We start from the raw sequence: 56,187 nt of genomic DNA on the forward strand, positions 1-56,187 counted from the left end.
CTTTGCTGAAAATATCCGACCAGGTGTCGTCATCAGTGATCCGCACCCGCGGCCTTGCTGCCGCCGCAAGCGCCGCGCGATCGCCCTCGCCATTGCTGATTGTGGCCAACAGATCAATCCCGGCAAAGCGGTCGAACGCGGACGCCACCGTCCGCAGTTCCGGCTCGGCGAAGGGATCGGCCGTTCTGCCCCGGAACGAAAATTGCCGGATCCCGGTCGCCTGCGCCGCATGTGCGATCACGACGATGGTATCGGCCATAACAGCATCATAGCCTGCGTCGGCACGATACCATTCCAGCATCGTGAATTCGGGCAGATGCAGATCGCCGCGCTCGCGGTCGCGGAACACGCGCGCCAATTCGAAGATTTTGGCTTCGCCGGCGGCGAGCAGTTTCTTCGCGGCGAACTCCGGCGACGTTCGCAAATAGCGCATCACGCGCGTGCCATCGTGGCTGATGATTTCGGTGCGTGGAGCATGCAGATGCGTCTCGTTGCCCGGCGAGACCTGCAGGATGCCGGTTTCCACCTCGGTAAAACCCTGCTCGTCGAACCAGCCTCGCACTGCCCTCGTGATCGCGGCTCGCGCCATCAGGAACGGCTTTCGATCGGCATGCCGCGTAGCCGACCACCAAGGTGAGTGCTGTTCGACATCAACCATCACAGGCGGTTCCGAATCCACCAGGCATCCTCCGCGGGGCCAATCAAGGCGTTCAGGGAATCGGCAAATACCATTGATATTATTCGACTTTCTTTGCGTCCGACACGGCGAGCAGGAGGAACCAGCAAGATCCAGCTCCAGCTCCGTCATTTCATGTCGAAAGACGCTCTCCTTGTCCATTCGCCCGATCGATGTCGCCGCTATCAGCCGAAGCTGCGGGTCTTGGCGAACCGCTTAAACCATTGCTTTCAAGCCATCAGCAACGGTCGGCCCATCGCTAAATTACTTTGCCAGACTCGTCATATAACGCGGCGAAATCCGGCTATTAGCAGCTCGCCGGAACGGCCGTAAAACGCTGGCATCGACGGGCAAAATCAGTATGTTGCAGCCCGAAACCGCCTGATTGGCCCTGCGGACACAAATGTCCGGTTCGGCCGAAGGCCAGAAATTCGGGAAAACAGCTTTGAAAGTCATCGCCAGTTCTATTCGCAAGGGCAACGTCATCGAGCAAGATGGAAAGCTCTATGTCGTCCTGTCAGCCGAAAACATCCATCCCGGTAAGGGAACCCCGGTCAGCCAGATCGAAATGCGCCGCATTGGCGACGGCGTGAAGGTTTCGGAACGCTACAAGACCACTGACCAGGTCGAGAAGGCCACCGTCGAGGACCGCAATTTCAACTACCTCTATGAGGATGGCGACGGCTTCCACTTCATGAATGCCGAGACCTATGACCAGGTCCAGGTCTCGAAGGAGATCGTGGGCTCGGCCGCGCCCTACCTGCAGGAAAACATGACCGTGAAGCTGTCGATGCACGACCTGAATCCGGTCGCCATCCAGTTGCCGCAGCGCGCAACCCTCGAAGTTGTGGAGACCGAGCCGGTCACCAAGGGCCAGACCGCGTCCTCCTCCTACAAGCCTGCTATTCTCTCCAACGGCGTGCGCACCTCGGTGCCGCCGCACATTGGAACGGGAACACGGATCGTGGTCATGACCGAGGACGGCTCCTACGTCGAGCGCGCAAAGGACTAAGACCGCGCCATAGGCCACGGAGCATACGCCGGGGGGCGATGCATTGGGTAAAATGGCTGTCCGCTTGCTCTCGCGTTGGCTGGCAGCCTTTTGTTTGCTCCCCGCCGGGATATCAGGCGTTTCCGCCAATGAGTTCAGAACGCCGTCGATGTCGGCCGTTCGCGTCGAATGGCGCGCCGTTCTGGATCAGCTTCGCAGCGAGATCAATTCCCGGCCGGCGATCGCGCAGCGCTTCACCTTCGCAGGCCAGCGGCGGGTGCCGGCATGGGATCCGCGCGCGACGCCCGCGCTGGTGCAGTTGAACGCGATCAATTCGGCGATGTTCGCCGGAATCGGCCGCAGTCCGGTGCCGGTGCTGTTGCCCTTTGATACCGCGGCCTATCTCGAGGCCGAGGCCAGTGGCACGCGCCACCCGGCGGTGTCACGCCATCAGGCCGGCTTCCGCCCCGTTGACCTGTTTCACGCTGGCCCCTCCGGCTACGATGCGGTGTTTTCACTCGATCCCGGCGCCGGTGACGGACTGCCATCTCGAATTTTCGCCCGTCCGGTCGAGGTGCAGATTACGGGCTCGATCCTCGTCTACGATCTCGCCGATCCGCTCAGCGGTAAGGGCGAGCCGGTCAAGGCGCTGGCGTCGCAATTTCCGGACATGCGCCGTTTCATTCGCGAAGGTTACGTGCGCTACGCCTTCACCCGTTTCGGCGTGCCCTATGTGGTGTCGATCCAGTGTCTCGACTCGGCGCCGCGGACGCGGCGGCTGGCCTGCCGCGAGGCTTACCCGATTGCCGAGCGCTTCCTGAAGGCGCTGCGCATCGCCGGAGGCCAGCCGGCGCGCCCGCGCTTCGACATGCCCTCCGAGGTTGCTGAACGGCCGGCCACCCTTTCGCCCGACTTCAGCTATCGTCCGAGCGGCGACATCATTGCCAACAGCGGCGCACGCAGGCGCGGCGGCCGCGCCGACCTCGTCGCCTACTCGCAGATCCGCTTTCCGCTGGAGAAAGCTCCGGCCCGGGTCAGCTCGCAGCAGTTCACCAAGCGCAAGTCCGGCGGCGTCTATCCGTGGCGGGATAATTTTTGCGAAGCCCGCAGTTTCCAGGTCGGCCAATGTGTGGCCGGCTTCGGTCACCAGGGCCAGGACATCCGCCCCGCGCCCTGTCCGCCGAACAGCAGCGCCGACAACGCCTGCCATCCGAGGAAACAGGCGGTCGTCGCGGTCCGCGACGGCGTCGTCATCCGTTCGCTGAAGCAGCAGGCGGCAACGCTGCAGATCAACACAGGCAACGAGCACATCCGTTTCCGTTACATGCACATGAACCCGACGACCATGGATGCGGACGGCATCCTCAACGGGCGCCGGGTCGCCGAGGGCGAGAAGATCGGCGTGGTCTCCAACTATCTCGATTTCCCGAACGGCACGTCGTACCACCTCCACTTCGACGTGCAGGTGTTCACGCGTGACGGCTGGATCTGGGTCAATCCCTACACCACCCTGATCGCCTCCTACGAACGGCTGATCCGCGGCCGCGGCCACGAGATCGGGACCGAGCCACCGGCCGCCGTCGCGCATGCGTTGCCGAAGAATGTACGGCGTCACGTCACGCGACAAGCAGAAGGCCGCGCTAACTAACCGCCAACCGGTTCGCTTCGGCCGCGGAACTGTTCAAATCTCCGCAATGGAATCCGTGGGCATTAACCGCTGGCGCGCTCAGGCGGCCTGCTTCCGCGCCGGCGGTGTCCAGCGAAACGCGGCGCCGAACCTGTTCCAGACATTGATCGAGGCGACGGCGGAGGTGAGATAGGCGAGCTCCTTCTCGGAGAATTCCGCGCTCGCCTGCGCATAGACCTCGTCGCTGACGCCGTCTGCGAGCAGCGTCAGCGCCTCTGTCCAGGCCAGCGCGGCGCGCTCGCGCGCGGAAAACTGTGGCGCCTCGCGCCACACCACCACGAGATTGAGCTTGTCGGCGGGCACGCCGAGCTTCTCGCCCTCGAGGATATGATACTGGACGCAAAAGGCGCAGCCGTTGATCTGCGAGGCGCGCAGCTTGATCAGCTCGAGCAGTTGCTTGTCCATGCCCGCCTTGCCCGCGACCTGGCCGAGCGCCAGTACGGCCGCGTAGGCGTCGGGCGTCAGCGACATGAAATCTTTGTACTCTTTGCGGGCGTGTGACATCTCTTGTGCCTCATGTTATCAGTGCTCTGATTGATTATAAGAGTACTGATATGCTGCGCAAGACACCACAAAACATGGCAGCGCGATCGCGAAACGTATCGGCGAAAAAACCACAAGCGAGGCAAACGCCGGCCGCCGGAAAGACCGGCCGACGGTCGCGGCAAAAATCTGCGGAAACTCCCGCGTCATTGATGCTGCGACCGCCGCCGCCCGGCGAAGGCAAGCGCGGCGAGCAAGGTTACCTCGCCTATCTGCTGCGCCAGGCTCAAGGCGCGACACGGCTGGCGATGGAGCGGTCGCTGGCCGAGCTCGGCGTCACCTCGCCGCAATTCGTCGTCCTGACGATGCTGCGCGCCTATCCCGGCCTATCCGGCGCGGAGCTTGCGCGGGTGGCGATGCTGACGCCGCAGACGGTCGGCGTCATCATCCGCAATCTCGAGCGCGACGGCGCCATCAAGAAGACCCCACACCCGATCCATGGCCGGGTGCTGCAGTGGACGGTGACGCGGCGGGGCGCAGCGCTACTCGACAAGTGCCGGCGGCACGCGCAGGCGATCGAGCGGCGGCTGGCGGCGGGGCTTTCCGCCAACGCCCAGCGCCTGATCCGCCGCTGGCTGGCCAGAATCGCCGCGGATTTGTGAAGGAAGCGCCGGTTCCCGCGGCGTCATGGCTTTTGGCGCAGGCCCGCCGTGCCGCTAGACTGCGGGCATGAAACAGCCTGATTCCCAGAAAGCCCCAACCCGCCGCGCGGTGCTGGGGCTCGGCACCGGCGCTCTGCTCGCGACGACGCTTCCCGCTTTGGCCGCGCCGGCCGGCTTCGACCAGTGGCGCGACAATTTTCGCGCGCGCGCAACTGCAAAAGGCATTTCGGACGCGACCTGGACGCGGGTGATGGGGCGCATCGAGCCCGACATGACGGTATTCCGGCAGATGCAGAAGCAGCCGGAATTCCACGAACAGATCTGGCAATACGTCAACCGCCGCGTCTCGGACTGGCGCATCATCAACGGCCGCGAGGCGCTCAGAAAGCACGAGGCGCTGTTCGCGCGGATCGAGCAGGACTTTGGCGTCGAGCGCGGCACGCTGCTTGCGCTGTGGGGCGTCGAGTCCGCCTATGGCGATCCCTTGGTGCAGCAGAACCATATGCGGCCGATCTTTCCGGCGCTCGCAGCTCTCGCCTGGAACGAGCCGCGCCGCCGCGCCTATTGGGAGACCGAGCTGATCAACGCGCTCAAGATCGTCGACCGCGGCTGGGGCACGCCGGAGGAAATGCGGGGATCCTGGGCCGGCGCGATGGGCCACACCCAGTGGATGCCGGAAGTCTGGCTCAATGTCGGCATGGACTACGACAAGGACGGCCGCGTCTCGCCGTTCGGCAAGCCCGATGACGCGCTCGGCTCCAGCGCGCGCTATTTGCTCAACCGCGGCAAGTATCACCGCGGCGAGCACTGGGGCTATGAAGTCCGCACGTCCGGCGGCGCTTCGAGCGGCAGCCGTACCTACGCGGCATGGGCCAGCGCCGGCGTCACGCGCGCCGANNNCAAGCCGTTCCCGCAGCCGAACGCATCGGCGCAGATGTGGGTGCCGGTCGCGGGGGGACCTTCGTTCCTGCTGGGCCCGAATTTTTATTCGGTGAAGAGCTACAATCCGTCGATGAACTACGCGCTCGCAATCTGCCATCTCGGCGACCGCATCTTGGGCGCGCCGCCCTTCATCCAGCCCTTCCCCGGCTCGGAGCGCGCGCTGACGCTGGCCGAAGTGCAGGAGCTGCAGACCCGGCTGACCAAGGCCGGCTTCGATACCGGCGGCACCGACGGCCGCGTCGGCAACGACACGATGAAGGCGGTGAAGGATTATCAGACCAAGATGGGGCTGCTGCCGGCGGATGGTTATGGCGGGCTGAAAGTGCTGGCGCGGTTGAGGCAAGGCGGATAGCGACGCAGCGTCAACCTCGCATGGTTCCGCCGCGTCCTCTCCATCAAGTCTGCAGTCAAGCTGCTTCCAGCGGTTCGGCCTCCTTCGCCAGCCGATCCACAAGATCATCCACTGCGCATTCGGCCGCAGCGATCGACGCCTTCAAGCGTTCACCCCCGAACTCGTCATACTCGATAGCGATGCTGTGGAAGTCGGTGATGCCCAGGAAGCCGAACACGTCACGCACCGCCCCTTCGACATGGTTGATGTGCGCGATACGTCCGCCCGGATCGTAGCCGTAATCACCCCGCGAGCTGAGCATGATGAGACGTTTGCCCTTACCAGCCAGTAGCTGCGAATAGGGATCATCCGGCCTGGCACGATCAAAGCCGAAAGTGCGACCGACCCGCACGACATTGTCGACATACGCCTTGAACTGCGCCGGCATTCCAAAATTGTACATCGGCACGCCAGCCACGATCAAATCTGCGGCGATGAGTTCATCGACCAATGCGTCGCTTTCCGCCAGCACATCATTCATCCACGGCTCGCGCAGCTCAGGTTTGGTGAAGGCCGCACCGATCCATTTCTCGGTGACGTGATGCGGTGGTGATTGGCCGACATCCCGATCGGTCACGAGATCATCCGGCCGGTCTTGCAGCCAACGCTGCACGAAGCGTTCAGTGAGGCGGCGCGTGTGCGACCCGCGAGGGAACCGGTCCGATCGGTCAGGCCGCGCACTGGCGTCAATCCGTAGCAAGTTCATGGCATATCTCCTTTCATCCTTGTTCGACTAGATGGAGCAGGCGGAATGCATTGACAAAAGCAAATTGCTCATCACATGGATGAGCTGCATTCATCTGCTGGGCCTGCCGATGAGACGTCTTCCACCGCTGTCCGGGCTGCGGGCGTTCGAAGCCGCCGGGCGGCATCTGAGTTTCAAGCGTGCGGCTCAGGAGCTGCACGTGACGCCGACCGCCATCAGCCATCAGGTTCGGCAATTGGAAGAGGTGATTGGCGCGACGCTGTTCGAGCGGCGGACGCGTCAGGTCCTGCTGACCGCGGAGGGGCAAGTCTTGCTGCCGGTTCTGCGCGACGGATTCGATTCCTTCGCACGTGTCGTCGAGGGATTGAGCCGCAGGCAGCGCCGCGCGACGGTGACACTTTCGGCCACTCCCGCGTTCACCGCCAAGTGGCTGGTGCCGCGAATCGCGGACTTTCACAACGCAAGACCTGACATCGATCTCACTCTGCTGGCGACCCTGGAGGTCGTGGACCTTAATTCGGGTGTCGCGGACCTCGCGTTGCGCTATGGCCCTGGCCCTTATCCCGATCTGAACGCCGAACCGTTGGCCATCGATCGTTTTGCGCCAGTGGCGAGTCCGCGTCTTGGTCTGAAGAAGCCGGCCGATCTGCGCTCAGCGACCTTGCTGCATTTTGACTGGCGCCGCAGCGACAGCGGCAATCCGACCTGGCGGCGCTGGCTGAAGATCGCGGGTATCGACGGTATCGATGCTCGGGCCGGGCTCCGCTTCAGCGATGAGACCCATGCGATCCAGGCCGCCGTCGCCGGCACCGGGGTCGCGTTGCACAGTCTGCTGCTGGTGTCGGAGGAACTCGCGACCAAAACGCTGGTCGTGCCGTTCGGCCCGGAAATCGAAGGCTTCACCCTGCATCTTGCGCGCGGCTCCCGGAGAGCCCTGACCGAACCGATCGAAGCAACGCAAGCTTGGTTGCGCGCGCAATTCGCCAAAAGCTCACCTTCACGCTGATGCACGCGCGCGTGGTGCAGTCGATCACTGCCGCCCGCGTTTTCGTCTATGCGCGTCGCGCCACGCCACCCGCATTCATGCCGCCGTCGATAACAAGCTCCGTTCCCGTCACGTAGCGCGACGCATCGGACGCCAGATACAGCACGCCCTGCGCAACCTCCTCGGCCTGCCCGGCGCGGCCGAGCGGCGTTGCTACTTTCGCGCGTTCCTCCGGATCGATCGGCGCGTTCTGTCCGCTGCCGGTGGACCCCACCGGAATCTTGGCCCAGATCGGCGTGTCGATGATGCCGGGATGCACCGAGTTGACGCGGATGCCGTCGCCGAATGTCGCGCATTCCATCGCGATCGACTTGGCGAACAGTCGGACACCGCCCTTGGTCGCGGAGTAGCCGGACAGACTGGCCGCGCCGCGCAAGCCCGCCAGCGACGACATCATGATGATGGAGCCGCCGCCGGTCTTGCGCATCACGGGCAGGCAATGCTTCACCGACAAAAACACGCCGTCGAGATTGATCGCGGTCTGCCGCCGCCAGTCCGCAAGCGACATCTCGGTGATCGACGGCACTGAAATTCCGATGCCGGCGTTCGAGACCAGCACGTCGAGCCGGTCATAGCGCTTCATGATTTCGGCCACGACTTCAATCCAGCGTTCCTCGCTGGTCACGTCGTGATGCCAAAAGCTCGCCTCTCCCCCCGTCTTCTTGATCCGTGCGACGACCTCAGGGCCTCTCAAATCGTCGACATCGGTCACCGCGACCGACGCCCCCTCGCGCGCCAGCAACTCGCAAACCGCTTCGCCAATACCGGATGCGCCGCCCGTCACGAGCGCGACCTTGCCCTGAACCTGCCCTGCCATTTCTCCTCCCGTTCTGTTTGTTGATTGAGACGTTTCTTGTTCTAGCGGATCACGGCCGGTCCCGGATCCGGTACCGCGACGTCGAGCACGCGAAATTGCACGCGTTCCGAACCTTGAAAACGATCGACCGCGAGCGATCCTGCCACGTGCAAAAGCTGGCCGCGGTTCTGCGTCAGCGCGTGTCCGAGCTTCTGTCCGACCGCGCGGAACGCGATGCCGTTGACGATGGCGCCGTCGCCCGACTTGAAGCGCACGCGCAGATGCGCCTGCCCCACTTCGTCGGCATAAACGAGCTGATGCGCCGGCAGCGCGATCACAGGCTCCGGGTTGGCTGCGCCGAACGGACCGGCGCGGTTCAGTGTGTTGGCGAATTCTACGGTCACGCTGCGCGCGCTAACGGCGCCATCGATGAACAGCTCGTTCTCATGGCGGGAATTGGCGACGTCCTCGGCCAGCGCGCTTTCCATGAAGGCACGAAACTCCGCGAGCTTCTCCTTGCGCAGCGTCACGCCGGCAGCCATGGCATGGCCGCCGCCCTTCATCAAAAGCCGCTCCTTCACCGCCTGCCGCACGGCCTTGCCAAGATCGACGCCCGAGATCGAGCGGCCCGAACCAGTGCCGATGCCGCCGGGCTCGAGCGCAATGGCAAAGGCGGGACGCGCAAACTTCTCTTTCAGCCGCGAGGCGACGAGACCGACAATGCCGGGATGCCAGCCTTCGGCGGCGGTCACGATCACCGCGCCCTTGTCTTCGAGCCCGAGCGAGGCCAGCGCCTCGGCCTCGGCCTGCGCTTCGGCCGCCTGCTCGATGATGCGGCGCTCGCTGTTCAGGCGGTCAAGCTCGGCCGCGATCCGCGCGGCCTCGGAGACGTCGCCCTCCAGCAAGAGCCGCACGCCGAGATCGGCGCGCCCGATCCGGCCGCCCGCATTGATGCGCGGCCCCAGCATGAAGCCGAGATGCCAGGCTTCCGGCGGGCCGTTCAGCCGCGCCACATCCATCAGCGCGGTATGCCCGACATGGTCGCGGCGACGCATCGCGATCAGGCCTTTGGCGACAAAGGCGCGGTTGAGCCCGATCAGCGGCGCGACGTCGGCCACGGTGCCGAGCGCCACATGATGCAGCATGCCCAAAAGATCGGGCTCCGGCCGCTCCGCGCTCCAGAAGCCGCGGCCGCGCAATTCGCGGTTCACAGCGACCAGCGTGATCAGCACGAGACCGACAGCGGCGAGATGGCCGAGGCCGGAGAGATCGTCCGGTCGGTTCGGATTCACCAGCGCGTCGACCTCCGGCAATTCGTCGCCAGTCTGGTGATGGTCGATGACGACGACGGATAGGCCGAGCTTTCGCGCTTCCGCCAGCGGCTCGATGCTGGTGGTGCCGCAATCGACGGTCACCAGCAGCGTTGCGCCCTTGGCGGCCAGCGCCCGCACTGCCTCGACGTTGGGGCCATAGCCTTCAAAGATTCGGTCCGGGATGTGGATCAGCGGATCGAGCCCGCAATGGCGCAGATGCCAGGCCAGCAGCGCCGCGGACGTGGCACCATCCACGTCATAGTCGCCGAAGATCGCAACCTTTTCCCCGCGCATGGCCGCGTCAGCGATGCGCTTGGCCGCCAGTTCCATCTGCGTCACGGTGTGTGGATCGGGCATCAGTTTGCGGATGGTCGGATCGAGAAAATCCTGAACCTCGTCAGTCCCGACATCGCGGCCCGCCAGCACGCGGGCCAGCATTTCCGGCAACTGGTAGCGCTGGGTGATCGCCAGCGCCCGCGCAGCTCCCCTGGCATCGAGCCGGTCGCGCCACAATTTGCCCGTCGCCGAACGCGCCACGCCGAGAAACGCCGGGGGCAGCTCAACGGGAAGTGCGGATGCGGGAAGGATCATGATGCCTTCGAGAGATAGGGGCTAAGCGGGCTGTGGGCCATGCCGACAAATGCGACTTGCACAAAGAAGATGCAACTTCGTCAGGTAAAACTACCCGCAAGCCGCCGGAACTTAAACCAATCGTTAGCCATGATCCCCGACAAAGGAGACCAATACGCTCTCATTTGAGTCCCGCCGATCCGCAGAAGATCGACATCCGCACAAAGACTGAGGAATTCCCGCCAATGTCCGTCGCGCTTCGCTCCCAAACCGCAACGACCGCAAAACAACCGGCCAAATCAGCGGGCACCGAGGACGAATCCGACGTTTCCGCGCTGATCGCGAGATTGACCGCCGAGGTCAACCAGGTCGCCTGCGAGAAGACCAAGTCGATCCAGAAGATCACCAACCAGATGAAGATGCTGGCGCTGAACGCGCTGATCGAGAGTTCGCGCGCCGGCGCGCAAGGTGCGGGCTTTGCGGTGGTGGCGCAGGAAGTCCGCAACGTCGGCCAGCAGGTCGAGACGATTGCCCGCGAGCTCGAAAGCCAGCTCACCAACCGGACCGGCAACCTGATGAATTCGATCGCGCAGATGGCCGACCGCTCGCGCGGCGAGCGCATGGTCGACCTGTCGCTCAACGCCATCGAGCTGATCGATCGCAACCTCTATGAGCGCACCTGCGACGTGCGCTGGTGGGCAACCGATTCCGCCGTGGTCGATTGCGCGGCCGCGCCGCAGGTTACTGCCGTCAACCATGTGTCGGAACGGATGGCGGTGATCCTCGGCGCCTATACCGTCTATCTCGATCTCTGGCTCTGCGATCTCGACGGCAATGTGCTGGCCAACGGCCGTGCCGATCGGTTTGGCGTCGTGGGCCAGAACGTGGCGCAGACCAAGTGGTTTCGCGCGGCGCGCTCCTTGCGCTCCGGCGACGATTACGCCGTCGGCGACGTCGAATGCCAACCTTTGCTCGGCAACGCCCAGGTGGTGACCTACTGCGCCAGCGTCCGCGAAGGCGGCAAGGCGCACGGCAGGCCGACCGGCGTGCTGGCAGTTCACTTCGACTGGGAACCGCAAGCTCGCGCCATCGTCCAAGGCGTGCGCGTCGGCGCGGCCGACAAGGCGCGCGTGCTGCTGGTCGATTCGAATTTCCGGGTGATCGCGGCGTCCGACGGCCAGGGCCTGCTCACCGAGCGCGTCTCGCTCCAGCTCGAAGGAAAGCGCTCCGGCTTCTACCAGGATCGCTCCGGAGCGATGATCGCCTTCCACGCCACGCCCGGCTACGAGACCTACAAGGGCCTCGGCTGGTTCGGCGTGATCCAGGCCGGCGCGGCATAAGCCCGCCTCGCCAATCGTCAGCACCCCAGCCGGTCGGCGATATCGCCAAAATCCTTGGCGACGATGTCCCAGTCGCCCTTGGCTTCGAAATCGTATTTCTGGTGCGGGCCGTATTCGGTCGGACGCGCGACGAACGCGGTCTTCAGGCCGTTCTGCTGCGCGGCTTTCAGGTCGCCATTGTGGGCGGCCACCATCATCACCCGCTCGGCCGGCAGGCAGAGCAGTTTGGCGGCGCCGAGATAGGTTTCGGGATCGGGCTTGTAGTGCTCGAACAATTCCGCCGACATGATGAGATCCCACGGCAGGCCGGCGAATTTTGCCATGTTGGTCAATAGCGCGACGTTGCCGTTGGAGAGCGGCGAGATGATGTACTTCTTCTTCAACCGCGTCAGCCCGGGCACGCTGTCGGGCCACGGATGCAGGCGGTGCCAGCCCATCGTCAAATAGTGCAGATCGGCGTCGCTCAGTCCCTTGATCGCGAATTGCGCGACCAGTTTTTCCAGCGAGCGGCGGTGCAGGGTGTCGAGGATCTGATAGCCGCGTTCGGGATGTTTGCGCACCTCGTCCATCGAGGCCATGTAAACGCCGCGCCAGCCGTCGACGAGCGCGGTCCAGTCAGCCTTGATGCCGGAGGTTTTCGACCATTGTGTGAAATCGTTGATGAGGCTGGTGCGCCAGTCGACGACGGTGCCGAACACGTCGAACACCAGGGCTTTGACCGCGGAAATGTCGGACATTGGTCGCGCTCCCTTTGTTCTTCTTCGTCATTCCGGGGCGCGCGCAGCGCGAACCCGGAATCTCGAGGTTCCGGGTTCGATGCTGTGCATCGCCCCGGAACGACGAGGGAGTATCTTCAATCCAGATGAAACTTGTCCAACTGCCGGTGCTCGGCCTTGATGTAACGCACCGTGCCCGTCACTGAGCGCATCACCACCGTTTCGGTCTCGATGACGTCATCCTTGCGGAATTTGACGCCCGTCAGCAGCGAACCCGTGGTGACGCCGGTGGCCGCGAACAGGCAATCGCCCCGCACCATGTCCTCGATTCCGTAGATCATTTTTGGATCGGTCACGCCCATCTTGTGCGCGCGCTCGCGCTTCTCCTCGCTGTCGAGGATCAGCCGGCACTGCATCTGCCCGCCGATGCAGCGCAGCGCCGCCGCCGCCAACACACCCTCGGGCGCGCCACCGGTGCCGATATACATGTCGACGCCGGTGTTGTCGGGGTCGGCACAGTGGATCACGCCGGCGACGTCGCCATCGGTGATCAGCCGTACCGCGGCGCCGGTCGAGCGGATGCTGGCGATGATGTCGGCGTGGCGCGGCCGATCGAGCACAAGGACTGTGATCGCGCCAGGCTCGACGCCTTTGGCTTTGGCGAGCCGGCGGACATTGTCGGCAGGCGAAGCGTCGAGCTCGACGACGCCCTTGGCGTAGCCCGGGCCGATCGCAAGCTTCTCCATGTAGACGTCGGGCGCGTGCAGCAGCGTACCGCCATCGGCCATCGCCATGGTCGCGATCGCGCCCGGCATGTTCTTGGCGCAGAGCGTGGTGCCTTCCAGCGGGTCGACGGCGATATCGACCTGCGGACCGGCATTCAGCCCGACCTTCTCGCCGATGAACAGCATCGGCGCCTCGTCGCGCTCGCCCTCGCCGATCACGATGGTGCCTTCGATCGGCAGCTTGTTGAGCTCGCGGCGCATCGCGTCGACTGCAGCCTGGTCCGCCGCCTTCTCCTGGCCGTGGCCGCGCAGCCGCGCGGCCGAAACGGCTGCACGTTCCGTCACCCGCACGATTTCAAGCGTGAGAATGCGCTCGAGCAGCAATTGCGGCGGAACGGAAATATGGGTCGACATAGCGAGCACTCCTTAAATCTTCGCCGGGCCCCCGGCCCGTCTTCAACCATTGAGCGCGCAATCCCTTGCAAATCGCGCGCTAGTTTTTCTCGATTCGTATCACCTGCGGCCGGCCGCTGATCACCTTGTCGCGCTGCACCGCCTCCAGCGCGCGATAGACCGCATCCTCTGATGTTGCGTAGGTGATCAGAATGACCGGAACCGGTGCGCCTTTCTTCGTTGCGCCGTTCGCGTCGACACCTTCGGGGTGACGCTGCACGATCGATTCCAGCGAAATCTTCTGTTCGGCAAGGCGGGTGGCGATGGTCGCGGCGGTGCCGGCGAGGTCGCGCGCCATCAGGCGGATGTAGTAGCCGCCCTCATGCCGCTCCATCGGCGCCTTGGTGGTGTCGCGCAGCCGTTCCACCGGGCGGCCGAACGGCTTTGCGCGAATGCCGCGCGCCACGTCGGCGATGTCGGCGACGACGGCGCACGCCGTCGCGGCACCACCGGCGCCCGGCCCCACCAGGGTGATCGGGGGAATGCCCTCGCCGTCGACGGTCACCGCATTGGTGACGCCCATCACCTGCGCGATCGAAGACGATTTCGGCACCATGGTCGGATGCACGCGCTGCTCGATGCCCTTGGCGGTACGCACCGCGACCCCGAGCAGTTTTACGCGGTAGCCGAGCTCTTCGGCGGCGCGAAGATCCTCCGGCGCGATCGAGGAGATGCCTTCGACATAGACCGCGCTCTGCGCCACCTTGGTGCCGAAGGCAAGGCTCGCCAGGATCGCGAGCTTCTGCGCCGTGTCATGGCCGTCGACGTCGAAGGACGGATTGGCTTCGGCATAGCCCAGCCGCTGCGCGTCCTTCAGGCATTCGGCGAACGACAAGCCTTCCTGCTCCATCCGGGTCAGGATGTAATTGCAGGTGCCGTTGAGGATGCCATAGACGCGGTTGACTCCGGTGCCCGCAAGCCCTTCGCGCAACGTCTTGATGACGGGAATGGCAGCGCCGACCGCCGCCTCGTAGTTGAACGCGCCGCCGTGCTTCTCGGCCGCCTTCGCCAGCCGCACGCCGTGCTTGGCGATCAGCGCCTTGTTGGCTGTTACCACCGACTTGCCGGATTTCAACGCCGCTTCGATCGCCGACAGCGCCGGATCGCCGGCGCCGCCCATCAGTTCGACAAAGCAATCGACGTTGGCGTCGCTGGCCAGATCAAGCGGGCTTTTCGCCCAGTCGATGCCGCGCAGATCGAGCGAACGCTTCTTCGCCTTCGAGCGCGCGGTGACGGCAACGACGCGCACCCCGCGCCCGCTGCGCTCGGCAAGCGTCCGCGACTGCTCTTCGATGAGGCGGACGACCTCGGCACCAACAGTGCCGAGCCCCGCGATACCCACTCTCAGGGGTGCGACCATGAATGAGAGAACCTGCAATAAAAGGAATTAGCGCCGGTTGGCGAGAGGAACCACGTTGTGCAACGTTTCAATGCCGCTTTCAAGAAAGCGGCGCACCCCGCGTGCGGCCTGGCGGATACGCTGCTCGTTTTCCACCATGGCGATGCGGACATAGCCCTCGCCATGCTCGCCGAAGGCGACGCCGGGCGAAACTACCACGCCTGATTTCTCCACCATCAACGTCGCGAACTGCATGCTGCCGACGCCCTCGAAGGCTTTCGGCAGCGGCGCCCAGGCGAACATCGAAGCCTGCGGCGGCGGAATCTCCCAGCCGGCCCGGCCGAACGATTCGACCAGCGCGTCGCGGCGCCTGCGGTAGGTGTCGCGCATCTCCTTGATGCAATCGTCCGGCCCGTTCAGCGCAGCGGTGGCCGCGACTTGAATGGGCGTGAACGCGCCGTAGTCGAGGTAGGATTTCACCCGCGCCAGCGCGGCAATGATCCGCTCGTTGCCGACGGCAAACCCCATGCGCCAGCCCGCCATCGAGAACGTCTTCGACATCGAGGTGAATTCGACGGTGACGTCGATTGCGCCGGGAACCTGCAACACCGAGGGCGGCGGATTCCGGTCGTCGAAATAAACTTCGGCGTAGGCCAGATCCGACAGGATGAAGATCTCGTGCTTCTTCGCGAACGCCACCAGGTCCTTGTAGAAATCGAGCTCGGCGACATAGGCGGTCGGATTGGATGGATAGCAGACGATTAGCGCAATCGGCTTCGGGATCGAATGAATGATCGCGCGCTCCACCGCCTCGAAAAACTGCGGCGTCGGTTCCGAGGGCACCGAGCGAATCACGCCGCCCGCCATCAGAAAGCCGAAGGCGTGAATCGGGTAGCTCGGATTGGGGCACAGCACGACGTCGCCGGGCGCGGTAATCGCCTGCGCCACATTGGCAAAACCTTCCTTCGAACCCAGCGTCGCAACAACCTGGGTATCCGGATTGAGCTTTACGCCGAACCGCCGTCCGTAATAGGCGGCTTGCGCCTTGCGCAGGCCATTGATGCCGCGCGAGGCCGAGTAGCGATCGGTCCGCGGCTTGCCCAGCGTCTCCTTCAGCTTCTCGAGCACATGGGGCGGCGTCGGCAAATCCGGATTGCCCATGCCCATGTCGATGATGTCGGCCCCGGCATTGCGCGCGGCCGCCTTGGCCTGGTTGACCTTCTCGAACACGTAAGGCGGCAGACGGCGAATGCGATAAAAATCTTCCATGGGACCCTTGCTCCGACAACCGGCAGGACAGAATCGAACGGAACCTGCGCGCGCTACGAAACCCGATCGGCTTCGTCCAAAAATCGCGTCCAATCAAGGATTTGGAGCGAATTCAGGCGCGAGGTCTCTAGGCTCTGGACCCGCAATGCGGTTGAATTGGGTTCTTTTAGCACGGGAGCCCGGCAGCGCCAGTAATTAGGTCACTTCTTGGCCGGTTTTGGCGGGGTAGCGGCGGTCGCCTGACGGTCGCGAGCGGCGGTCAATTCTGCCTGGATTTTAGCCAACTCGGCCGGCTTCATCGCCTCCTCGTTGCGGTCCGGCGGCAGGTCGTGAACCGGCAGATAGCCACCAGCTTCCTTCGGGCGCTCTGGGGCGTCAGCCGGCAGGCCGAAGCCCGGCATATCAGCGATCTGGGTCGAGCAGCCGCCGAGCGCAAGCGCTGCCGCAAGCAGCGTGGCAACCGACCACAGCCTTATCGTTCGATCCACCGCCATCCGTTCCGGAAATCCCCAACTACCTGATGCAGTGCACGCGCATCGCGACGACATCTATGTGCTGGTACGAGCCTTGCAACGCAAAATCGTCCCGCGGCGTTGATTTCGCTAGAACCGTTCAAACCATTGTCGCCCGAAACGATTAAAGCCCAAAGAGCAAACCGAGCCGATGCGGCTGCAATGTGTCGGTCAGAACACAAGAACTTTATCGCAGTGCAACAGGGTTAACTCAAACTTGTTGCCACCAATCCACGCGGTGACGAACGCAAAATGAAGCTATAGTGTCCCTGATATGAGTGACGTCAACACCGAAACCCAGGCTTCGACAACTTTCAACGCCGAAGCCTTCGCCATGAACATCGCCAAAGCGATGGAGACGAGCGGCCAGGCGCTCGCGGCCTATCTCAAGCCGCGCGAGGACGGGGAGCCGAAGGACAAGCCGCCCAGCGAAATCGGCGAGGTCGTCAAAACCTTCACCAAGGTGGCGGAATACTGGCTGACGGACAAGGAGCGCGCCGAAGCTCTGCAGATCAGAATGGGCAAAGCCTATCTCGATCTCTGGGGCTCTGCGGTGCGCCGCATGGCCGGCGAACAGGCCAAGCCTGCGATCGAGCCGTCGCCGCGCGATAAGCGCTTCAAGGATCCGGAGTGGAAGTCGAATCTGTTCTTCGATTTCGTGCTGCAGCTCTATCTGCTCACCGCGCAATGGGCGCAAGAACTGGTGAAAAACGCCGAAGGCGTCGATCCGCACACGCGCAAGAAGGCCGAGTTCTACGTTCAGCAGATCACCAACGCGATCTCTCCGTCGAATTTCGTGCTCACCAATCCGGAAGTGCTACGCGAGACGCTGGCCTCGAACGGCGACAACCTTGTTCGTGGCATGAAGATGCTGGCCGAGGACATCGAGGCCGGGCGCGGCATGCTGCGCATCCGTCAGTCCGATCCGTCGAATCTCGAAGTCGGCGTCAACATGGCGACGACGCCGGGCAAGGTGATCTACCAGAACGAGCTGATGCAGCTCATCCAGTACACGCCGACCACGGAAACGGTGTTGCGCACGCCGCTCCTGATCGTGCCGCCCTGGATCAATAAGTTCTACATTCTCGATCTCAAGCCGGAAAAATCCTACATCAAATGGTGCGTCGATCAGGGCATCACCGTCTTCGTGATCTCTTGGGTCAATCCGGACAAGGAACTCGGCAAGAAAACCTTCGACGACTATATGAAGGAAGGCCCGCTGACCGCGATGGACGTCATCGAAAAGGTGACGGGCGAGATGAAGGTCCATACCGCCGGATACTGCGTCGGCGGCACCCTGCTGGCGTCGACGCTGGCCTGGCTCGCCGAGAAGCGGCGCCAGCGCGTCACCTCGGCGACGTTCTTTGCGGCGCAGGTCGACTTCACCCATGCCGGCGATCTGCTCGTGTTCGTCGACGAAGACCAGATCGCGACACTGGAGCGCGAGATGGAAGCGCGGGGCGTTCTCGAAGGCAGCAAGATGGCGATGGCCTTCAACATGCTGCGCTCCAACGACCTGATCTGGTCCTATGTCGTCAGCAACTACCTGAAGGGCCAGCCGCCCTCCTCCTTCGACCTGCTGCACTGGAACTCCGACGCCACGCGGATGCCGGCGGCCAACCATTCCTATTACCTACGCAACTGCTACCTGGAGAACCGGCTCTCCTCCGGCAGCATGGTGCTCGATAACACCCTACTCGACCTGTCGAAGGTCAAGGTGCCCGTCTACAACCTAGCGACACGCGAGGACCACATCGCGCCGGCGGACTCGGTGCTCTACGGTTCGCAGTTCTTCGGTGGCCCGGTCAAATATGTGCTGTCCGGCTCGGGCCACATCGCAGGCGTGGTCAACCCGCCGGACGCGGGCAAGTACCAGTACTGGACCAACAACAACATCAAGGATGTCACGCTCGCCGACTGGATGAAGAACGCCACCGAGCACAAGGGATCGTGGTGGCCCGACTGGCTGCAATGGCTGGAGGGCATCGACACCGAGCGCGTGCCCGCGCGCGCCGTCGGTTCCGAGGAGATGCCGCCGATCGAGGACGCACCCGGCAGCTACGTCAAGGTGCGCGCGTAGCACTGAGGCGCGCTGTTGGGTATAACCGGCCATCCCATGGCGGGAATCGTTGAGGGGAAACCATGACGCAACCAATAACGCGTGAATTGTTCTGGCTGACTCTGACCGTGATTTTGACCGGGCTGATGTGGGTCCCCTACATCATCAATCGCTGTCAGGTGCGCGGCCTCTCCGGCGCCATGGCCAACCCCTCGCGCAGCGACAAGCCGCACGCGGATTGGGCCAATCGGATGATGTTCGCGCATGACAACGCGGTCGAGAACCTCGTGATCTTCGCGCCGTTGGTCCTGATCCTGCACGCGATCGACTATTCCGATAGATGGACCGTGCTCGCCTGCGCGGTCTATTTCTGGTCGCGTGTTGCGCACCTTATCGTCTACACGCTGGGCCTGCCGGTATTCCGCACGCTGGCCTTCACCGTCGGCTTCTTGGCGCAAGCCGTGCTGGCGCTGGCGATCTTCAGAGTGGTCTGAGGCGACATCCGCTCGGCAATCCATCTCCCTGCATCGTTGTCCGGGGCGCCCAGGGGCGAACCCCGGAATCTTGAGATTCCGGGCCGGGCTGTAGCGAGCCCCTTAGGCGAGAATGCGCATGGAATCCAACAAGGACTTTCTTGAATTCCACGGATTGCCAAAAGAAATCATCTTTTCCCTCATCGATCGCGCTCAGTCGCTGGCGACAGCCTGGAACGATCGCACGATCCCTCAGAGCTTGTCCGGCAAACGTGTTGCTCTCATTGCCGACGATGGTGGATGGAGAAATACCACTGCTTTTGATCTCGGCGTACAGACCATGGGTGGGCATCTGTGTACAATCGCCAATCAGGTTCAATGGCCATGAAACCACGGCGGATCTAGCGAGATACCTCGACAACTGGTTCGACATTTTGGTTATCCGCACCAAAGAGCTATCGACTTTGAAAGAGCTCGCATCAGTTGCCAAAGCCGCGGTGGTAAATGCGAGAACGATGTCCAATCACCCTTGCGAAACACTTGGCGATCTCGCCTATGTCCAAAGCAAGAGAGGAACGCTTGAGGGAATGAAGGTCGTCGGCGTTGCTCCGGACGCCAACATCTTCCGATCGTGGGTCGAAGCTTCCATCTCGATGCCTATCCAGGTCAGACAGATCTATCCGGAAAATTGGCACGTCAAAGACGTCTCACTATTGGGTCCAAACTTCGCTGCGAGCACCGATCTCGCAGAGCTGTTGAATGCGGACGTGATCGTTACCGACTCATGGCCAAGTGAGGCACATGAAGAACAGATGCGGGAATACCGGATTTCGGCGTCTGTTCTGGCGAAATGCCGACCCGATGTCATTTTCCTTCCCTGCCCACCCGTTTCGAGGGAAAGGAAGTCACTGCTGATGCAATGCATCATCCAGCTTGCCAGAGTGCCGCTGCAAAGGCTTATCTTCTACACGCGCAAAACGCCCTGCTCGAATGGATCGTCACATAAGCCCGTATGATCCCGCCTGCGGTCATCCGGTGATTTGAGGCTCCCTTTCGCATCTCGAATGTCAATGAAAAACCCCCGAAGGCTTCGCCCCGGGGATTTTCGTTAGTGCGTCGTTAAATGGCGCTCAGTACTTCGCAACAACCGGCGAATTGAAGTGGTAGTTGATGCCGGTGCGGAAGACGTGTTCGGTAACCGAACGGGTCGTCGTCGCCGGAACAGCGCCGAAGACAAAGCTGTCCGACGTCGAACCGAGGTCGACGTAGAGATACTCGGTCTTGGTCGTCCAATTTGGACCCAGCAATCCCAGCAGCGTAAACGGCGTTTCGATGCCCGCACCCGCGGTCCAGCCGGTATTGGTATGCGAGAACGATTGCGTCACCGGGCCGACGAAGGAGGTCGTGTTGATCTTCGTCTTGATGCTGCCGTAAGCAAGACCGCCGGTCGCATAGAACAACGTCGACCCGACCGAATAACCTAGCCGCCCGCGAACCGTGCCGAACCATGGCAGGGTGGCATCGTAAGCCGCGCTCACTCCAGCGAACCCGCAGCTCAACACGCAAGTCTTGTCGTCTTGCAGGGTCGACCCCTGAATATCCGCCTCAAAGCCGAACACCCAGTTAGCGGCCTGCCAGTTGTAGCCCGCCTGCACGCCACCAATGAAACCATCGGGGGCCAGGTTGAAGGTGTCCACGAACGGACCAATCGGCACGCTCAGCGAACTCCGGTCACGGCCGTATCCGGACCCGAAATTGCCGCCGAGATAGAAACCGCTCCAATTGGCCGCAGCCACCGGCTGGTAGTTCGAGTTGCCGCCGATCCGGTAGTTCAAGCCGGCGCGGAAAATATTTTGGCGGATCTCGGTATTCACGTTGCTTGGGAAGAACAACGGTGCGGCGAAGTCGGTCCGGTTGCCGAGGTTCAGATAGAGATGTTCAATCTTTCCGGTCCAATTGCCGACCAGCGCAGCCTCCACACCACTGCCCACCACCCATCCACCCTGGGTACGATCGGTTGAAAACGTCACCGGAACCGGACCCGGTCCCGACTGAGTTATCGTGGTGTTGACGTCGCCATAGGCAAATCCGGCCGTGACGTAGCTCAACACCGGTCCCTTGGCCAGGCCGACACGTCCGCGAACGGTTCCAAACCAGTCGAGCTTCTGGCTGTAGTTCGTAAGCAAGCCGCCGCCGAAATTCAAATTGGTGCGGTCGTCGCTGAGGCCAGCTCCCTGGATATCCGCTTCAACACCAAAGACGATCGGCCCGAGTACGGAATTCGTCTGCCAGTTGTATCCGATCTGCCCGCCACCGAGCGCGCCTTGAGGCTGCAGGTAAAGCGAATAGTCTTGCCCCGGAAACGGCTGATGTCGGGTGCGGTCGCGCGCGACCCCTCCACCCGCGTTGACGCCGACATAGAAGCCGGTCCAATCGTAGACGGCTGCCAGTGCGGGAGCTTTGGTGTAAGACCGGGCGGCCAGGTCTGCGGCGAATGTCGGAGCGCATCCCAGGCCAACGAGAGCGGTGGCCAAGAGGTACTTCTTCATTTTCATTTACGGCATTCCCAGTCCGGCATTCCCGGCAGGCGTGCCGCCGGGGCTTCGAACGCATCTTTACTGGTTTCTTGTCCCCGATTCTGTAGCTAGGCCGCCACAGGTTCCACGAATTGCCCGCTCAACTGGTGGAACTACGTTACGATGCCTTGCGAGCCGTAAGTCTTTTTTTGGCAACAACGAACAGCATCGACGCCATCTTGTCGTCAAAGCCTCTGACTTCGCCGCTCTCGATCGACAGCGAATCCCATTTGCCCGCCTCGGCGTAAGCCGCGCGCAGCCAGTCCGGCGAGGGATAGTTGTAGTAGCGATTGAGCGCGTCGCGGCCGTCGCCGTCGCCTTCCTTGAAACTCGCGAAGAAATAGCCGGCGGGTTTCAGCGCGCGCCAGATCAATCTCAGAACGTCGGCAAGCTGGTTGCGCGGAACGTGTAGCAGGCAGGCATTGGCCCAGACGCCGTCATAGGCCTCGACCTCATCGAGTTCATGAAACAGCAGCGTCTCGACGGTGCGGCCGAGATGCTTTGACGCGATATCAGCCATTTCCGGCGAGCCGTCTGTCGGGCGGACATCGAACCCGCGCGCAAGCATTTCCGCTGTGTCGCCGCCGGCGCCGCAGCCGAGTTCGAGAATGGAAGCGCCCGACGGAATCTGCGCCAGAAACGCCGTCAGCCGCGCCTGACGCGAGGTGAACGTGCGCTTGGCATACGCTTCCGCGTTGCCACGGTAGAATCGCAGCGTCTCCTCGTCCACCGCAGCACCTCACATCACGGAAACAGCGCGATCTGCTCCAGCCCGGCCGTCTCGGGCAATCCGAACATCAGGTTCATGTTCTGGATCGCCTGCCCGGCTGAGCCCTTCACCAGGTTGTCGAGCGTGGAAATCACGATCGCCCGGTTTTTGATGCGGTCGGCGACGACGCCGATCTGCACATAATTGGAGCCGCGCACGTTCTGGGTCTGCGGCAGCACACCCTTCTTGGCGACATGCACGAAGGGCTCGTTGGCGTAAGCCTTCTCCAACGCACCCCGCAAATCGTCCGGCGTCGCTCCGCCGCTCAGCCTAACATAGGACGTGCAGAGTTCGCCGCGCGCCATCGGAATCAGATGCGGCGTGAAGTTCACCGTCACCGCAGCGCCCGCGGCGACGCCGATCTCCTGCTCGATCTCGGGCGCGTGCCGGTGGGTGCCGACCGAGTAGGGCGACAGCCCCTCGCCCGCCTCGCTGAACAGCGTGTTCTGCTTCAAGCCGCGCCCGGCGCCGGTAACGCCCGACTTGGCGTCGATGACGATGTCGTCGACGTCGATAAGTTTTGCCCTGGCGAGCGGCACCAGCGCAAGCAGCGCCGCAGTCGGGTAACAGCCGGGACAGGCGACGAGCCGCGCGGCCGCGATCCTCTCGCGGTAGAATTCGGTGAGGCCGTAGACGGCTTCGCCCTGCAGTTCGAGCGCCCGGTGCTCATGGCCGTACCATTGCGCATAGGTGTCCTTGTCGCGCAGCCGGAAATCGGCGGACATGTCGAGCACCTTGATGTTGGGGTTGGCCCTGAGGACGGCGGCGATGATCTCCTGCGTGGTGCCGTGCGGCAGCCCGCAGAATACCGCGTCGAGGCTGGTCCAGTCGACCTTCTCCCACTCGACCAGCTTCGGCAGATCGAGCATGAAGAAATGCGGGAACACGTCGCCCATCGACTTGCCGGCGTGGGTGTTGGCGGTGAGCGCGGTGATCTCGGCGTTCGGATGCCGCGCCAACAGGCGCACCGCGTCGGCTCCGGTGTAACCGGAGGCACCAAGAATGCCGATCTTCTTTTTCGAGCTCATCACGCGTTCCTTTCTTCAGGCGTCGTCGTTTGCTTGTCTTGTACCGTAACCGCCGTGAATGCCAGCGGCCGTGCCGCGCGCATCAGGGCTGCGATTTCGCGCGCGTCGGCGTCGCCTTGCGAGGCGAGCGCCTGGGCCAGCGCGGTATAGTCGGCGTCCGACTTGTGCTGGTTCAGCTTGAAGCTGCCCTCCACCTCTTCGACCGTCATCTCGAGGCCCACGATCGCCTTCTTCATCGCCGCCAGCCGCCCCGCCGTCATCTTTGACGACAGCCATGGCTTCTTCGGCAATAGCCGCTCCTCAAACTTCGCGCTGAGCGTATCGATCTGCTCGGCGAGTTCATCGTCCGACATCACCCGCACCGGACCGGTCAGATGCACCGCCTGATAGAGCCAGGTCGGCACCTGATCCGGCGACACGTACCAGTCTGGCGACACATAGGTATCGGTGCCATTGACGGCCAACAGCCACGGGGTCGCGCCGTCGGCGAGCTTCGCCAGCGGATTTTGCCGCGCAACGTGAAACGCCACGTGCGGCGTGCCGTCATTGGCCGAGGTCAGATAGAACGGCAGCGACGAGGCGACGGGCTTTAAGCCATCCCACGCGCAAGCCAGACCAAAGCCGCGCGCTTCCGCGAACGCCAGGCTCGCGGTGCGGTCGGACTTGAACGGTGGTGGCGTATACATTTCAAACTCCTGCTTGACGTAGGAGCCGCCAGTTCAGACCGCGTTTTCTGGAAAAGGGAGAAGCCGCGGGACCCGATCCGGCGGCAGAGGCGACAATCTCAAACGTAGACGTCCGCCCATACCGCGACGATGGCGCGGCGGCGGCGAGCGATGGAGATGGTCGAAGCGAAAATCATGGGCGCGGCTATAAGGCCGCGCCGGCTAAACGTCAAGCTGTACCCGTCATTCCGGAGCGATGCGGAGCATCGAACTATGGTGCGCAATTGCGCACCTGAGAATCTCGAGATTCCGGGTTCGCACGCTTGGCGCGCGCCCCGGAATGACAGCTTGCAGCTTAAATCACCGGGCTCCACGGCGCCGGGATCAGCCGGTAGCCATTGCCGTCCTTTTCGACAAAACCATTGGCCGGGAACGGGTAATGGAAGCCCTGGACCCGCATCTTGTCGGCGACCAGCATGTCGTAGACCCGGCGGCGGGTCTTTTCCGCCAACGCCGGATCCTGGTCGAACATCAGGTGCCAGCCCGGATTGGTGACGAACAGCGCAGGCAGGTTGGTGACATCAGATTGGATGAACACCTTGTCGGAGCCGGATGCGAGAACATAGGAGGTATGGCCCGGCGTATGGCCGATGGTTTCCACCGCCGTCAGTCCGGGCGCGACTTCCTTGCCCCACTCATAGGGCGTCACCTTCTTCTTGAGGCCAGCCTCGAGCACGCGGCGGGCGTTCTTGAACGTTGTCTGCATCCGCCCTTCCGGCGCACGGCTCATCTCGCCGTCGTCCATGAAATATTTCCATTCCGCCGCCGGCACCAGCACCTCGGCATTGGGGAAGGTCGGCGCGTTCTCCGCGGTCAGGAGGCCGTTGATGTGATCGGGGTGGAAGTGCGAGATCACGACGATGTCGACCGCCTTGGGGTCGAAGCCCGCGGCAACCATGTTGGCGCCGAACTGGCCGACATTGCCCTTGCTCGATGCAAAGGCCGCGGCGCCGTTACCGGTATCGACCACCACGAGCTTGCCACCGGTATTGATGACCAGCGGCGCGAACTGGATCGACATCTTGTCCTTCGGCATGAAGGCCTTTTCGAGCGCCGCGTTCACTTCGTCCTTCTTGGCGTTGAGCACGAACGTGTCGGGCAGCGCGAAATTGTTGACGCCGTCAGAGATGGCCGTCACCTGGGCATCGCCCACCTTGTAGCGATAGAAGCTCGGCGCCTGCTTGTCCGCCACCGGGGCGGCCGCCCTGGCGGCCGCCTGCGGCAACAGCGGCGCGGCGGCGAGCGCCGCAGCGCCAGTGAGTGCGTGACGACGTGTCAGTTCCATGGTGATGTTCTCCCCAGTGAGATGATGGATACGAGGGCGGGATTCACCCCGCTTTGATGCGTGCCCTTGGTCGGTTGCCGCTGAACCTATCAGCACTTCTGCGATAGCGCGACGACACGACGGCAATGCGAAGTTGCTCTTGTCTACCTACGTTGGGGCTAACACCCCCGTCATCCGCTTATTCCGTTCGATGCTACACCACCCGCCAAAGCCATTCGGCGATCTTCCCCATGACGTCGCCTACCAGCAGCAGAACGGCCGACCAGACCAGGGCCGAGACAAAATTGGCGATCTGAAAGGGCCAATATGACATTTCGAAAATGCCGGCGGCGAGCGGCACCGAGGCGCGCAACGGTCCGAAGAACCGGCCGATGAAGATCGAGGGCACGCCCCATTTTTTCACGAATTCCTCGCCGCGCAGCACGATTCCCGGATAGCGCGACAGCGGCCACATCTCTGCGACGTGCTCCTTGTATTTGAAGCCGATCCAGTAGGAGACCCAGTCGCCGAGCGCCGCGCCGAGGCCGCCGGCGAGCCAGACCGGCCAGAAGTTGATGCCGCTGACGCCGATCAGCGCGCCGATCGCAACCAGCGCCCCCCAGGCCGGCACCAGCAGCGAGACGAAGGCAAGCGATTCGCCGAATGCCAGCACCAGGACGATCGGTGCGGCCCACGCCTGGTTGTCGCGCACAAAATCAGCCAGGGCGCGCACATAGTCTTCCATGTCTTGAGTGCCTTCCCCGCCCCGTTCACACCCCTGAACTTTCGTCTGATTCAAGGCTATCCGACAGCTAAGCCAGCCGCTTGCGTGACTTCAAGTCACAAGGGCTGGCACGGGATGTGATAGCACCGTGCCGGCTTGCCGTAGCCGCGATCTGCCCCGCCCAAAACCCTGATCTGTCCAGGTGATAGCCGAGGGCGTTGCGATCCTCTGTTCAGAGCCGTGCGAGACTGGTACGGCCTTGCAATCCGGTGCAACAGCAGGGAAGAAGCGCATCGCGCCAGCCCCGCCGTCACCTTTTCAGCCCATCCGTGGCATAGTCAGGCAGACCGATTCGCTCGCAACACTTAAAGAGCCATGTCCAAGCCATTGAAATCAGCTACGAAATCAAAATCCGCCAACGATCTGTTCGCCGCGGAGGGGAAAGGTCGCGCGGCGTCCAAAGCCGCCTCGCGCGGAACCAGCGCCGAGGCTGGCTATACCGCGGCGGATATCGAGGTGCTGGAAGGCTTGGAACCCGTGCGCCGCCGCCCCGGCATGTACATCGGCGGCACGGACGAAAAGGCGCTGCACCACCTGTTCGCCGAAGTCATCGACAATGCCATGGACGAGGCGCTGGCAGGGCATGCCTCCTTCATCGAGGTGGAACTGAGCGCCGATGGCTTTCTGACCGTCACCGATAATGGCCGCGGCATCCCGGTCGATCCGCATCCAAAGTTTCCGAAGAAGTCGGCGCTCGAAGTGATCATGTGCACGTTGCACTCCGGCGGCAAGTTCGACTCCAAGGTCTACGAGACCTCGGGCGGTCTGCATGGCGTCGGCGTCTCCGTGGTCAACGCCCTCTCCTCGCGGCTCGAAGTCGAAGTCGCGCGCAGCCAGAAGCTCTACCGGATGAGTTTTGAGCGCGGCCATCCCAAGGGCAAGCTTGAGGACCTCGGCAAGATCAACAACCGCCGCGGCACCCGCATCCGCTTCAAGCCGGATACCGATATCTTTGGCGCCAAGGCGGCCTTCAAGCCGCAGCGCCTGTTCAAGATGACGCGCTCGAAAGCCTACCTGTTCGGCGGCGTCGAGATCCGCTGGCGCTGCGATCCCGCACTGCTGAAGGGCATCGAGGACGTGCCGGCCGAGGACAGTTTCCACTTCCCGGGCGGCCTCAAGGACTATCTCGCCGCCGCCATTCACGCCGATATGCTGGTGCACCCCGATATCTTCTCCGGCAAGTCGGGGCGCAACGGCGCCCATGGCGCCTGTGAATGGGCGGTGGCGTGGACCGCGGATGCCGACGGCTTCCTTTCCTCCTACTGCAACACCGTGCCGACGCCGGATGGCGGCACCCACGAGTCCGGCATGCGCAGTGCGATGCTGCGCGGCCTGAAAGACCACGCCGAGCGTATCGGCCAGGGCAAGCGCGCCGCGCCCGTCACGTCGGAAGACGTCATGGTGGGAGCTGCAGTGATGCTGTCGGTGTTCGTGCGCGAACCCGAATTCCAGGGCCAGACCAAGGACCGTCTCGCCACGGCCGAAGCGCAGAAGATCGTCGAGCAGGCGATCAAGGACCCGTTCGATCACTGGCTGTCGGGCAATCCGCTGCAGGCCAACAAGCTCTTGGATTTCGTCATCGAGCGCGCCGACGAGCGGCTACGCCGCCGCGCCGAAAAGGAAACCTCGCGCAAGACCGCGGTGAAGAAGCTGCGGCTTCCCGGCAAGCTCGCCGATTGCACCAACACCGCGACCGAAGGTTCCGAGCTCTTCATCGTCGAGGGTGACTCGGCCGGCGGCAGCGCCAAACAGGCGCGCGACCGCAAGACCCAGGCCGTGCTTCCCCTGCGCGGAAAAATCCTCAACGTCGCCTCCGCCGGCAAGGACAAGCTGATGCAGAACGCGCAGCTTGCCGACCTGATGCAGGCGATCGGTTGCGGCACCGGCGCGCATTACCGCGAAGAGGATCTGCGCTATTCGCGTATCATCATCATGACCGACGCCGACGTCGACGGCGCGCATATCGCGTCATTGCTGATCACGTTCTTCTACCGACAGACGCCGCGGCTGATCGATGAAGGACACCTCTATCTGGCGGTTCCGCCGCTCTACAAGCTGACCCATGGCAGCAAGTCGGTCTATGCCCGCCACGATGCACATAAGGACGCGCTCCTGAAAAGCGAGTTCAATGCCAATGCCAAGGTCGAGGTGAACCGCTTCAAAGGCCTCGGCGAAATGATGCCGGCGCAGCTCAAGGAAACCACCATGGACCCGGCCAAGCGCACGCTGCTCCGCGTGGTGCTGCTGGCCGACGACCGCGAAGGCACGGCTGATTCCGTCGAGCGGCTGATGGGAACCAAGGCCGAGGCCAGATTCGCCTTCATCTCGGACAAGGCGGAATTCGCCAGCGACGAGCTGCTGGACGTCTGATCCATCAGAAGCGGCGATTTTCCGGCGATCTTGGGCCTATTTGGCCAGTCAGTGCCGGAATTTGCCCGTTTTTCGGGCTTTTGCCGGTCATTCCTTTTCGGCCCAGTGTGCTTCCCCCGCAACAGCATTCTGGCCGGAACTGCGTATAGTCACGGTACTGGATTTTGGGAATCGGCGCTCGCGCACCTCTAGAGCGGTGGCGCACCTAGGGTAAGGGACTTGAAAATGAAAAAGGTACTGCTCGCTCTGACTGCGGTGGCGGCAATGACTGGATCGGCCGTTGCGGCTGACCTCGGGGCCCGTCCCTATGCCAAGGCTCCGGCGCCGGTCGCCCCCGTTTATAACTGGACCGGCTTCTACATTTTCGGCGGCGCCGGCGGCGGACTGTGGGCAGCCGACAGCAACGTGGAGAGCACAGGCGTTGTTGGAGGCAGCGGCTTTTTTGGTGGACCCGCCGGCACTGCGCTGACCCGCGATCAACGCTTGGGCGGCAGCGGCTGGTTCGGAACGGTTGGCATCGGCTATGACTGGCAGTTCAATGGCCGCTGGGTGGCCGGTGTGTTCGCTGATGGTCAGTTCGGCGATATCCGTGGTTCGCTGAGCGATCCCTTCTCCGGCGTTGAAGGTCGCGAAAAGCTTCGCACCAGCTATGCAGCTGGCGTGAGACTTGGCTATCTGGTTGCGCCGAACGTGCTCTCCTACGTCAACGCCGGTTATTCCGGTTCGGAATGGTCGGGCTCAAATCTCTCCACCTTGGCTGCTGGTGGCGGTCCGACCGTTTTCACCACGCCTTCCTTCCGTCGTGATGGCTGGTTCATCGGCGGTGGCGTCGAAAACAACCTGGACATTTTCGGAATCACCGCGCCAGGCTGGTTCATGAAGACCGAATACCGTTCGGCGTTCTATGACCGCATCTCGCTGCCCGAGACATTCGCTCCGGCTAGTGGCTTTGCGGGCCCGACCGGCACAGCCGTTACCTTCAAGCCGTGGGTGCAGACCATCAGCACCTCGCTGGTTTATCGTTTCAACTGGAGCGGCGCTCCGGTCTCCGCCAGGTACTAATCGCCAAAGACCGATCTCGGCCAATCAACAATTCAAAAGCCCCGGTATCGCCCGGGGCTTTTTTGTTGCCCGTCGCGGGACCCGAAGCAAGCGACCCGTAGCTGCCGGCATGAGCAAGGGACAGTCACTTGTCCCGGACGCGGTGCAGCGTGCAACGCAGCTCCGCAGAGCCGGGACTTCTCCGTTCGCCCTGGGCCGGCTCTGCAGCGCATCGCTATGCGCTGCGCTGCGTCCGGGGCACCAGGCCTCCGCTTAACGATCATTCTCTCTCAGTTCCCTGCCACCGCCGCCTTGGCGGCCTCGCGGGAGCGTGTCGGCTGGAAGGCTTTCGCGGCCCTAGCCGCCGCCAAGGCGATCCGGAAACTATCGAGCGGCGAGAAGCCGAACTGCGTCCGCGACAGCTCGTAGAGGTGATGGAACAGCGCGGGATAGCGTTTGTCGTAATAGTCGCGCCACATTGCTGTCTCCAGCCGGCGATTTCAGCCGGATCGAAGGCGCGCAAATCAGCGTTCCGCGGCCACGACAGATAGGCGCCAATGGCAACCAGAATCAACGCGAGCGCTAGACAAATCATTCGGCAGCTCATGATGATCCTTGGCGATGCTACAACTTCCGGCCTTGCGAAGCCGGCCGGCTTTCTATTTCGATCGGAAGCTACGGCCGCCGCCGGCAATGGTTTCCTGCAGCGGCCCAAAGACAACCGAAGACAGAGCCGCGCCGCGTCCCCGCGCCAAAGCGGCAAGGAGGGAGGAAGCGATGGCCAGATCCCTTTCAATCATCGGCTTTCTGGCGCTTGCCATAGGGTTATTGTGGATCGGCCAGGGCACCGGCGCGATCCCTTGGCCACCATCGAGCTTCATGATTAATCAACTGCAATGGGCCGGATATGGCGCAGTGCTTGCCGCGATGGGCCTGATCCTGATCTGGCTAGGCAACCGCTAGGTTCGTAGATTCGTAGGATGGGTGGAGCGCAGCGATACCCATCAGCTTTGTGCGTTGTGGATGATGATGGGTATCGCTGCGCTCCACCCATCCTACAGAAACTGGACAACTCACATGACCACAAAACTCTTCGACCTCACCGGCAAGGTAGCCATCGTCACGGGCGGCAATGGCGGCATCGGGCTCGGCATGGCCCGGGGCCTCGCGGAGGCTGGCGCGGCGATCGCCGTGGTGGGCCGCAACGAAGCCAAGTCGGCCGATGCGGTCGCGGAACTTACGCAAGGCGGCGCCAGGGCAATTGCGGTTGCGGCCGATGTCACCGACAAGGCGGCGGTCGCCGCCATGACCGAGCGCGTCGTCCGCGATCTCGGCCGGATCGATATTCTCGTCAACAATGCCGGGATCAACATCCGCAAGCCGCCGCACGCGCTCGATATCGCCGAATGGAACAGCGTGATCCAAACCAACCTCACCAGCGCCTTCCTGTGCTCGCAGGCGGTCTATCCGGCGATGAAGGCGGCTGGCGGCGGCAAGATCATCAATATCGGCTCGATGATGTCGATCTTCGGCGCCAGCTTCACGCCGGCCTATGCCGCGAGCAAGGGCGGCATCGTGCAGTTCACCCGCTCCTGCGCCTGCGCCTGGGCGGCCGACAACATCCAGGCCAATGCCGTGCTGCCGGGCTGGATCGACACTGATCTCACCAAGCGTGCCCGCCAGGAGATCGAGGGCCTCCACGAGCGGGTGCTGGCGCGCACGCCGGCGGCGCGCTGGGGAGCCATAGACGACTTTGCGGGCATCGCGGTCTTCCTCGCCTCGCCCGCCTCCGACTTCATAACCGGTACGGCGATTCCCGTCGACGGCGGGTATTCTGTTATGGGGTAGTCAAAAGGACTTGCCGAATCCTTGCATGAAAAAAGCCCCGGCCAAGGCCGGGGCTTTTCCATCGTCTCAGGTTTTGAGTACTACCTTGATCAGTACCTCGCCACGACCGGCGCGGTCGGCCACGGATTGAACTTGTAGCTCAACCGAGCCATCACAGCGTCGACATCCGCATCGACGTTCCTATTGTTGAGCGGATTGCAGGTGATCAACGCAAGATTACAATTGTGCTGCTTGCTGTCGAACTCGTAGTGCTTGTAGTCGATGCCGATGATCAGGTTGTCGAGAACCGCATATTCGCCACCAACGCCCGCATACCAGCCGCCATGCGAAGCGCCGGCATGGTCAAACGTAACGCCAGTCCCGTTGAGGAGGGTCTGGGTGTCGATGTCAGCCTGCGCGTAGCCGCCCTGGCCATACACCATAAACCGGTTCCAGGCATAACCGACCCGCCCACCGATGTACCAGATATCGTTGACGCGACTTTGGCAGGACAGGCCAACGACCAAGCCGCAGCCAGAGCCGATGAGGCCAGTGCCAGCGGTGGTGTTAAAGCCGTTGTCGAGGGCATTAAAGCCGCCTTCGACGCCGAGCACGAAATTGCCCCACTGCTTCTGGATTCCCGCAAAGCCGCCGTAGATCAAAGCGGTGTCGCTGTTACCCGTGCTCCAGAGGAAGCCCGGAAAATTGTAGAAATCTCCGGCGGTGTCGTGCCAGGCGCCGCCGACCGCGCCGCCGACATAGATACCGGACCAGTCGTAGGTAACGACCGGGGGCGCAACAGGCGCCTTCGCGATGCGTGCCGGCATGTCTGCGGCGAACGCGCTAACCGCGCTGGCGGCAAGGATGGAAGCAGCGAGTACCAGTCTCTTCATTGCATTTGCCCCTTTAGTGAGCACTGCGCGGATGAGCAGCGGGTGAGCATCAAATCGAAACCATGACCTAAATTACCCGGATTCCGGCCCCTTGGCTGTCACCCGATTGCTACAGTTGCGCGCAATGTTATCTCCGGTTGAGGATACCAAAACACAACTTTTGGGTTGTTTCGGCAGGCCCCCAGTTCAATTGCCGGCCCTACGTAGCGAATGCACGTGTTCAGGGCGCACGCCTAAGCCCACAAACCGCGCCGTGACGCCCTGCAGCCAGGGGGGCACCGTGGTGGACCAGCCGCATGACCAGCGGGACCCTCAGCGGCTGGTTGCCCGGCTTCAGCGCCGCGTTCACGATGTTATTCTGCACGACGACCTGCATCCGCTGCGTCATCTGGACCGGGAGTTCGCGGCGCCGGCGCATCGCGTTAGGCGGCGCTTAACGCTCCACGGGAATGTCTGCCGCCTGACGAGGGCTCCAAAGCGCCGTCCAGCCTCCAAATTGGCCGAAATCTCGATTGTTTTGCCTACTTTCGAGCCGAAGCGCGGCTGTCGATCGGCGATATCTTGATGTGGAACCGACAAAGCTATGCACTGTGGCGTGCAGGTGACAGCATTTCCAGAAGTTCCCGATTACAACGTGATCAGAATCAATCGTTCGCTCACTTATTGAATGGGAAAAAATCATGAAGAAAATCGCTTTGGCCGCTGCCGCCCTGGTCATCGGCACTGCCGGCGCATCCGCTGCAGATCTGGCTGCCCGGCCGTACACCAAGGCGCCTGCTCCGGTTGCCGCCGTTTACAACTGGACCGGCTTCTACATCGGTGCCGATGTCGGCTACGGCTGGGGCCGCTCGACCGGCACCTTGACAAACGCGGCTGGCCTTTTTCCGGTGCCGTACAGCCTTGATCCCAGCGGCGTGATCGGCGGCGGATTTGTCGGCTTCAACTATCAGATCAGCAATGTCGTGCTCGGCGTTGAAGCGGACTGGCAGGCGTCGGACCTGAACGACAGCGGCAACTTCCTGCTGGGTGGCGTCCCCACCTATACCATCCGAACCAGCGTCAATGATTACGGCTCGGTCCGTGGCCGGCTCGGCCTTGCCTTCGACCGTTGGATGGTGTTCGGCACGGCTGGCTACGCCTGGGGTAGCTGGGACACCTCCTATGCGTTCATCGGTGCGCCTCCGTTCGTCACCGCGGGCGTCAGCTCGCATGATGGCTGGACGGCTGGTGCTGGCATCGAATACGCCTTCGCCGACAACTGGCTGGGCCGCGTCGAATATCGTTACACCGACCTCGGTCGCGCCAGCTTTGTTTCTCCTCTCACGAATAGTGCGGAAGTCGGAAACCGGGTGACCATCAACGACGTTCGCGTGGGTATCGCCTACAAGTTCGGCGCCCCCGCCCCGGTGGTCGCGAGGTACTGATCTTCGCTACCCTTCGACAACTTAAAGCCCCGGCATCGTCCGGGGCTTTTTGTTGCCTGCACGCGGGCAAGCTAGAGCGTTTTTTCAGCGAAGTGGACACCGGTTCGCGTCAAGAAAACGCGTCAAAACAAGAATCTAGAGCCCGGTTCTGATTCAATCAGAACCGGCTCTAGTCAGCGTGGCGCGCGCTGCCGGTTAGCCGCGGACTGGCGACTGCACATGCTCGGGCCGCACGCCAAGCCCCACAAATCGCGCTGTAACGCCCTGCAGCCAGGGAATGGCGGTGACCAGCCGCATGACAAGCGGGACCTTCAAGGGCTGGTTGCCCGGCTTCAGCGCAGCGTTCACGATGTTGTTCTGCACAACGACCTGCATCCGCTGCGTCATCTTCACCGGGAATTCGCGCCGCCGGCGCACCACGTCGAGTTCGTCTTCGGACGGGCAGCCGCTTACCAGCTTCGACGCCAGCAGGTTCGCGGTCGCCACCGCGTCCTGCACGGCGAGATTGACGCCGACGCCGCCGATCGGCGACATCGCATGCGCGGCGTCGCCGATGCACAATAGCCCCGGCCGCGTCCAGCGCTTCAGCCGGTTGACCGCAACCGTCAACAGCTTGACGTCGTCCCAGCTCTTCACCTCGGCAAGTCCCGGTTTTAGGACCGGCGCCATGCGCGCGATGTCGTCGAGCAGCGCGGGCAGTCCCCTCGCCTTGACCGCGTCGTATTGTCCTTTGGGAATGACGAACGCGCATTGCCAATAGTCGCCGCGGTCGAAGGTCACCATCATCTTGCCGGGATCGACTCGGGCAAACAGGCTCTCGTTTTCGTTCTCCCGCTTGCTGGCGCGAAACCACAAGACATCCATCGGCGCGCCGATTTCCTCGACCTCAAGGCCGGCGCGTTCGCGCACCAGCGAATGGCGCCCGTCGCAGGCAACGGTCAGGTCGGCCTCGATGTCGATGATGCCATCCGGCGTCTTCGCGTTCACGCCCATGACGCGCTCGCCGTCTCGAATTAGATCGATCGCTTCCGTCGACATCATCACCTTGAGCGACGCGAACCGCTTGCCGCTTTCGCGCAGGAAATTGAGAAAATCCCACTGCGGCATGAAGGCGATGAAGGGATATTTGACGTCAAGCCTGCTCAGGTCGGCGATCCGCACCGTTTCCCCGCCGAACATGCCTTGCATCTTCTGCAAGCGCTGGTGCGGCAGGTTCAGGAAACCCTCGATCAGCCCGAGTTCGTCCATCACCTGAAGCGTCGAGGGATGCACGGTGTCGCCGCGAAAATCGCGAAAGAAGTCGGCGTGCTTCTCCAGCACCACGACATCGATGCCGGCGCGGCCCAGCAGATATCCGAGCATCATTCCGGCCGGCCCGCCGCCGACGATGCAGCAACGTACTTTCATCGCTCGCTCCTGTCGCCGGTTTTCCCGGCTCGGGGCAGCATCGATCATCTGCCAGGCATCGGCAATACACGCTCCTCGCAATGACGTGGAAAGGCCGCGGCGTACTGGATGCCCCGCATGCGCGGGGCATGACGTCGAAGACGGCGGGCCTCGCGTCCGCTACCGCCTAAAACTCTTGATCTCGGAGACGCTGCCGTCGCGATAGGTCAATTCCACCGAAACCGATCTGGTTGCCGGCGCGAGCTTCAAATAGGGCTGCGCGTCGCGCGGAATGGCGATGGGATCGCGAGTGTCGCAAGGCGGCATTTTCAGCACCTTGTCGGGCACTGCGCTGTCGATGCCGAGGCGCACTTCGCGGATCGCGCAGCGGTACGACATCAGGTGCGTATAGTAGACCAGAAGCCCGTTGTACTCGCGGAACGACAGCCAGCTCGTCGCGGTCATGTCGAGGATCTTGCGCTGGTCGCGGATCAACGCGGCCTCGGGATCGAACCGGATCGGGAACGGTCCCTGCAATTCGCCATTGGTGTCGACATAGCGCACCTGGATGACAGCCGCCGGTGCATCGGCCGGCAGCTCGACCGACGGGTTGGGCATCCGCTTGCGGGTCCGCGGATCGAGCGTATCCATGAAACCGGTCTCGCGGAAATCGCCGCTGTCGCCGATGCGCCAGGAAATGCCGAGCGTCGGATCGGCGATCGAGAACACCACGGTCCAGCCGCCATTGTGACGCGAGAACATCGCGATCGGCGCATTGACGGAATCGTTCTGCGGCTGCAGGCGCTGTACCGGAGGCAAAGCTGCAAGCTTTTGCAGCGGCTCGGCGGGCTTCGCCGCCTCAGGCTGGGCCTTCGCCAAACCATTCAAGAAGACATCGTCGACCATCTGGTCGAAGTAAACCGGGATCTGCTTGTGGCGCACGGTCTCTGCCAGTTCGCTGACCGCGCGCCGCGTGCGTTGCGCAACTTGAACGAGGTTCGCGCCGGGCTGCGTGATCTCCTTGGCGAAGGTTCGCGTGAACACCGAGTTGGGATTGGCGTCGTCATTGGAGAGCCGGTCGAGCGCGGTCTGCCGCGGCCCGGCCGAGAAGATCGAGAACACGCCTTCCGGCAATTGCGTCATCGGCGCGAGACCGCCGCCGCCGGCAACCGCACGCGTGCCGGCGCGCTCGAACGGATTGTTGCGGCAGGCATCGAACACCAGGATGGCGGTGCGCACCTTCCGGTTCTGCAGCCGCTCGATGATGCGGTCGGCGAGGATCGAGGCATCGCGCACGAGCTCTTCCTGGCCTTCGGTCGCCGCCGGCACGTCGGTTGGCAGCAGGAAATTCTGGCCCGCGATTTCAAAACCGTGGCCGGCATAGAAGAAGAATGCCGTATCGCCGGCGTCGACCGCCTTGTCGAACGCCAGCAACGTCTGGCTGAACGCCTGTCGGTTCTGGTTTTCCGCCACCATCACCGTGAAGCCGAGCTGCTTCAGCGTATCGCCCATGGTGCGGGCGTCGTTGACCGCCTTCTGCAGCTTGGGCACGTTCCGGTAGTCGTTGTTGCCGACCACCAGTGCGACGCGCTTTTCCGCCTGCGCAGGCGCGGCAAAGGCCGCGACGCAAGTTGCAAGGCTTGTCACCGCAAGCAGTCTGAAAAGCCAGCCCTTCATGGAATTCCCCCTGCGCACGATTCGTCCTAGTTTGGCCCGTGCGAAGCTGTTTCATGCCATAGTCGGCAGGCCATTGCCCATGGTTCAACGGCTTCGTTCGATGGGAATGAGATGGCTCGATTTGACGGCCAAATGACGGTTCTTGCCGTTATTTGTGCGAAAACATTAAGCTTTTTGGGCTTCAATGCCGGTTCCTAGATTGACTTTGGCCATTTCGACCCTATGTTCGCGCTCAACGCGGCCTTGGATCGAAACGCGATTCCTTAGGTTAGCCGCTCGTCTGCGTAAGTCAGAGCCCCCAGCTTTTCAAAAGCGCGCCGTTTCGGGGCAAAACGCGACAGCCTTTTTACCTTCGATTCCGAACGGCGGTGTCGACTAGAGGCTCAATGTCTTTTTCCCATCTCGGTCTTTCCGATAAGGTCCTCGCCGCAGTTGCGGCTACCGGTTACACCACCCCTACTCCCATCCAGGAACAGGCGATCCCCCACGTTCTGGCCCGCCGCGACGTCCTCGGCATCGCCCAGACCGGCACCGGCAAAACCGCCGCCTTCGTCCTGCCCATGCTCACTTTGCTGGAGAAGGGCCGCGCCAGGGCACGAATGCCCCGCACCCTGATCCTCGAACCGACGCGCGAACTTGCGGCACAGGTGAAAGAGAATTTCGACAAGTATGGCGCTGGCCAGAAACTCAACGTCGCGCTTTTGATCGGCGGCGTCTCATTCGGCGACCAGGATTCCAAGCTGACCCGTGGCGTCGACGTCCTGATTGCAACTCCGGGCCGGCTGCTCGACCACACCGAGCGCGGCGGCCTCCTGCTCACCGGCGTCGAACTGCTGGTCATCGACGAAGCCGACCGCATGCTGGACATGGGCTTCATCCCCGATATCGAACGCATCTGCAAGCTGGTGCCGTTCACGCGCCAGACCCTGTTCTTCACCGCGACGATGCCGCCGGAAATCAGCCGCATCAGCGAAACCTTCCTGCACAATCCTGAACGAATTGAAGTCTCGCGGCCGGCAACCACGGCGACCGGGGTGTCGCAGTTCAAGGTCAACGGCGGCCGTGAGCCGCACGAGAAGCGCGAGCTCCTCCGCCGCCTGTTGCGCGACGCCAAGGACCTCAACAACGCGATCATCTTCTGCAATCGCAAGCGCGAAGTCGCCGTCGTTCACAAATCGCTGCAGAAGCATGGCTTCAGCGTCGGCGCCCTGCACGGCGACATGGACCAGTCGGCGCGCACCGCGGCGCTCGATCAATTCCGCAAGGGCGAGATCCCGCTGCTGGTGGCCTCCGATGTCGCCGCGCGCGGCCTCGACATTCCCGCCGTCAGCCACGTCTTCAATTTCGACGTGCCGCATCACGCCGACGACTACGTGCACCGCATTGGCCGCACCGGCCGCGCCGGCCGCGCCGGCACCGCGATCTCGATCGTGACGCCGCTCGACAGTAAATCGATCGCTGCAATCGAACGACTGATCGGGCAAACCATTCCCCCCGCCGAAGGTGACTACGCCGTACATTCGGACTCATCCGAGGAGTCCGATCAGCCGCGCGAACATCGCGCGCGGGAGGGTTCGCGCGGCGGGCGCAAGCCGCGGCGCGAACGCGAGCCACGACACGCCAGGGATTCTGATAAGCGCCGCGACAAGAGCGCCGATCGTGAGCCGCGGCAGGCCAAGGGCACGGGCCGCAGTGTCAGGCAGCAGCCGGACGCCGCCGCCTTCTCGCCGCCCGCCCCTGCACAGCCTTCACGCGTGCCCTCGATCGGGCGACCCGAACCGCGGCGCGCTCACCGCGAGGTCGAATCGGAGCCAGCCGATCACTCGCACCTTCCTGCATTTCTGTTGCGGCCCATTCGCGCCCGCGTCTGACAAGCGTCGATTTCCTGCGGCCGGAACTGTTTACCGGCCGTTCATCCTCCTCCGTTAACTTGTGGCGATAATTTAATCATTGCCGCACGGCAACGACCGGCGCTGCTCGCTATTGGGGACGGATCAGTGGTCAAGCTGCTGGACGAGCACGATCGCACGATGGCGTTTGCCGAAGTCGCGTTGGGCCAGATCAAATCCCTCAGGCAGACCGCCGTCCCACGCAACTATGAAATCTGGTACGTCTACGCGACCGGATACAATGCTCCCCTCAACAAGATCATCAACGAGACGCTGGCGCGCAACGGCAAGCTGAGCGAGTCCGATCTCGAACAGATCTACGAAACCTATCTCTCGCACATCAAGGCCTCCGACCGCATCGACAAGGTCGGCGCGCGCGTGATCGGCGAGATCGACGACGTGATGACCCTCATCACCGAGGCGCTCGCGATGTCGGAGAGCTATGACGCCAAGCTGAGCGGCGCAAACGAAAAACTCAGGAACGCCAAAAGCCGCGATGAGATCAAGGCGATCGTCGACGGCCTGGTGAAATCGACGCGCGAGATGCGCGAGACCAACATGGCGCTGGAGAACCGGCTGGCGCTGTCCAAGACCCAGATCAGCAATCTGCAGCACAGCCTCGAAGCAATCCGCGCCGAGAGCTTGACCGATCCGCTGACCGGATTGGGTAATCGCAAATATTTCGACCGCTCAATCGAGATGGCGGTGCGGACGGCGCTGGCGAGCGGCGAACCGCTGTCGCTGATGATGTTCGACATCGACCATTTCAAATCATTCAACGATTCCTACGGCCATCTTACCGGCGATCAGGTGCTGCGGCTGGTAGCGATGTCGCTGAAGCAAACCATCAAGGGCCAGGACATCACCGCCCGCTATGGCGGCGAGGAGTTCGCGGTGGTGCTGCCGAATACCGGGCTGCGTCAGGCGCTGACGGTCGCCGACCACGTCCGCCGCGCCGTCATGGCCAAGGAATTGAAGAAGAAATCGACCGGCGAAATTCTCGGCCGCGTCACCATCTCGGTCGGCGTCTCCATGATGAAGCCGGACGACGACACGGATTCGCTGATCGAGCGCGCCGATGCCTGCCTCTACGCCGCCAAGCGCAACGGCCGCAACCGTGTGGTCTGCGAACTCGACCCCGAATATGCCGCCGAGACCCGCAACCAGGTCGCCTAGACGCCAGCTATTTGCGCCGCGCCTTCCTCGTGCCCGTGGCCTTCCGCTTCGCAGCCGGCTTGCCCGCCTTTCGCGAAACCTTTGCCTTCGCTGCCCTGCGCGCCTTCGGTCGCTTGCGCAGAGCTGCGCGCTGCGCCGCGGCCAGCGCTGCCCGCGCCCATTCGGCCAATTCCTCGGAGTCGTCGAACAGACGCGCCGGCAATTGCCAGTACGAGTTCACGGTGACCGTCTTGGCCCGAGTCTGATACTGAAACGGCGTTGAACCTTCCGCTTCAAATTGCGGAATGGTCTGTTCATCGGCGCGGAAGAAGAGCCCGGCGCGCAGCGCGAGCGCAAAGTTCACGCCGTCCGCTGAAATGCCGTAGCCGGAAAACATCCGGCGGATGGTAACCGGGCCGAAATCGGCGAACAGGTCGATAAGAAAATCGCGATCCATCGCTCACCGCCCCCCGGCGATGCGGTCGCTCAAACCTTCGCGGGCGTCAGTTGAACCGACTCGCCGCAGCCACAGGCGGAAACCTGGTTCGGGTTGTTGAAGATGAACTGCGCCTGGAGCTTGTCGGCCTTGTAGTCCATCTCAGTGCCGAGCAGGAACAGGACCGCCTTGGGATCGACCAGGATCTTGACGCCCTTGTCCTCGACGACTTCGTCGGTCGGACGGATCTCGTGGGCGTATTCCACCGTATAGGATTGTCCGGCGCAGCCGCCGTTTTTGATGCCGACGCGCAACCCCACGATCTCGGAATCGGCCCGCTTGGTCAGCTCCGTGATCCGCGCGGCGGCGGCCTCGGTCAGCTTCATCACCTGTGGGCGCGGCCGCGGCTTCGGCTTGGACTGGACGATGGTATCCATAGCGGTCGATCTCCGGCGTCGCCTCATGGCGACGAGCTATCATGGCCTTAAAATAACAACGAAATTCCCACTGTGAAGGTCTCTCGTCGTGAACTCGATCAGAACCCCTCGAAACGCTGCCCGCTAGTAAATCTTCCAAATTCCCGGCGTCGCCAGTTCGAGCAAATGGTTGTCCGGGTCGCGGAAATAGATGCTTTTCCCGCCGCGCGGCCAGTCCGTCCTGCCTTCGATCGCAACATTGTGCTTACCAAGAGCCTCTTCCCACACCGGCAACTCAGCCGCCGGAATGGCAAAGGCCATATGGATGGGGCCGCTGCCATCATGCGGCGGAATGGTGCCGCCGGGGAGTTGGATCGTCTCAGGCGCCGAGCCGCGGCGAAACAGCAGCAGCACGCTTCGTCCACCGACATCGAAAGCAACGAACCGCGGATCCGCCGTCAGCGCTTCCAGACCCAGCACCTCCTCGTAGAACGCGCGGGCGCGGTCGAGGTCATCGACGTAGAGTGCAGTCTCGATGACGCCGGATAGCTTGGGCAATAGGTCCCTTCACCACATGTTGAGGACGAGGCGCGCCTCGTCGGACATCCGGTCCGGCGTCCAGGCCGGATCCCACACCAGATTGACATTGACGACGCCGACGCCAGGCACGCTGGCGATCGCGTTCTCCACCATGGTCGGCAGTTCGCCGGCCGCCGGACAGTTCGGCGTAGTCAGCGTCATCGTCACATCGACGCTGCGGTCGTCCTTGAGGTCGACCTTGTAAATCAGGCCGAGTTCGTAGATGTCAGCCGGAATTTCCGGGTCGAACACCGTCTTCAGCGCGGCAACGATTTCGGTGCCCAGCCGCTCGGTCTCCTCCGGCGGCAGCGCGGAGTTGGTTTCCATGTTGGCAGTTTTGACTTCGGCTGTGTCACTCATGCGAACAAATCCTGCGCCTTGATCAGCGCCTGTGCCAGATAGTCGACTTCTTCCCGGGTATTATACATCCCGAACGACGCCCGGCAGGTGGCTGTGACATTGAACCGCTCTAAAAGCGGCATCACGCAGTGGGTGCCGGCGCGCACCGCGATTCCCTGCCGGTCGATCACGGTTGCGACGTCGTGGGGATGGGCGCCCTTCATCTCGAAGGAGATCACCGGCCCCTTGCCGCGCGCGGTGCCGATCAGGCGCAGCGAATTGATTTCGCGCAGCCGCTCCTGGGCGTAGTTCACAAGATCGTGCTCGTGGGCGGCGATGCGCTCCTTGCCGATCGAATTGACGTAGTCGATCGCAGCGCCCAGCCCAATCGCCTCGACGATTGGCGGCGTCCCGGCTTCGAACTTGTGCGGCGGATCGCCATAGGTAACCCAGTCCTTTGCCACCTCGCGGATCATCTCCCCGCCGCCATTATAGGGCCGCATCGCGACCAGGTGCTCATGCTTGGCGTACAGCGCGCCAATCCCGGTCGGACCATAGACCTTGTGGCCGGTGAAGGCATAGAAATCGCAATCGAGGTCCTGCACGTCGATCGGCAAATGCACAGCGCCTTGCGCGCCGTCGACCAGCACCAGAATGCCGCGGTCATGGGCGAGCTTCACGACTTCCTTGACCGGGACGAAGGTGCCAAGCGCGTTCGACATCTGAGTGATGGCGACGAGCTTGGTGCGCGGCGTCAGCAGCTTCTCGAATTCATCGATCAGGAAATTGCCGTCGTCGTCGACCGGCGCCCATTTGATCACGGCGCCATGGCGCTCGCGCAAAAAGTGCCAGGGCACAATGTTGGAGTGGTGCTCCATGATCGAGAGCACGATCTCGTCGCCCTGCTTGATGTTGGGCTCGCCCCAGGAAGATGCCACCAGATTGATGGCCTCGGTGACATTGCGGGTGAAGATAATTTCTTCACTACGCCCTGCGTTAATGAATTTCGCCACCTTGGCGCGGCCGGCCTCGTAGGCTTCCGTCGCGGCATTGGCGAGGTAGTGCAGGCCGCGATGTACGTTGGCGTATTCGCTTCTGTAGGCTTCCGTCATGCGATCGAGCACGGCGGCCGGCTTCTGCGCGGAGGCGGCGTTGTCGAGGTAGACCAGCGGCTTGCCATAGACCTTCATCGCCAGCGCGGGGAAATCCTCCCGCACGCGGGCCACGTCATAGGCGCCATTCTTGACCGCCGGATGCTGGGTCATGCCCGTGCCTCCAGCCAACGCTGCGCGGCGGCGATTGCGAGCTCGCGCAGATCGTCGTTAACGATGGATTCGATGGCCTCACCAACAAAGGCCTGGATCAGCAGCGCCTGGGCCTCCTTCTCGGAGAGGCCGCGGGCACGCAGGTAGAACAGCAGGCTCTCGTCCAGCGCGCCAGTCGTGGCGCCATGGCCGCAGGTAACGTCATCGGCGAAGATCTCGAGCTCCGGCTTGTTGTCCGCCTCGGCGTCGTCGGACAACAGCAGTGCCCGCGTCATCATCTTGGCGTCGGTCTTCTGGGCATCGGGACGCACGATGATGCGGCCCTGGAACACCGAATGACCACGGTCGTCGACCACGGCGCGGAACACTTCGCGGCTGGCGCAATGCGGCACCGCGTGATCCATGAACAACGTGGTGTCGGCGTGCTGGCGCCCGTTGAGCAGATTGACGCCGTTGGTCTCGACCCTCGAGCCCTCGCCGGCAAAGGTGATGGTCGCCTGATAGCGGCTGACGGCGGCGCCGGAGGTCATGCCAAAGGTGTTGAAGTGCGCGTGGGCGCCCAGCGTGATGACGGCGGAGGAGATGTTGAACGCGTCGCGGCCATCCTCGACCAGTCGAACATGGTCGAGCCGCGAATTATCGCCGATTGCGACGACCAGCGAGTCATGCGACTGATAGGCCTTCGCACCCTCGGCCGCGATGTAGCTCTCGACCAGCGTCGCGCCGGTATCCTTGCCGAGACGCAGCAGCGAACGGGTGTATATCGCAGCCGGCGTCGCGCCGCTCGCGGCATGAATGACCTGCAGCGGCTGCTTCAGCACGACACCATTGGCGATCTCGATCACCACGCCATCGGTCATCATCGCGCTGTTGAGCGCAACCATCGGATTGGCATTGTCGGGCGTGAACAACTGCGTCTGCAGCGCGGCGTCCCCGGTTTCCAGCACGTCGCGCAAAGTGCGGACGGTAACGCCCTTCTCCAGCCCCTCCAATTCGGAGAGCTTCGGCGCGAACACGCCGTCCACCAGCACCAGCCGACGGGCCCCCTTGATCGCCTGCAGCTTCACGGCGGCAGCAGCCTGCTTCAGCGCGGCCGCATCCGGTGCGGCCGCCAGCGGCGGCACCTCGCGCATCAGCGCGCGCAGATCGGTGTATTTCCATTCCTCGAGCCGTCGGTGCGGCAGGCCGACGCGCTCATAGGCCTCGAAGGCGGTATTCCGCGCCTCGGCGACCTTGCCGCCGCCCGGCAGCCGATCGCGCGCCACCGCAAAGCTGTCGCTCAGCGCGCGCCCGGTCTCGTTTTTTGCCAGAACTACATTCATCACAAATCCGCTTCCCGTCAGGCCGCGTCTTCGAACTGGGTATAGCCGGAAGCCTCGAGCTCCAGCGCCAGATCCTTGCCGCCGCTCTTCACGACGCGGCCCTTCGACATCACGTGCACGAAATCAGGCACGATGTAGTTGAGCAGCCGCTGGTAGTGGGTGATGACGACCATGGCGCGATCGGGCGAACGCAGCGCGTTGACGCCGTCGGCCGCGATGCGCAGCGCGTCGATGTCGAGGCCGGAATCCATTTCATCGAGGATGCAGACGGCCGGCTCGAACAGCGCCATCTGCAAAATCTCGTTGCGCTTCTTCTCGCCACCGGAAAAGCCGACATTGACGCCGCGCTTGAGCATGTCCTGCGGAATGTTGAGCGATTTTGCGACCTCGCGCACCTTCTTGAGAAAGTCGGGCGTTGAATATTCGCTCTCGCCACGCGCCTTGCGCTGCGCGTTCAGCGCGGTGCGCAGGAAGTTCATGGTGGCGACGCCGGGAATTTCGACCGGGTACTGGAACGCCAGGAACACGCCCTTGGCGGCGCGCTCGTCGGGGTCCATCTCCAGCAGGTCCTCGCCCCGGAACAGGATCTGGCCATCGGTCACTTCATAGCCCGGCTTGCCGGCGATGACGTGCGACAGCGTGGATTTGCCGGAGCCGTTCGGCCCCATGATCGCGTGGACTTCGCCCGGGTTCACGGTCAGCGTCAGCCCGTGAAGAATTTCGTTATCCTCGACGCGGACCTTCAAATCTCTGACTTCGAGTAGTGGCATGGCTTTCCCTTGTCGAAATTCGTTTAGTGGCGCCGCCGGATCGGGCGCTCATAGGCTACAATCGCGGCGTCTGGGCACGCGTTTTCCAGACTTGTGATCTCGCCAAGCTTGGCCGCGTCGAGCTCCGCCGCTGCAATCAAATTGCAAAGTCCGTTGCCGATACCCGCGCGGCAGTTCGCTCGATAGGCCATCAGATAAACACCCATCCTATCGGCGGCGGCCTCAAGGCAGCGCGCCTGCGCGTCGCTCGGCCGGAACCACTCTGAACTGTCGAGCCGCGACAAAATGGTTTCGTCGATCTCGTTCAAAATCGGCAACAGCGCGCGCATCTCGCTGATATCAGGTGCGATCATCCCACGCTGCCTTCCAGCGAGATCGAGATCAGCTTCTGCGCCTCAACAGCGAACTCCATCGGCAGTTGCTGCAGCACGTCCTTCACGAAGCCATTGACCACGAGGCCGACGGCTTCCTCCTGCGAGAGTCCGCGCTGCGTGCAATAGAACAGCACGTCTTCGGAAATCTTCGACGTCGTCGCTTCGTGCTCGAAGGTCGCAGACGAGTTCTTCGCCTCGACGTAAGGAACGGTGTGCGCGCCGCACTTGTCGCCGATCAGCAGCGAATCGCAAGCGGTGTAGTTGCGCGCACCAGTCGCCTTGCGGTGTGCGGTGACGAGGCCACGATAAGTGTTCTGCGAGACACCCGCCGCAATGCCCTTGGAGATGATCCGGCTCGACGTGTTCTTGCCGAGATGGAGCATCTTGGTGCCAGAGTCGACCTGCTGGTGACCGTTCGAGATCGCGATCGAATAGAACTCGCCGCGCGAATTGTCGCCGCGCAGGATGCAGCTCGGATACTTCCAGGTGATCGCCGACCCGGTCTCGACCTGGGTCCAGGAGATCTTCGAATGGTTGCCGCGGCAGTCGCCACGCTTGGTGACGAAATTGTAGATGCCGCCCAAGCCTTCGGAATTGCCAGGATACCAGTTCTGTACCGTCGAATATTTGATCTCGGCGTCGTCGAGCGCGACAAGTTCAACGACTGCCGCATGCAACTGGTTCTCGTCGCGCTGCGGTGCGGTGCAGCCTTCGAGATAGCTGACGTAGGATCCCTTGTCGGCGATGATCAGCGTGCGCTCGAACTGGCCGGTGTTGCGCTCGTTGATGCGGAAATAGGTCGACAGCTCCATCGGGCAGCGCACGCCCGGCGGCACGTAGACGAACGAGCCGTCGGAGAACACCGCCGAGTTCAGCGTCGCGAAATAATTGTCCGAGGTCGGCACGACCGTGCCGAGATACTTCTTTACCAGTTCGGGGTGTTCGCGGATCGCCTCCGAGATCGGCATGAAGATCACGCCGGCCGCCTTCAGCTCCTTCTGGAATGTCGTCGCCACCGAAACCGAGTCGAACACCGCGTCGACCGCGATCTTGCGGTTGGCCGACGGCTCACCACCGGGCGGGGGCTCAACACCTTCGAGAATGGCGACTTCGCGCAAGGGAATGCCAAGCTTCTCGTAAGTCTTGAGGATTTCGGGATCGATTTCGTCGATCGACGACAGCGTCTTCTTCGGCTTCGGCGCGGCGTAGTAATAAATGTCCTGGTAATCGATCTTGGGATAGTTGACGCGCGCCCAGGTCGGCTCGGTCATGGTCAGCCAGCGGCGATAGGCCTCCAGACGCCATTCCAGCATCCAGGCCGGCTCGTTCTTCTTGGCGGAAATGAAGCGCACGGTGTCTTCCGAAAGACCCTTGGGGGCCTTGTCGGATTCGATCAGCGTCTCAAAACCATATCGATATTGATCGACGTCGATGCGGCGTACGCGCTCGACCGTCTCTTGTACGGCTGGCATTCCATCCTCCGCTCGCGGTTTCAAGGACCGCGGTGGAACAATCGCAAATCACTATGACGAAGCGTTCCGGCGAAACCCACTTAGAACGTTTCAAGCCGTGTTTCGTCGCCCTCTAAGTAAGGCATCGGCAAGCTTTCGCCAAGCCTCAAGGGCCAAATCAATGTCTGTCTCCGTGGTAGACCAGCCCAGACTGAGCCGCACCGCTCCCTGCGCCAGCTCACCGCCGAACCCCATGGCGGCCAGAACATGGGACGGTTGCACCTTGCCCGAGGAACAGGCGGAACCGGACGATACCGAAATACCGCTGAGATCGAAGCCGATCACCGCCGTCTCGGCCCGGAGCCCGGGAACGGTAAACAGCGTCGTATTGGGCAGACGCGGCGCATTCTCTGAAAACACAATAATTTCAGGCGTTTGGTTCAGCCCCTTCTCAAGACGCTCACGCAGGCCGCGCTGCCGGATGGCACTAGCCGGCAGCTCGGCCATGGCTGTCTTGGTCGCAGCGCCGAAGGCTGCGATACCAGCCACATTCTCGGTTCCTGCCCGGCGGCCCAGCTCCTGGCCACCGCCGCGGAGCAGCGGCTCCAGTCCCTGCACCTCCTCGGCCAGAACCAGTGCACCAACCCCCTTGGGGCCTCCGATCTTGTGCGCAGACAAGGTGATTAGGTCGGCCCGTATCGATTTGATATCGAACGGTATTTTGCCGAATGCCTGGATCGCATCGACATGCAGCAGCCCACCCGCTTCATGCACGATGTCAGCGACTTCGCCGACCGGCTGAATGGCGCCGGTCTCGTTGTTGGCCAGCATCACCGACACCAGCGCCGGCGGCCCTTCGGCAAGCAGCGCACGCAGATGGGCGAGGTCGACCAAGCCGGCACCCGAGACCTTAATGGCCGCGATCGTGTCCGCCGGAAACCGTCCGCCCGATAGCACCGACGGGTGCTCGATGGCCGACACCACCAGTCGCTGGACCGGCGAGCCCGTGCCCCGGCGCAATCCCGGCGCCAGCGCCATGGCATTGGCTTCCGTGCCGCCGGAAGCAAACACCACGTCCTGCGGACGGGCGCCAACGGCCGCCGCGACTGCAGCCCGTGCGTCCTCGACCAGCCGGCGTGCCTGACGCCCTTCGGCATGCACGGAGGACGGGTTGCCGGCCTGGTCCCAAGCGGCCGCCATCGCCTGCCTCGCCTCGGGGCGAAGCGGCGCCGTCGCATTCCAATCGAGATAGATCCGGTCGGACATTGTTCTGTATAATATTACCTACATCCGCGGGCCGCCAGAGCGAGGTACGCTTGGTGCCTGCGCAAAGCGCCTTATGGCAATTGGGGATCGTGCCGTCTCGTACAATCGCAAGCTAACGCCTTGAACAGCCTTCGAGATGTTCAAGATGCTTGCTTTTTGCCCCTCGCCTCATGGTAGAAGGCCGCACCAGTTCACAGGAGCGTCGTTCGCGCATCGCCTAGCGACGCCAGATCGCATTCTCTCCGCCGGATCACGTCCGTTGCCTAGGGATCATCAATGCCTGAAGTAATTTTCACCGGCCCCGCGGGCCGCCTCGAAGGCCGTTATCATCCGGCCAAGCAGAAGAACGCGCCGATCGCGATGATCCTGCATCCGCATCCGCAGTTCCACGGCACGATGAATCACCAGATCGTCTACCAGTGCTATTACGCGTTTGCGCATCGCGGTTTCTCGGTGCTGCGCTTCAATTTCCGCGGCGTCGGCCGCAGCCAGGGCTCATTCGATCACGGCACCGGCGAGCTCTCGGACGCGGCCTCCGCGCTCGATTGGGCGCAGACCATCAATCCCGAAGCGCGCGCCTGCTGGGTCGCAGGCTTTTCGTTCGGCGCCTGGATCGGCATGCAGCTGTTGATGCGGCGGCCCGAGGTCGAAGGTTTTATTTCGATTGCGCCGCCCGCCAATCTCTACGACTTCTCCTTCCTCGCGCCCTGCCCGTCTTCGGGCCTGATCGTGCACGGCGAGAAGGATGCGGTGGTGCCGCCGAAGGACGTCAACACGCTGGTCGAGAAGTTGAAGACGCAGAAAGGCATCGTGATCGATCAGCAGATCATCCCGGGCGCCAATCACTTCTTCGACGGCAAGCTCGAGCCGCTGATGGAGACGGTGACCGGCTATCTCGACATGCGGCTTGCCAACGTCCGCTGAGCGACAATCGGGCAGTTACGTAGGATGGGTTGAGCCCTTCGCGAAACCCATCAATCGCACGCCGCGGTGTCGATGGGTATCGCGGAGTTTATCCTCGGGCCGGCCGAAGGCCGGATCCGTTGGCTCCACCCATCCTACGATCATGCCGGTCTCACGCCGCCAGCTTCAGCAAATGCGCGTTATGGCGCACCAGGAACGCGTGCAGCAATTGCGGATAGTCGGGCCCCACCGCCGTGCGTACGCTCGGCCGCTTCGCCAGCGTCTCCCGCCATGCGCGGATCTTCGGCGTGTCGGCAAAGACCGAGAGATCGGTCAACTCATCAAACACGTCGAAGTAACGGAAGATCGGCGCGAACACCGCGTCCACCAGGCTAAAGTCCTTGCCCGCGAAAAACGGACCCGTGCCGAGCGTCTTCTCGACCTGCGCAAATTTCGCGGCGACCGCCTGCCGCTTGCTCTCGAAGATCGCAGGATCACCCGTCGTCTCCAGGCCCCAGAGCTCGCTCAGAATGGTCGACCCGAACTCCATCCAGGCGCGATGCTGCGCGCGCTGGAGCGCATCCTGCGGATGCAGCTTGGCGCCGCCCTGAGTGTCTTCGATGTACTCGCAAATCACGTTGCTTTCGAACAGCGCGACCTCCTTGCCGCCGTCGCCGGTCACGACCAGCACCGGCACCTTGCCGAGCGGCGATATCTTCAAGAACCAGTCCGGCTTGTTGGCGAGATCGATGTCGACCCGCTCGAACGGAACGCCCTTTTCGTTCAGCGCGATCACGGCGCGCTGCACATAGGGACAAAGCTTGTGGCTGATCAAAGTAAGCTTCTGCGCCATGACGACCTCCCAACGCGAAGGCCGGCCGGCCTCCGCTCCATGCACTTGCATCTAAATTAGATGCGTCTGCATGCAGTCGTCAAGGTCGATGCAATTGCATCAACATATCTTGAACCGCGTCACGGTCGCGCGATGATGCCGCCGGTCATCGGGAGCGGCACCCCTGTGGTGGCGGGGTAGCTCAGCGGCAGGCCCTTCAGGCCTCGCGCCGCCAGAAATCCGAAAGCCTGCGCCTCGATGGCGTCTGAGGCCCAGCCCAAGGTATCCGCCGCCCGGACGGTCGCGGGCGCCAGGCACTCACGGAGCATCCGCAGCATGGTCAGGTTGCGGGCGCCGCCGCCGGCCACGATCCAGTTCTTGGGTTCCTTCGGCAGCAATGGCACCACCCGGGCGATCGCGGCGACGGTGAAGGCGGTCAGCGTCGCCGCGCCATCCTCGGGCGCCATATCGCCGAGCTTCAGGCCCGCAAAATCGTTGCGATCGAGCGATTTCGGCGGGGGCAGCGAAAAGAACGGCATCTCCAGCGCACGGTTGATCCAGGCCGCATCGACCCTGCCGAGCGCTGCGGTGCGCCCCTCGGTATCGAAGCGCTGGTTCATGCGGCGGAACATGTGGTCGTCGAGCAGCGCGTTGCCCGGCCCGGTATCGCAGGCGATCAGCGTGTCGCCGTCGATATAGGTGATGTTGGCGACTCCGCCGATATTGACCACGACAGTCGGCCCCTCCCAGTCCAGCGATTGGGCAAGCGCGCGGTGATAGACCGGCACAAAGGGCGCCCCCTGCCCGCCGGCTTCGACATCGGCGGCGCGGAAATCGTACATGACCGGAATGTGGATCGTCTTGGCGAGCGTCAGCGCGTCGCCGATCTGGACCGTCAGCTTTTTCTCGGGCCGGTGCAGAACAGTCTGGCCGTGAAAGCCGACGATGTCGATATCGTCGAAGCGCATCCGGTGTTGCGCGGTAAAGGCGGCGACCGCCTCGGCATGCGCTGATGTCACGACCCGCTCGGCCTCGCGCAGGCAGCCGGGCCGCGCCGCGCGATCGGTCAGGTCAGCGGCCTCGTACAGCGCCTGCCGCAACAGGCCGCGCTCCGTATCGGTATAGGGCCGGTATCCGGACGGTCCGAGCGCATTCACCCGGCGGCCGTCGGTCTCGATCAAAGCGACGTCGACCCCGTCGAGCGAGGTGCCGCTCATCAAACCTAATGCCGTCAACATCATGGTCGATTGTGCCTTTGAAACGCCCTGCTCGATACGTCCCGCCGACGACGACCAGCTTGTGCCAAACACGCACATCTTATAATGCCACAGCGCCCGGCCTTGCGGCAGCCTGTTCCGGCCATGGTTCCGCAACTGGTTACAATTACAGTGAAAATAGAATGATCAAAGCGCCCGCCCATGACCAAATTTAAATCAGATTTTCTGAACATTTTGCAGGAGCGCGGCTTCATCCACCAATGCTCCGATTTCGAGGGCCTCGACGCGCTGGCCGCCAAGGGCCAGGCGACCGCCTATGTCGGCTACGACTGCACCGCGCCGTCGCTCCATATCGGCAATTACCTCACCATGATGATGCTGCATTGGCTGCAGCAGAGCGGCAACAAGCCGATCACCCTGATGGGCGGCGGCACCACCATGGTCGGCGACCCCTCCGGCAAGGACGAAACGCGCGCCATCCGCACGATCGAGGAAATCGAGGCCAACAAGGCCTCGATCCGCGGCGTATTCGCGAAGGTGCTGCGGTACGGCGACGGCCCGAACGATGCGATCATGCTCGATAATGCTGAATGGCTGACGAAGCTGAACTGGATCGAGATGCTGCGCGACATCGGCCGGCACTTCTCGGTCAACCGCATGCTGACGATGGATTCGGTCAGGCTCCGGCTCGAGCGCGAGCAGGAGATGAGCTTCATCGAGTTCAACTACATGGTCTGTCAGGCCTATGACTTCGTCGAGCTGGCGCGGCGCACCGGCTGCCGGCTGCAGATGGGCGGCTCCGATCAATGGGGCAACATCGTCAACGGCGTCGATCTCGGCCGCCGCATGGGCACGCCGCAATTGTTCGCGCTGACCACGCCGCTGCTCACGACCGCGTCGGGCGCCAAGATGGGCAAGACCGCGCAAGGCGCGGTGTGGCTCAACGCCGACCAGTTCTCGCCTTACGACTTCTGGCAATATTGGCGCAACGCCGAGGACGCTGACGTCGTGAAATTTCTAAAGCTGTTCACGACCCTGCCGATGAGCGAGATCGAGAAGCTCGCGGCATTGCAAGGCGGCGAGATCAACGAGGCCAAGAAGGTGCTGGCGACGGAGGCGACCGCGCTGTTGCATGGCCGCGACGCCGCGAACACCGCCGCCGAAACCGCCCGGCAAACGTTCGAGCAAGGCGCGATCGCGGAGAACCTGCCCACGGTGGAGGTTTCGCGCGGCGAGCTCGAGGCCGGCGCGGCCGTGCTGGGGCTGTTCGTGAAAGCGGGTCTCGTAACCTCGAATGGCGAGGCGCGGCGCCAGATCAAGGGCGGTGGCCTGCGCGTCAACGACGCCGCCGTGACCGACGACAAGATGGTGCTCACGCCGTCCAACCTCACCCCGGAAGGCGTCATCAAGCTTTCCATGGGGAAGAAAAAGCACGTCCTGCTCAAGCCGGCCTAGGGCGTCGAATCTTTAGCACGCAGCCAAATTCGGGATTGATGCAAGTTTGACGTGCGGCTGCTTCTAGATGCCTAGCCTCATTCACGGGAACGCATATGTCCAAGCCATGCCGTGAGCCTTGATCTTTGCCTGACCAAGCCATCCTGATTGAAGTGATGAACACAAAAGTGTGCCCATGAATCTTCGAACGCCATTTCCATGTCACCTGTGACCGACGTGGTACCCAGCCCGATTTCTGCGTAGGTAAACTCGAAACTGCCGCTAGGGCGCGCCAGCGCAATGTGGAATGGTTGACCGGTAAACTCGTTGATCTTCGGCCTGCCTGTGCTCCGCATGACGCCTTGTATCTCTACCCTCGCGGTTCTGAGTTCCAGGTCTGTATCGAGATCAATCGGCAGAAACAATGTCTCGCAAAATTCCGTGCATGTGGACGCGAATACGGCGAAAAGATTGCTCAATGGTTCGCATGCCTCGCCTGAGATGATTGTTTCAAGCGCGATCCGTTGAGCTTCATCCGCACGTTCGTCGATAACGATCTGGCGCCGGCCGTTTCTGTCCTTGATTTCGCCAGGCCACTTGTACAGCGCCGCCCAGTTCAGGCCTGAGAGCGACGTATCGTTGAAGTGGCCTTCGACGACGGTGCCGACGAAGGCTGACTGACAATAGCCGTGGGTACTCGGCAGGTTGAACTGGCAACCACAATTCATAGCGCAATTGCAGTTATCATAAGTCTCGCTCTTGAATAGCCATTGATCAGCCATCTCACTGCGCCTTCCAAATGCGATAGCGCTCAACTCGACTTTGCGCGAACTTCAAGTCGGAACGAAACGATAGGCGCCATCCTTGCGCTCGACAAAGCCGGTGCCAGGGAACGGCAGGTGAGCGCCGATCAGCCGGCGCTTGTCGATGACGAGGCGATCAAGCAGGCGTCGGCGGGTCGAGATGCCGCGATCAGGCTCATGGTCGACTGGCACCGGCCACGACGGATGCTGGAATGAGATCACCGCGTGCGTAAGCGCGTCCGCAACAACGACGAGACCATCCCCACCGGCGATTTCGACCGAGATATGGCCCTGCGTATGCCCTGGCGTATCGATGACCTGCACGCCACTGACAATCTCTTCGCCATCCCGTACCGTCCTCATCTTGTCCTTGACGTGCGAGAAATGGTTCTTGGCACCATTGATGATGCGATCGTTTGTTGCCAACACTGCCGGCAACCTCCGCATCACATTCGGGTCGGCCCAAAGGTTCCATTCGGCGGCCGAAACGAGATAGCTCGCATTCGGATAGATCGGATTGTCATTCGCATCGAGGATGCCCCAGAGGTGGTCGGGATGGCCATGGGTCAGAACGATCTTGGTAATGGCCGTAGGTGGGATGCCGGCAGCTTTGAGGTTCTCCGCAAGCTTTCCCGCCGTCGGCTGGTGGCGCGGGCCAGTGCCCGTGTCGACCAGGATCACATCGGACTGGCTACGGATCACCGCGACAGTGTTCACGAGCTGGAGCCGTTCGCCGGTTTGTCCGGCAGCGTTCAGGGCGGCTTCGCGCTCGATGGGCGGAGAGTCCGGCGTCACGAGGAAGCCCGCTGGAAGGAAGAAATGGCCGTCGCTTACGACCAGAGTCTCGAGGCTGCCTGATTTGTGGACCGGTACCGTATCGACGGCTGCCCTTGTCGGTCGCGGCAAAGACACGCACGCAACTGCGGCCAAAGCCGCTGCAGCCGATTCACTTAGAAATTGGCGGCGAGCTATTCTGCGAACATGCCCTGCGGTCACGACACTTACCTCCTTGATGGGCCACCCTATCGACAGGCACCGCCCCGTTGGGCGCGAAGCTTAACTGGCGCATTTGGGTGGTAGATATCCGATTGCCGCGAGGGCCTATCCGGAAAGCGCGTAAAACGGGAAATCGCCTGCGGGAACCGTCAGTGATCACTATCCAAAAACTGCAAGAATGATCGGAGCATTCCCGCCCCGGTCCCCCATGCCTCGTTATGCATGGTATGCTCGATCAACACGGAGGCGAGCATGCAGCTTGGCACAGCGCCGCTTCTGGAGCAGTTGCCCATCTTCCACAGCCGCAATGTGGAGGAGACCGACGCATTCCTGCGCGCGAAAGGCTACCGCTTCGACATCGCGGGGCGGCAGGCCCGCCAGCTCGATGTGCGCCTCAACGGCGTTTACATGCCGGGCCTCTACATGGGTTACGTGCAATACGGCGGCGCATCGGTCGTCCTGTCGCCGAGCCCCGCCCGCACGGAAACCTGGATCCACCTGCCGCTTCGCGGGCAACTTGAAGCCACCGTTGGCCGTGACAACATCGTTTGCAATCCGAACCTCGCCACGATCATCTCGCCGATGCGCGAGAGTTGTCGGCTGGCATCGGAGGCCGACAGCAGCCGCATCCAACTGTCTTTGGCCAAATCCAGCCTTACAGGTCAGCTTGCCGCCCTACTCGGCGAGCCGCCAAACGCTCCCCTCGACTTTGCGCCCACGATCGACCTCGCCGCCGGGTACGGCCGCAGCCTCGCACGCTACGTGCTGATGGCCGTAGCGGACCTCGAACAGGCGGGATCGGTGCTCTGGAGTTCGACGACGATGAGCAAATTCGAGGAGTTCATTACTACCGCACTGCTGCTGTCGCAGCCGCACAATTATAGCAACGCGCTGCGACGCCTCGAGAGGCCGATTGCGCCGCGTGACGTGAGGCGCGCGGTCGACTATATCGAAGCCCACCTCGACCAGGCAGTTACAGTGGCCGACCTCGTTACGGCGACCGGCGTTGCGGGCCGAACACTCTTTATGCACTTCAAAGATTTCAAGGGCGTCTCGCCGATGCGCTACCTACGGAATGCCCGCTTGAGGCAAGTTCGCCAAGCCCTGCTGCGGGCCGATCCGGAAGCGAATGTCACCGACATTGCCATGAGCACGGGGTTCACCCACATGGGCCGGTTCTCGGTCACGTACTGCGCATACTTTGGGGAGAGTCCTTCGGAGACCATGAGAAGTCGGATGCAGCAGCAACGGAAGCAACCGTAGTTTGGGAAGCTCCAGCAGCAATTACGTAGTCGATCCACCAAATCAACCGAGCAGCTTCGTGCTGAGGTCCCCTTGTGGCACATCGCGTCATTTCGTTGCGATGCGGAATTCGCTACCGGGGCATGACGGACATTGGCCAAGCCCCTAATCAGGCCTGCATAGGCGCATTCATTTTTGAGGCTTGCGGTATCGGCGGAAACGCGCTCCCTGCCCGTCATGGAACAGAAAGCGCCAGAGGGAGACGCGTCGACCCAGCCGCTCAAGCCGGGACGCATTGCGCTCAATGTGCTGGCGCTGTGCTTCATGCTGGCGTTGCTCGGCCGCGGCCTCGGCGAGAGCTTTACGGTTTTCCTCAAACCGATCTCGGAGAATTTCGGCTGGGACCGCGCGGAAGTGGTCTCGGTCTATTCGCTGACATGGCTGGCGGGCGGGCTGATGGCGCCGGTCGTGGGGCGGCTGTTCGACCGCTATGGCCCCCGCACCGTCTATTCGCTGGGGCTGCTGCTGCTCGGCGGGGCGTTTCTGGTGGCGTCGCGCGCGCAGGCGCTGTGGCAATTCCAGTTGA

At 62.6% G+C, this 56,187-nt stretch carries 53 protein-coding genes and 1 pseudogene (2 of these 54 running past the window's edge); 20 read left to right on the top strand and 34 right to left on the bottom strand.

What is annotated here, in order from left to right:
- Nucleotides 1-658 carry the 5' portion of an EF-P lysine aminoacylase EpmA gene (gene epmA / locus YUO_RS0104625; RefSeq protein ID WP_028346229.1) on the bottom strand. It extends 395 nt beyond the left edge of the window, so 658 of the gene's 1,053 nt are visible here — the first part of the coding sequence; its start codon is at nt 656-658; its stop codon lies beyond the left edge, outside the window.
- 463 nt (nt 659-1,121) lie between these two features.
- On the opposite strand from epmA, the gene efp reads away from it, so the two are divergent.
- Together efp and YUO_RS0104635 are read left to right on the top strand one after the other, a co-directional pair.
- On the top strand, nt 1,122-1,688 hold the full coding sequence (efp, locus tag YUO_RS0104630) for an elongation factor P (RefSeq protein WP_028346230.1): 567 nt from the start codon (nt 1,122-1,124) through the stop codon (nt 1,686-1,688).
- Between the two features lie 52 nt (nt 1,689-1,740).
- Entirely contained in the window at nt 1,741-3,315 is a 1,575-nt protein-coding gene (locus tag YUO_RS0104635) for a M23 family metallopeptidase (protein WP_035725869.1), read from the top strand.
- A 78-nt stretch (nt 3,316-3,393) separates the two neighbouring features.
- On the opposite strand, the gene YUO_RS0104640 is transcribed toward YUO_RS0104635, so the two are convergent.
- A complete protein-coding gene (locus YUO_RS0104640) occupies nt 3,394-3,858 on the bottom strand; it encodes a carboxymuconolactone decarboxylase family protein (protein ID WP_028346232.1) in 465 nt (154 codons plus the stop codon).
- 191 nt (nt 3,859-4,049) lie between these two features.
- Here YUO_RS0104640 and YUO_RS0104645 point away from each other — a divergent pair, with 191 nt between their 5' ends.
- Together YUO_RS0104645 and YUO_RS0104650 are read left to right on the top strand one after the other, a co-directional pair.
- A complete protein-coding gene (locus tag YUO_RS0104645; RefSeq protein ID WP_051379216.1) occupies nt 4,050-4,499 on the top strand; it encodes a MarR family winged helix-turn-helix transcriptional regulator in 450 nt (149 codons plus the stop codon).
- A gap of 67 nt (nt 4,500-4,566) precedes the next feature.
- Nucleotides 4,567-5,793, top strand: a complete 1,227-nt coding sequence (locus YUO_RS0104650; RefSeq protein ID WP_028346234.1) for a lytic murein transglycosylase — start codon at nt 4,567-4,569, stop codon at nt 5,791-5,793.
- Nucleotides 5,794-5,848: 55 nt separating this feature from the next.
- Here the strand turns inward: YUO_RS0104650 and YUO_RS0104655 are convergent, their stop codons facing one another.
- Entirely contained in the window at nt 5,849-6,538 is a 690-nt protein-coding gene (locus YUO_RS0104655; RefSeq protein WP_028346235.1) for an FMN-dependent NADH-azoreductase, read from the bottom strand.
- Between the two features lie 94 nt (nt 6,539-6,632).
- On the opposite strand from YUO_RS0104655, the gene YUO_RS0104660 reads away from it, so the two are divergent.
- The gene (locus tag YUO_RS0104660; protein ID WP_430649530.1) at nt 6,633-7,544 is read left to right on the top strand and encodes a LysR substrate-binding domain-containing protein; all 912 of its coding nucleotides are present in this window, start codon (nt 6,633-6,635) and stop codon (nt 7,542-7,544) included.
- A gap of 46 nt (nt 7,545-7,590) precedes the next feature.
- Here YUO_RS0104660 and YUO_RS0104665 read toward each other — a convergent pair whose 3' ends face one another.
- The gene (locus YUO_RS0104665; protein WP_028346237.1) at nt 7,591-8,400 is read right to left on the bottom strand and encodes an SDR family NAD(P)-dependent oxidoreductase; all 810 of its coding nucleotides are present in this window, start codon (nt 8,398-8,400) and stop codon (nt 7,591-7,593) included.
- 41 nt (nt 8,401-8,441) lie between these two features.
- Nucleotides 8,442-10,283 carry a single-stranded-DNA-specific exonuclease RecJ gene (recJ, locus tag YUO_RS0104670; RefSeq protein WP_028346238.1) on the bottom strand — a complete coding sequence of 614 codons (1,842 nt, stop codon included), beginning with the start codon at nt 10,281-10,283 and terminating at the stop codon, nt 8,442-8,444.
- A 224-nt stretch (nt 10,284-10,507) separates the two neighbouring features.
- On the opposite strand from recJ, the gene YUO_RS0104675 reads away from it, so the two are divergent.
- Complete coding sequence (locus YUO_RS0104675) at nt 10,508-11,602, top strand: methyl-accepting chemotaxis protein (protein ID WP_028346239.1); 1,095 nt, start codon at nt 10,508-10,510, stop codon at nt 11,600-11,602.
- Nucleotides 11,603-11,619: 17 nt separating this feature from the next.
- Here the strand turns inward: YUO_RS0104675 and YUO_RS0104680 are convergent, their stop codons facing one another.
- From YUO_RS0104680 to YUO_RS0104700, 5 genes are all read right to left on the bottom strand, one after another.
- Nucleotides 11,620-12,339, bottom strand: a complete 720-nt coding sequence (locus YUO_RS0104680) for a haloacid dehalogenase type II (protein WP_028346240.1) — start codon at nt 12,337-12,339, stop codon at nt 11,620-11,622.
- A 116-nt stretch (nt 12,340-12,455) separates the two neighbouring features.
- Nucleotides 12,456-13,457 (bottom strand): class II fructose-bisphosphatase, encoded by a 1,002-nt coding sequence (gene glpX, locus YUO_RS0104685; protein WP_028346241.1) that lies wholly within the window; start codon nt 13,455-13,457, stop codon nt 12,456-12,458.
- A 79-nt stretch (nt 13,458-13,536) separates the two neighbouring features.
- Nucleotides 13,537-14,856: a homoserine dehydrogenase gene (locus tag YUO_RS0104690; protein WP_028346242.1), complete on the bottom strand. Its 1,320-nt coding sequence runs from the start codon at nt 14,854-14,856 to the stop codon at nt 13,537-13,539.
- Between the two features lie 27 nt (nt 14,857-14,883).
- Entirely contained in the window at nt 14,884-16,104 is a 1,221-nt protein-coding gene (locus YUO_RS0104695) for an LL-diaminopimelate aminotransferase (protein WP_028346243.1), read from the bottom strand.
- Nucleotides 16,105-16,304: 200 nt separating this feature from the next.
- A complete protein-coding gene (locus YUO_RS0104700) occupies nt 16,305-16,598 on the bottom strand; it encodes a hypothetical protein (protein ID WP_051379217.1) in 294 nt (97 codons plus the stop codon).
- 292 nt (nt 16,599-16,890) lie between these two features.
- Between YUO_RS0104700 and YUO_RS0104705 the strand changes: the two genes are divergently transcribed.
- The 3 genes and pseudogenes from YUO_RS0104705 (at nt 16,891) to YUO_RS39750 (ending at nt 20,154) form a co-directional block, all read left to right on the top strand.
- Complete coding sequence (locus YUO_RS0104705) at nt 16,891-18,696, top strand: PHA/PHB synthase family protein (protein ID WP_028346245.1); 1,806 nt, start codon at nt 16,891-16,893, stop codon at nt 18,694-18,696.
- Between the two features lie 74 nt (nt 18,697-18,770).
- Entirely contained in the window at nt 18,771-19,169 is a 399-nt protein-coding gene (locus tag YUO_RS0104710) for an MAPEG family protein (protein WP_028346246.1), read from the top strand.
- A gap of 112 nt (nt 19,170-19,281) precedes the next feature.
- A pseudogene (locus YUO_RS39750) lies at nt 19,282-20,154 on the top strand (ornithine carbamoyltransferase).
- 124 nt (nt 20,155-20,278) lie between these two features.
- Here YUO_RS39750 and YUO_RS0104720 read toward each other — a convergent pair.
- From YUO_RS0104720 to YUO_RS0104745, 6 genes are all read right to left on the bottom strand, one after another.
- Nucleotides 20,279-21,697 (bottom strand): outer membrane protein, encoded by a 1,419-nt coding sequence (locus YUO_RS0104720; protein WP_028346247.1) that lies wholly within the window; start codon nt 21,695-21,697, stop codon nt 20,279-20,281.
- A gap of 145 nt (nt 21,698-21,842) precedes the next feature.
- Nucleotides 21,843-22,454 carry a class I SAM-dependent methyltransferase gene (locus YUO_RS0104725; RefSeq protein ID WP_028346248.1) on the bottom strand — a complete coding sequence of 204 codons (612 nt, stop codon included), beginning with the start codon at nt 22,452-22,454 and terminating at the stop codon, nt 21,843-21,845.
- A 14-nt stretch (nt 22,455-22,468) separates the two neighbouring features.
- Nucleotides 22,469-23,521, bottom strand: a complete 1,053-nt coding sequence (gene argC, locus YUO_RS0104730) for an N-acetyl-gamma-glutamyl-phosphate reductase (RefSeq protein ID WP_028346249.1) — start codon at nt 23,519-23,521, stop codon at nt 22,469-22,471.
- Entirely contained in the window at nt 23,521-24,207 is a 687-nt protein-coding gene (locus tag YUO_RS0104735; protein ID WP_028346250.1) for an FMN-binding negative transcriptional regulator, read from the bottom strand. The genes argC and YUO_RS0104735 overlap by 1 nt, the downstream gene beginning before the upstream one ends.
- A gap of 334 nt (nt 24,208-24,541) precedes the next feature.
- Complete coding sequence (locus tag YUO_RS0104740) at nt 24,542-25,531, bottom strand: MBL fold metallo-hydrolase (RefSeq protein ID WP_028346251.1); 990 nt, start codon at nt 25,529-25,531, stop codon at nt 24,542-24,544.
- Between the two features lie 193 nt (nt 25,532-25,724).
- Nucleotides 25,725-26,255 (bottom strand): DedA family protein, encoded by a 531-nt coding sequence (locus YUO_RS0104745; RefSeq protein ID WP_028346252.1) that lies wholly within the window; start codon nt 26,253-26,255, stop codon nt 25,725-25,727.
- A gap of 354 nt (nt 26,256-26,609) precedes the next feature.
- On the opposite strand from YUO_RS0104745, the gene parE reads away from it, so the two are divergent.
- A complete protein-coding gene (gene parE / locus YUO_RS0104750) occupies nt 26,610-28,664 on the top strand; it encodes a DNA topoisomerase IV subunit B (RefSeq protein ID WP_028346253.1) in 2,055 nt (684 codons plus the stop codon).
- A 225-nt stretch (nt 28,665-28,889) separates the two neighbouring features.
- Nucleotides 28,890-29,726 carry an outer membrane protein gene (locus YUO_RS0104755; protein WP_028346254.1) on the top strand — a complete coding sequence of 279 codons (837 nt, stop codon included), beginning with the start codon at nt 28,890-28,892 and terminating at the stop codon, nt 29,724-29,726.
- Between the two features lie 269 nt (nt 29,727-29,995).
- Here the strand turns inward: YUO_RS0104755 and YUO_RS0104760 are convergent, their stop codons facing one another.
- The gene (locus YUO_RS0104760; protein ID WP_028346255.1) at nt 29,996-30,184 is read right to left on the bottom strand and encodes a hypothetical protein; all 189 of its coding nucleotides are present in this window, start codon (nt 30,182-30,184) and stop codon (nt 29,996-29,998) included.
- A gap of 298 nt (nt 30,185-30,482) precedes the next feature.
- Here YUO_RS0104760 and YUO_RS0104765 point away from each other — a divergent pair, with 298 nt between their 5' ends.
- A complete protein-coding gene (locus tag YUO_RS0104765; protein WP_028346256.1) occupies nt 30,483-30,668 on the top strand; it encodes a hypothetical protein in 186 nt (61 codons plus the stop codon).
- 114 nt (nt 30,669-30,782) lie between these two features.
- Nucleotides 30,783-31,553, top strand: a complete 771-nt coding sequence (locus tag YUO_RS0104770) for an SDR family NAD(P)-dependent oxidoreductase (RefSeq protein ID WP_028346257.1) — start codon at nt 30,783-30,785, stop codon at nt 31,551-31,553.
- Between the two features lie 89 nt (nt 31,554-31,642).
- Here the strand turns inward: YUO_RS0104770 and YUO_RS0104775 are convergent, their stop codons facing one another.
- Nucleotides 31,643-32,425: an outer membrane protein gene (locus YUO_RS0104775; protein ID WP_028346258.1), complete on the bottom strand. Its 783-nt coding sequence runs from the start codon at nt 32,423-32,425 to the stop codon at nt 31,643-31,645.
- Nucleotides 32,426-33,105: 680 nt separating this feature from the next.
- Between YUO_RS0104775 and YUO_RS0104785 the strand changes: the two genes are divergently transcribed.
- Nucleotides 33,106-33,849 carry an outer membrane protein gene (locus tag YUO_RS0104785; protein WP_035725874.1) on the top strand — a complete coding sequence of 248 codons (744 nt, stop codon included), beginning with the start codon at nt 33,106-33,108 and terminating at the stop codon, nt 33,847-33,849.
- A gap of 195 nt (nt 33,850-34,044) precedes the next feature.
- Here the strand turns inward: YUO_RS0104785 and YUO_RS0104790 are convergent, their stop codons facing one another.
- Complete coding sequence (locus YUO_RS0104790; RefSeq protein WP_083754506.1) at nt 34,045-35,256, bottom strand: FAD-dependent oxidoreductase; 1,212 nt, start codon at nt 35,254-35,256, stop codon at nt 34,045-34,047.
- 159 nt (nt 35,257-35,415) lie between these two features.
- Nucleotides 35,416-36,912 carry a caspase family protein gene (locus YUO_RS0104795; RefSeq protein ID WP_028346262.1) on the bottom strand — a complete coding sequence of 499 codons (1,497 nt, stop codon included), beginning with the start codon at nt 36,910-36,912 and terminating at the stop codon, nt 35,416-35,418.
- Nucleotides 36,913-37,298: 386 nt separating this feature from the next.
- Here YUO_RS0104795 and YUO_RS0104800 point away from each other — a divergent pair, with 386 nt between their 5' ends.
- Both YUO_RS0104800 and YUO_RS0104805 read left to right on the top strand, forming a co-directional pair.
- Nucleotides 37,299-38,783 (top strand): DEAD/DEAH box helicase, encoded by a 1,485-nt coding sequence (locus YUO_RS0104800; protein ID WP_028346263.1) that lies wholly within the window; start codon nt 37,299-37,301, stop codon nt 38,781-38,783.
- A gap of 126 nt (nt 38,784-38,909) precedes the next feature.
- The gene (locus YUO_RS0104805) at nt 38,910-39,977 is read left to right on the top strand and encodes a GGDEF domain-containing protein (RefSeq protein ID WP_028346264.1); all 1,068 of its coding nucleotides are present in this window, start codon (nt 38,910-38,912) and stop codon (nt 39,975-39,977) included.
- Between the two features lie 7 nt (nt 39,978-39,984).
- Here the strand turns inward: YUO_RS0104805 and YUO_RS39755 are convergent, their stop codons facing one another.
- The 10 genes from YUO_RS39755 to YUO_RS0104855 form a co-directional block, all read right to left on the bottom strand.
- Nucleotides 39,985-40,413, bottom strand: a complete 429-nt coding sequence (locus tag YUO_RS39755; protein WP_035725878.1) for a TfoX/Sxy family protein — start codon at nt 40,411-40,413, stop codon at nt 39,985-39,987.
- A 29-nt stretch (nt 40,414-40,442) separates the two neighbouring features.
- Nucleotides 40,443-40,829 (bottom strand): HesB/IscA family protein, encoded by a 387-nt coding sequence (locus YUO_RS0104815; protein WP_028346265.1) that lies wholly within the window; start codon nt 40,827-40,829, stop codon nt 40,443-40,445.
- Between the two features lie 123 nt (nt 40,830-40,952).
- Nucleotides 40,953-41,366 carry a VOC family protein gene (locus YUO_RS0104820; RefSeq protein ID WP_028346266.1) on the bottom strand — a complete coding sequence of 138 codons (414 nt, stop codon included), beginning with the start codon at nt 41,364-41,366 and terminating at the stop codon, nt 40,953-40,955.
- 9 nt (nt 41,367-41,375) lie between these two features.
- Nucleotides 41,376-41,747, bottom strand: coding sequence for an SUF system Fe-S cluster assembly protein (locus tag YUO_RS0104825; protein WP_028346267.1), 372 nt, complete (start codon nt 41,745-41,747; stop codon nt 41,376-41,378).
- A complete protein-coding gene (locus YUO_RS0104830; RefSeq protein ID WP_028346268.1) occupies nt 41,744-42,991 on the bottom strand; it encodes a cysteine desulfurase in 1,248 nt (415 codons plus the stop codon). Before YUO_RS0104830 ends, YUO_RS0104825 begins: the two co-directional genes overlap by 4 nt.
- Nucleotides 42,988-44,313 carry a Fe-S cluster assembly protein SufD gene (gene sufD / locus YUO_RS0104835; RefSeq protein ID WP_028346269.1) on the bottom strand — a complete coding sequence of 442 codons (1,326 nt, stop codon included), beginning with the start codon at nt 44,311-44,313 and terminating at the stop codon, nt 42,988-42,990. The genes YUO_RS0104830 and sufD overlap by 4 nt, the downstream gene beginning before the upstream one ends.
- Nucleotides 44,314-44,330: 17 nt before the next feature.
- Nucleotides 44,331-45,083 carry a Fe-S cluster assembly ATPase SufC gene (sufC, locus tag YUO_RS0104840; RefSeq protein ID WP_028346270.1) on the bottom strand — a complete coding sequence of 251 codons (753 nt, stop codon included), beginning with the start codon at nt 45,081-45,083 and terminating at the stop codon, nt 44,331-44,333.
- A 23-nt stretch (nt 45,084-45,106) separates the two neighbouring features.
- Nucleotides 45,107-45,412: a hypothetical protein gene (locus YUO_RS0104845; RefSeq protein WP_156908476.1), complete on the bottom strand. Its 306-nt coding sequence runs from the start codon at nt 45,410-45,412 to the stop codon at nt 45,107-45,109.
- A 20-nt stretch (nt 45,413-45,432) separates the two neighbouring features.
- Nucleotides 45,433-46,929, bottom strand: a complete 1,497-nt coding sequence (gene sufB / locus YUO_RS0104850) for a Fe-S cluster assembly protein SufB (protein WP_028346272.1) — start codon at nt 46,927-46,929, stop codon at nt 45,433-45,435.
- A 90-nt stretch (nt 46,930-47,019) separates the two neighbouring features.
- Nucleotides 47,020-48,174 carry a cysteine desulfurase family protein gene (locus YUO_RS0104855; protein ID WP_028346273.1) on the bottom strand — a complete coding sequence of 385 codons (1,155 nt, stop codon included), beginning with the start codon at nt 48,172-48,174 and terminating at the stop codon, nt 47,020-47,022.
- A gap of 276 nt (nt 48,175-48,450) precedes the next feature.
- On the opposite strand from YUO_RS0104855, the gene YUO_RS0104860 reads away from it, so the two are divergent.
- Nucleotides 48,451-49,098, top strand: coding sequence for an alpha/beta hydrolase (locus YUO_RS0104860; protein ID WP_025589847.1), 648 nt, complete (start codon nt 48,451-48,453; stop codon nt 49,096-49,098).
- 151 nt (nt 49,099-49,249) lie between these two features.
- Here the strand turns inward: YUO_RS0104860 and YUO_RS0104865 are convergent, their stop codons facing one another.
- Together YUO_RS0104865 and YUO_RS0104870 are read right to left on the bottom strand one after the other, a co-directional pair.
- Entirely contained in the window at nt 49,250-49,930 is a 681-nt protein-coding gene (locus YUO_RS0104865; protein WP_028346274.1) for a glutathione S-transferase family protein, read from the bottom strand.
- A 119-nt stretch (nt 49,931-50,049) separates the two neighbouring features.
- A complete protein-coding gene (locus YUO_RS0104870; protein WP_028346275.1) occupies nt 50,050-51,150 on the bottom strand; it encodes an anhydro-N-acetylmuramic acid kinase in 1,101 nt (366 codons plus the stop codon).
- A gap of 177 nt (nt 51,151-51,327) precedes the next feature.
- Between YUO_RS0104870 and tyrS the strand changes: the two genes are divergently transcribed.
- A complete protein-coding gene (gene tyrS, locus YUO_RS0104875) occupies nt 51,328-52,581 on the top strand; it encodes a tyrosine--tRNA ligase (protein ID WP_028346276.1) in 1,254 nt (417 codons plus the stop codon).
- Between the two features lie 77 nt (nt 52,582-52,658).
- Here the strand turns inward: tyrS and YUO_RS0104880 are convergent, their stop codons facing one another.
- Nucleotides 52,659-53,342, bottom strand: coding sequence for a DUF1326 domain-containing protein (locus YUO_RS0104880; RefSeq protein WP_028346277.1), 684 nt, complete (start codon nt 53,340-53,342; stop codon nt 52,659-52,661).
- Nucleotides 53,343-53,393: 51 nt separating this feature from the next.
- Nucleotides 53,394-54,275, bottom strand: a complete 882-nt coding sequence (locus YUO_RS0104885) for an MBL fold metallo-hydrolase (RefSeq protein WP_198027965.1) — start codon at nt 54,273-54,275, stop codon at nt 53,394-53,396.
- 336 nt (nt 54,276-54,611) lie between these two features.
- Between YUO_RS0104885 and YUO_RS0104890 the strand changes: the two genes are divergently transcribed.
- Both YUO_RS0104890 and YUO_RS0104895 read left to right on the top strand, forming a co-directional pair.
- Nucleotides 54,612-55,622 (top strand): AraC family transcriptional regulator, encoded by a 1,011-nt coding sequence (locus tag YUO_RS0104890; protein ID WP_198027966.1) that lies wholly within the window; start codon nt 54,612-54,614, stop codon nt 55,620-55,622.
- A 216-nt stretch (nt 55,623-55,838) separates the two neighbouring features.
- Nucleotides 55,839-56,187, top strand: partial view of an MFS transporter gene (locus YUO_RS0104895; protein ID WP_028346280.1) — the 5' portion only. It continues 899 nt past the right edge of the window; 349 of the gene's 1,248 nt are visible here — the first part of the coding sequence; it begins with the start codon at nt 55,839-55,841; the stop codon falls past the right edge of the window.

The sequence above is a fragment of the Bradyrhizobium murdochi genome, assembly GCF_000472965.1.
Classification (GTDB): Bacteria; Pseudomonadota; Alphaproteobacteria; order Rhizobiales; family Xanthobacteraceae; genus Bradyrhizobium; species Bradyrhizobium murdochi.

Excerpts from the sequence above, each read along its gene's own strand:
- sufC (WP_028346270.1), bottom strand. The coding sequence starts at position 45,083 with ATGCCACTACTCGAAGTCAGAGATTTGAAGGTCCGCGTCGAGGATAAC.
- YUO_RS0104675 (WP_028346239.1), top strand. The coding sequence starts at position 10,508 with ATGTCCGTCGCGCTTCGCTCCCAAACCGCAACGACCGCAAAACAACCG.
- YUO_RS0104860 (WP_025589847.1), top strand. The coding sequence starts at position 48,451 with ATGCCTGAAGTAATTTTCACCGGCCCCGCGGGCCGCCTCGAAGGCCGT.
- YUO_RS0104655 (WP_028346235.1), bottom strand. The coding sequence starts at position 6,538 with ATGAACTTGCTACGGATTGACGCCAGTGCGCGGCCTGACCGATCGGAC.
- YUO_RS0104775 (WP_028346258.1), bottom strand. The coding sequence starts at position 32,425 with ATGAAGAGACTGGTACTCGCTGCTTCCATCCTTGCCGCCAGCGCGGTT.
- YUO_RS0104760 (WP_028346255.1), bottom strand. The coding sequence starts at position 30,184 with ATGTGGCGCGACTATTACGACAAACGCTATCCCGCGCTGTTCCATCAC.
- YUO_RS0104880 (WP_028346277.1), bottom strand. The coding sequence starts at position 53,342 with ATGGCTGATCAATGGCTATTCAAGAGCGAGACTTATGATAACTGCAAT.
- argC (WP_028346249.1), bottom strand. The coding sequence starts at position 23,521 with ATGAGCTCGAAAAAGAAGATCGGCATTCTTGGTGCCTCCGGTTACACC.
- YUO_RS0104645 (WP_051379216.1), top strand. The coding sequence starts at position 4,050 with ATGCTGCGACCGCCGCCGCCCGGCGAAGGCAAGCGCGGCGAGCAAGGT.
- YUO_RS0104665 (WP_028346237.1), bottom strand. The coding sequence starts at position 8,400 with ATGGCAGGGCAGGTTCAGGGCAAGGTCGCGCTCGTGACGGGCGGCGCA.
- YUO_RS0104720 (WP_028346247.1), bottom strand. The coding sequence starts at position 21,697 with ATGAAGAAGTACCTCTTGGCCACCGCTCTCGTTGGCCTGGGATGCGCT.
- YUO_RS0104765 (WP_028346256.1), top strand. The coding sequence starts at position 30,483 with ATGGCCAGATCCCTTTCAATCATCGGCTTTCTGGCGCTTGCCATAGGG.
- YUO_RS0104770 (WP_028346257.1), top strand. The coding sequence starts at position 30,783 with ATGACCACAAAACTCTTCGACCTCACCGGCAAGGTAGCCATCGTCACG.
- YUO_RS0104785 (WP_035725874.1), top strand. The coding sequence starts at position 33,106 with ATGAAGAAAATCGCTTTGGCCGCTGCCGCCCTGGTCATCGGCACTGCC.
- tyrS (WP_028346276.1), top strand. The coding sequence starts at position 51,328 with ATGACCAAATTTAAATCAGATTTTCTGAACATTTTGCAGGAGCGCGGC.
- glpX (WP_028346241.1), bottom strand. The coding sequence starts at position 13,457 with ATGTCGACCCATATTTCCGTTCCGCCGCAATTGCTGCTCGAGCGCATT.
- YUO_RS0104825 (WP_028346267.1), bottom strand. The coding sequence starts at position 41,747 with ATGAGTGACACAGCCGAAGTCAAAACTGCCAACATGGAAACCAACTCC.
- YUO_RS0104745 (WP_028346252.1), bottom strand. The coding sequence starts at position 26,255 with ATGGAAGACTATGTGCGCGCCCTGGCTGATTTTGTGCGCGACAACCAG.
- YUO_RS0104735 (WP_028346250.1), bottom strand. The coding sequence starts at position 24,207 with ATGTATACGCCACCACCGTTCAAGTCCGACCGCACCGCGAGCCTGGCG.
- recJ (WP_028346238.1), bottom strand. The coding sequence starts at position 10,283 with ATGATCCTTCCCGCATCCGCACTTCCCGTTGAGCTGCCCCCGGCGTTT.
- sufB (WP_028346272.1), bottom strand. The coding sequence starts at position 46,929 with ATGCCAGCCGTACAAGAGACGGTCGAGCGCGTACGCCGCATCGACGTC.
- YUO_RS0104890 (WP_198027966.1), top strand. The coding sequence starts at position 54,612 with ATGCAGCTTGGCACAGCGCCGCTTCTGGAGCAGTTGCCCATCTTCCAC.
- YUO_RS0104800 (WP_028346263.1), top strand. The coding sequence starts at position 37,299 with ATGTCTTTTTCCCATCTCGGTCTTTCCGATAAGGTCCTCGCCGCAGTT.
- YUO_RS0104870 (WP_028346275.1), bottom strand. The coding sequence starts at position 51,150 with ATGATGTTGACGGCATTAGGTTTGATGAGCGGCACCTCGCTCGACGGG.
- YUO_RS0104705 (WP_028346245.1), top strand. The coding sequence starts at position 16,891 with ATGAGTGACGTCAACACCGAAACCCAGGCTTCGACAACTTTCAACGCC.
- YUO_RS0104795 (WP_028346262.1), bottom strand. The coding sequence starts at position 36,912 with ATGAAGGGCTGGCTTTTCAGACTGCTTGCGGTGACAAGCCTTGCAACT.
- YUO_RS0104855 (WP_028346273.1), bottom strand. The coding sequence starts at position 48,174 with ATGTCCGACCGGATCTATCTCGATTGGAATGCGACGGCGCCGCTTCGC.
- YUO_RS0104690 (WP_028346242.1), bottom strand. The coding sequence starts at position 14,856 with ATGGTCGCACCCCTGAGAGTGGGTATCGCGGGGCTCGGCACTGTTGGT.
- YUO_RS0104700 (WP_051379217.1), bottom strand. The coding sequence starts at position 16,598 with ATGGCGGTGGATCGAACGATAAGGCTGTGGTCGGTTGCCACGCTGCTT.
- parE (WP_028346253.1), top strand. The coding sequence starts at position 26,610 with ATGTCCAAGCCATTGAAATCAGCTACGAAATCAAAATCCGCCAACGAT.
- YUO_RS0104845 (WP_156908476.1), bottom strand. The coding sequence starts at position 45,412 with ATGCGCGCGCTGTTGCCGATTTTGAACGAGATCGACGAAACCATTTTG.
- YUO_RS39755 (WP_035725878.1), bottom strand. The coding sequence starts at position 40,413 with ATGGATCGCGATTTTCTTATCGACCTGTTCGCCGATTTCGGCCCGGTT.
- YUO_RS0104640 (WP_028346232.1), bottom strand. The coding sequence starts at position 3,858 with ATGTCACACGCCCGCAAAGAGTACAAAGATTTCATGTCGCTGACGCCC.
- YUO_RS0104680 (WP_028346240.1), bottom strand. The coding sequence starts at position 12,339 with ATGTCCGACATTTCCGCGGTCAAAGCCCTGGTGTTCGACGTGTTCGGC.
- YUO_RS0104635 (WP_035725869.1), top strand. The coding sequence starts at position 1,741 with ATGGCTGTCCGCTTGCTCTCGCGTTGGCTGGCAGCCTTTTGTTTGCTC.
- sufD (WP_028346269.1), bottom strand. The coding sequence starts at position 44,313 with ATGAATGTAGTTCTGGCAAAAAACGAGACCGGGCGCGCGCTGAGCGAC.
- YUO_RS0104815 (WP_028346265.1), bottom strand. The coding sequence starts at position 40,829 with ATGGATACCATCGTCCAGTCCAAGCCGAAGCCGCGGCCGCGCCCACAG.
- YUO_RS0104790 (WP_083754506.1), bottom strand. The coding sequence starts at position 35,256 with ATGAAAGTACGTTGCTGCATCGTCGGCGGCGGGCCGGCCGGAATGATG.
- YUO_RS0104830 (WP_028346268.1), bottom strand. The coding sequence starts at position 42,991 with ATGACCCAGCATCCGGCGGTCAAGAATGGCGCCTATGACGTGGCCCGC.
- YUO_RS0104865 (WP_028346274.1), bottom strand. The coding sequence starts at position 49,930 with ATGGCGCAGAAGCTTACTTTGATCAGCCACAAGCTTTGTCCCTATGTG.
- YUO_RS0104740 (WP_028346251.1), bottom strand. The coding sequence starts at position 25,531 with ATGGAACTGACACGTCGTCACGCACTCACTGGCGCTGCGGCGCTCGCC.
- YUO_RS0104755 (WP_028346254.1), top strand. The coding sequence starts at position 28,890 with ATGAAAAAGGTACTGCTCGCTCTGACTGCGGTGGCGGCAATGACTGGA.
- YUO_RS0104695 (WP_028346243.1), bottom strand. The coding sequence starts at position 16,104 with ATGGAAGATTTTTATCGCATTCGCCGTCTGCCGCCTTACGTGTTCGAG.